The 42,549-nt window shown below is 70.8% G+C and carries 41 protein-coding genes; 22 read left to right on the top strand and 19 right to left on the bottom strand.

Annotated features, from left to right (window positions below):
- From VK923_20530 to VK923_20520, 3 genes are all read left to right on the top strand, one after another.
- Positions 1–956 (top strand): penicillin acylase family protein (locus VK923_20530; GenBank protein HSJ47065.1); only part of this gene is annotated, 956 nt, incomplete at its 5' end.
- 119 nt (positions 957–1,075) lie between these two features.
- Entirely contained in the window at positions 1,076–3,211 is a 2,136-nt protein-coding gene (locus VK923_20525; protein ID HSJ47064.1) for a serine/threonine-protein kinase, read from the top strand.
- 27 nt (positions 3,212–3,238) lie between these two features.
- Entirely contained in the window at positions 3,239–3,865 is a 627-nt protein-coding gene (locus VK923_20520; protein HSJ47063.1) for a hypothetical protein, read from the top strand.
- A 602-nt stretch (positions 3,866–4,467) separates the two neighbouring features.
- Here VK923_20520 and VK923_20515 read toward each other — a convergent pair.
- Together VK923_20515 and VK923_20510 are read right to left on the bottom strand one after the other, a co-directional pair.
- Positions 4,468–5,088, bottom strand: a complete 621-nt coding sequence (locus tag VK923_20515; GenBank protein ID HSJ47062.1) for a neutral zinc metallopeptidase — start codon at positions 5,086–5,088, stop codon at positions 4,468–4,470.
- 440 nt (positions 5,089–5,528) lie between these two features.
- On the bottom strand, positions 5,529–6,035 hold the full coding sequence (locus tag VK923_20510; GenBank protein HSJ47061.1) for a hypothetical protein: 507 nt from the start codon (positions 6,033–6,035) through the stop codon (positions 5,529–5,531).
- Here VK923_20510 and VK923_20505 point away from each other — a divergent pair.
- From VK923_20505 to VK923_20455, 11 genes are all read left to right on the top strand, one after another.
- Positions 6,034–6,588, top strand: coding sequence for a hypothetical protein (locus tag VK923_20505; protein ID HSJ47060.1), 555 nt, complete (start codon positions 6,034–6,036; stop codon positions 6,586–6,588). The genes VK923_20510 and VK923_20505 overlap by 2 nt on opposite strands.
- A gap of 17 nt (positions 6,589–6,605) precedes the next feature.
- Positions 6,606–7,553 (top strand): asparaginase, encoded by a 948-nt coding sequence (locus VK923_20500; GenBank protein HSJ47059.1) that lies wholly within the window; start codon positions 6,606–6,608, stop codon positions 7,551–7,553.
- Between the two features lie 150 nt (positions 7,554–7,703).
- Positions 7,704–8,120, top strand: coding sequence for a helix-turn-helix transcriptional regulator (locus VK923_20495; GenBank protein ID HSJ47058.1), 417 nt, complete (start codon positions 7,704–7,706; stop codon positions 8,118–8,120).
- Positions 8,117–8,680, top strand: a complete 564-nt coding sequence (locus tag VK923_20490; protein HSJ47057.1) for a Rho termination factor N-terminal domain-containing protein — start codon at positions 8,117–8,119, stop codon at positions 8,678–8,680. Before VK923_20495 ends, VK923_20490 begins: the two co-directional genes overlap by 4 nt.
- A 182-nt stretch (positions 8,681–8,862) precedes the next feature.
- Positions 8,863–10,182, top strand: coding sequence for a glycosyltransferase (locus VK923_20485; GenBank protein ID HSJ47056.1), 1,320 nt, complete (start codon positions 8,863–8,865; stop codon positions 10,180–10,182).
- Positions 10,172–10,642, top strand: coding sequence for a YbjN domain-containing protein (locus VK923_20480; GenBank protein ID HSJ47055.1), 471 nt, complete (start codon positions 10,172–10,174; stop codon positions 10,640–10,642). The genes VK923_20485 and VK923_20480 overlap by 11 nt, the downstream gene beginning before the upstream one ends.
- Before the next feature lie 41 nt (positions 10,643–10,683).
- Entirely contained in the window at positions 10,684–11,364 is a 681-nt protein-coding gene (locus tag VK923_20475; GenBank protein ID HSJ47054.1) for a VOC family protein, read from the top strand.
- 150 nt (positions 11,365–11,514) lie between these two features.
- Positions 11,515–12,075, top strand: coding sequence for an isochorismatase family cysteine hydrolase (locus VK923_20470; GenBank protein HSJ47053.1), 561 nt, complete (start codon positions 11,515–11,517; stop codon positions 12,073–12,075).
- On the top strand, positions 12,072–12,992 hold the full coding sequence (locus VK923_20465) for a proline dehydrogenase family protein (GenBank protein HSJ47052.1): 921 nt from the start codon (positions 12,072–12,074) through the stop codon (positions 12,990–12,992). The genes VK923_20470 and VK923_20465 overlap by 4 nt, the downstream gene beginning before the upstream one ends.
- 103 nt (positions 12,993–13,095) lie before the next feature.
- Complete coding sequence (proC, locus tag VK923_20460) at positions 13,096–13,920, top strand: pyrroline-5-carboxylate reductase (protein HSJ47051.1); 825 nt, start codon at positions 13,096–13,098, stop codon at positions 13,918–13,920.
- A 110-nt stretch (positions 13,921–14,030) separates the two neighbouring features.
- On the top strand, positions 14,031–14,354 hold the full coding sequence (locus VK923_20455; protein ID HSJ47050.1) for a hypothetical protein: 324 nt from the start codon (positions 14,031–14,033) through the stop codon (positions 14,352–14,354).
- 15 nt (positions 14,355–14,369) lie between these two features.
- Here the strand turns inward: VK923_20455 and VK923_20450 are convergent, their stop codons facing one another.
- From VK923_20450 to VK923_20435, 4 genes are all read right to left on the bottom strand, one after another.
- Positions 14,370–15,470: an alcohol dehydrogenase catalytic domain-containing protein gene (locus VK923_20450; protein ID HSJ47049.1), complete on the bottom strand. Its 1,101-nt coding sequence runs from the start codon at positions 15,468–15,470 to the stop codon at positions 14,370–14,372.
- Entirely contained in the window at positions 15,467–16,645 is a 1,179-nt protein-coding gene (locus tag VK923_20445) for a mandelate racemase/muconate lactonizing enzyme family protein (GenBank protein HSJ47048.1), read from the bottom strand. Before VK923_20445 ends, VK923_20450 begins: the two co-directional genes overlap by 4 nt.
- 17 nt (positions 16,646–16,662) lie before the next feature.
- Positions 16,663–18,159, bottom strand: a complete 1,497-nt coding sequence (locus VK923_20440) for an aldehyde dehydrogenase (protein HSJ47047.1) — start codon at positions 18,157–18,159, stop codon at positions 16,663–16,665.
- 152 nt (positions 18,160–18,311) lie between these two features.
- On the bottom strand, positions 18,312–19,841 hold the full coding sequence (locus tag VK923_20435) for a glycosyltransferase family 39 protein (GenBank protein HSJ47046.1): 1,530 nt from the start codon (positions 19,839–19,841) through the stop codon (positions 18,312–18,314).
- A gap of 235 nt (positions 19,842–20,076) precedes the next feature.
- Here VK923_20435 and VK923_20430 point away from each other — a divergent pair, with 235 nt between their 5' ends.
- On the top strand, positions 20,077–21,534 hold the full coding sequence (locus VK923_20430) for a phospholipid carrier-dependent glycosyltransferase (GenBank protein ID HSJ47045.1): 1,458 nt from the start codon (positions 20,077–20,079) through the stop codon (positions 21,532–21,534).
- Positions 21,535–21,629: 95 nt separating this feature from the next.
- Here the strand turns inward: VK923_20430 and VK923_20425 are convergent, their stop codons facing one another.
- The 4 genes from VK923_20425 to VK923_20410 are packed head-to-tail and all read right to left on the bottom strand — an operon-like array spanning position 21,630 to position 25,478.
- Complete coding sequence (locus VK923_20425) at positions 21,630–22,658, bottom strand: glycine betaine ABC transporter substrate-binding protein (protein HSJ47044.1); 1,029 nt, start codon at positions 22,656–22,658, stop codon at positions 21,630–21,632.
- A gap of 55 nt (positions 22,659–22,713) precedes the next feature.
- Entirely contained in the window at positions 22,714–23,562 is an 849-nt protein-coding gene (locus tag VK923_20420; GenBank protein HSJ47043.1) for an ABC transporter permease, read from the bottom strand.
- Positions 23,563–23,596: 34 nt separating this feature from the next.
- Positions 23,597–24,772 carry a betaine/proline/choline family ABC transporter ATP-binding protein gene (locus tag VK923_20415; protein ID HSJ47042.1) on the bottom strand — a complete coding sequence of 392 codons (1,176 nt, stop codon included), beginning with the start codon at positions 24,770–24,772 and terminating at the stop codon, positions 23,597–23,599.
- A gap of 52 nt (positions 24,773–24,824) precedes the next feature.
- Positions 24,825–25,478, bottom strand: a complete 654-nt coding sequence (locus tag VK923_20410) for an ABC transporter permease (protein HSJ47041.1) — start codon at positions 25,476–25,478, stop codon at positions 24,825–24,827.
- 309 nt (positions 25,479–25,787) lie between these two features.
- On the opposite strand from VK923_20410, the gene VK923_20405 reads away from it, so the two are divergent.
- The 5 genes from VK923_20405 to VK923_20385 all read left to right on the top strand — a co-directional run bounded on the left by VK923_20405 (position 25,788) and on the right by VK923_20385 (position 31,260).
- On the top strand, positions 25,788–27,179 hold the full coding sequence (locus VK923_20405; protein ID HSJ47040.1) for an efflux RND transporter periplasmic adaptor subunit: 1,392 nt from the start codon (positions 25,788–25,790) through the stop codon (positions 27,177–27,179).
- Positions 27,172–27,894, top strand: coding sequence for an ABC transporter ATP-binding protein (locus VK923_20400; GenBank protein HSJ47039.1), 723 nt, complete (start codon positions 27,172–27,174; stop codon positions 27,892–27,894). The genes VK923_20405 and VK923_20400 overlap by 8 nt, the downstream gene beginning before the upstream one ends.
- Positions 27,891–29,075 carry an ABC transporter permease gene (locus tag VK923_20395; GenBank protein HSJ47038.1) on the top strand — a complete coding sequence of 395 codons (1,185 nt, stop codon included), beginning with the start codon at positions 27,891–27,893 and terminating at the stop codon, positions 29,073–29,075. Before VK923_20400 ends, VK923_20395 begins: the two co-directional genes overlap by 4 nt.
- 104 nt (positions 29,076–29,179) lie before the next feature.
- Positions 29,180–30,340, top strand: coding sequence for an acetoin utilization protein AcuC (locus VK923_20390; protein HSJ47037.1), 1,161 nt, complete (start codon positions 29,180–29,182; stop codon positions 30,338–30,340).
- A 140-nt stretch (positions 30,341–30,480) separates the two neighbouring features.
- Entirely contained in the window at positions 30,481–31,260 is a 780-nt protein-coding gene (locus tag VK923_20385) for a phosphatase (protein ID HSJ47036.1), read from the top strand.
- A 45-nt stretch (positions 31,261–31,305) separates the two neighbouring features.
- Here the strand turns inward: VK923_20385 and VK923_20380 are convergent, their stop codons facing one another.
- The 4 genes from VK923_20380 to VK923_20365 all read right to left on the bottom strand — a co-directional run bounded on the left by VK923_20380 (position 31,306) and on the right by VK923_20365 (position 34,212).
- Positions 31,306–31,998 (bottom strand): anti-sigma factor, encoded by a 693-nt coding sequence (locus tag VK923_20380; protein ID HSJ47035.1) that lies wholly within the window; start codon positions 31,996–31,998, stop codon positions 31,306–31,308.
- A gap of 58 nt (positions 31,999–32,056) precedes the next feature.
- Entirely contained in the window at positions 32,057–32,650 is a 594-nt protein-coding gene (locus tag VK923_20375; protein HSJ47034.1) for a sigma-70 family RNA polymerase sigma factor, read from the bottom strand.
- A 13-nt stretch (positions 32,651–32,663) separates the two neighbouring features.
- Positions 32,664–33,368, bottom strand: coding sequence for a sortase (locus tag VK923_20370; GenBank protein ID HSJ47033.1), 705 nt, complete (start codon positions 33,366–33,368; stop codon positions 32,664–32,666).
- A gap of 133 nt (positions 33,369–33,501) precedes the next feature.
- Positions 33,502–34,212: a DUF4397 domain-containing protein gene (locus VK923_20365; protein ID HSJ47032.1), complete on the bottom strand. Its 711-nt coding sequence runs from the start codon at positions 34,210–34,212 to the stop codon at positions 33,502–33,504.
- Positions 34,213–36,021: 1,809 nt separating this feature from the next.
- Here VK923_20365 and VK923_20360 point away from each other — a divergent pair.
- Positions 36,022–37,056: an NAD-dependent epimerase/dehydratase family protein gene (locus tag VK923_20360; protein HSJ47031.1), complete on the top strand. Its 1,035-nt coding sequence runs from the start codon at positions 36,022–36,024 to the stop codon at positions 37,054–37,056.
- A 79-nt stretch (positions 37,057–37,135) separates the two neighbouring features.
- Positions 37,136–38,158 (top strand): lysophospholipid acyltransferase family protein, encoded by a 1,023-nt coding sequence (locus tag VK923_20355; protein ID HSJ47030.1) that lies wholly within the window; start codon positions 37,136–37,138, stop codon positions 38,156–38,158.
- A 42-nt stretch (positions 38,159–38,200) separates the two neighbouring features.
- On the opposite strand, the gene VK923_20350 is transcribed toward VK923_20355, so the two are convergent.
- From VK923_20350 to VK923_20330, 5 genes are all read right to left on the bottom strand, one after another.
- Positions 38,201–39,097 carry a cytochrome c oxidase assembly protein gene (locus VK923_20350; protein HSJ47029.1) on the bottom strand — a complete coding sequence of 299 codons (897 nt, stop codon included), beginning with the start codon at positions 39,095–39,097 and terminating at the stop codon, positions 38,201–38,203.
- A complete protein-coding gene (locus VK923_20345) occupies positions 39,094–39,480 on the bottom strand; it encodes a hypothetical protein (GenBank protein HSJ47028.1) in 387 nt (128 codons plus the stop codon). Before VK923_20345 ends, VK923_20350 begins: the two co-directional genes overlap by 4 nt.
- Positions 39,480–40,091 carry a cytochrome c oxidase subunit 3 gene (locus VK923_20340; GenBank protein ID HSJ47027.1) on the bottom strand — a complete coding sequence of 204 codons (612 nt, stop codon included), beginning with the start codon at positions 40,089–40,091 and terminating at the stop codon, positions 39,480–39,482. The genes VK923_20345 and VK923_20340 overlap by 1 nt, the downstream gene beginning before the upstream one ends.
- An 84-nt stretch (positions 40,092–40,175) precedes the next feature.
- A complete protein-coding gene (locus VK923_20335) occupies positions 40,176–42,107 on the bottom strand; it encodes a cbb3-type cytochrome c oxidase subunit I (GenBank protein ID HSJ47026.1) in 1,932 nt (643 codons plus the stop codon).
- A gap of 2 nt (positions 42,108–42,109) precedes the next feature.
- The coding region (locus VK923_20330) for a c-type cytochrome (protein ID HSJ47025.1) at positions 42,110–42,549 on the bottom strand (440 nt) is incomplete at its 5' end.

Raw genomic sequence — 42,549 nt, 5'->3', positions numbered from 1 at the left:
TGCTCGACCCCGAGGACGGCTTCATCGTCACCGCCAACCAGGCCGTCGTCGGTGAGGGCTATCCCTACTACCTCGGTGACTCCTGGGCCTACGGCTACCGCAGCCAACGGATCGTCGACCTGCTCGAGAAGCGCGGCACGCTGCACCCCGACGACATGGCGGCCATCCAGCTCGACACGCGCAACGGGTTCGCCCCGGTGCTGGTCCCCTACCTGCTCGACGTCACGCCGGGGCTGGGCTACTACGCCGAGGGGCAGGCCCTGCTGGAGGGCTGGGACTTCACCCAGCCGGCGGACTCGGCCGCGGCGGCGTACTTCAACGTGGTGTGGAAGAACCTGCTGGAGCTGACCTTCGCCGACGAGCTGCCCGCCTCGGTGCAGCCGGACGGCGACGCGCGCTGGTTCGAGGTGGTCGCGGGGCTGCTGGAGGAGCCGAACAACCTCTGGTGGGACGACGTGGACACCGAGGGCATCCGCGAGGGCCGTGACGACATCCTCGTCCAGGCGATGCAGCAGGCGCGTGACGAGCTCACCCGGCGGCAGTCGCGCCGCGTCGACGGCTGGGCCTGGGGCCACCTGCACACCCTCGACCTGGAGAACCAGACCGTCGGACAGTCCGACATCGGGCTGGTCGGCCGGCTGCTCAACCGCGGGCCGTGGGAGCTCGGTGGCGGCTCGTCGATCGTCAACGCCACCGGCTGGGACGCCGCCGTGGGCTACGAGGTCGACTGGGTGCCGTCGATGCGGATGGTCGTCGACCTGTCCGATCTCGACGCGTCGCGCTGGGTCGATCTGACGGGCGTGTCGGGGCACGCCTTCTCGGACCATTACACCGACCAGGTCGACCGGTGGGCCACCGGGGGGTCGATCCCGATGCGTTGGAGCTCGCCGGCGGTCACGGCTGCGACGACCGATCTCCTGCGCCTCGTCCCGGCGACGCGCAACCTCAGAGACTGACCGATGCATACGGGTGTCCGGGGTCGCGGTCCCGGCGGGCGATCCGCCGTCGGGTCACATGTATCGTATGGGACCATGCGCCAGCGGACCATGCCTACGCGCGCGGACGTGATGGACACGTGAGCCCGGCAGCGGGCCGTGCGTTCGGACCCTACCGGCTGCTCCGATCGATCGCGACGGACGCGATCAGCACGACGTACTTCGCGACGACCGACGACTCCGGTTCCCCGTCCCGGGCTGGAACGGCCCAGTTCGCCGTGCGCATCGCCGCCCGCTTCGACGACGGCAGCGCGCACGCCGCTGAGCTGGTCCAGCAGTTCCTGGCCGCCGCCCAGAAGGCAGGGGCGGTCGACCACCCGTCGATCGTCCGTCCCCGTGACCTCGGGGTGATCGACGGTCACCCGTACGTCGCCACGCCGTTCATCCGCGCGGTTCCGCTCGGCGACATGGTGGCTCACGGTGGCTCGATCAACGAGTCCGCTGCGCTGGCGATCTTCGCGCAACTGGCAGGTGGGCTCGACGCGGCGCACCGCGCCGACGTCGTGCACGGCGCGCTGAGTCCGCGGACGATCTGGATCGGTCCAAGCAGCGGGAAGGGCCTGGCGTACGTCGGGTACCTGGTGGGCTTCGGGTCGTCGCTGCTCCTGAGGGAGCGACTGGCCCACGAGGCGCGCGGCGGGCCGATCGACGACCTGCTCTACGTCGCACCGGAGCAGCTGCGCGGTGAGCCGATCACGCCCGCCAGTGACCAGTACGCCCTGGCCTGCGCGCTGTACCACACGCTCGTCGGCGCGCCGCCGTTCGAACGCGACAGCCGCTCCAAGCTCTACGGCGCCCATCTCATGGCGACGCCGCCGCCACTCGGCGACATCGATCCGTCCGCTGCCGCAAGCACGTCTGCCGCGCTGCAGCGCGCCATGAGCAAGCAGCCCGCGGAGCGCTTCGCCACGTGCGGGATCCTCATCAACGCGGCGTTGCCGGCCCGCGACGCTGGCGCTGGTGCCGCCGTCCCGGTCGCTGCCGGCCCCGAGGGTGTGGACGAGGACCCCGACGCCCGGGGGAGGGGCACGCCATGGCCGCTGGTGCTCGCAGGCCTCGGCATGGTGGTCGTCGGGTTGGTGCTGTGGCTGCTGCTCAACGAGGGGGACGCATCGTCCGCGACGGAGGACGCGCCCGGCGAAGCCGCCGCGGTCGCGGCGGTGACCGAGGCGGCGGCCGAGGCGACGCCGACCACTGCGACCTCCGCGACGCCTGTGGACCCGTCGCGGTGGTCGACGGAGGTCTCCGACGCCGCCGTCGTGGAGCTTCAGGCGATGGGCGGCATGGTCCTGGCGATCGACGACGACGGCCTGGTCACGAACCTGCGCCCCGCGGCCGGGCAGGTGCGGTGGCGGGCCGAGACGGGAGGCACGCAGGGGGTCGCCGCCGGTGACGGCTTGGTCGCTCATGGCGGTGACCAGCTGACCGTCCTTGACAGGCGTACCGGCGAGGTCCGGTGGAGGAGCCAGCAGGCGCCGACCAGGTCGCTGCACGTCGCCGACGGCGCGGTCGTCGGCGCGGCCGGGACGGCCACGGACTCGCAGGTGCTGGCGGTCGGGGTAGGTGACGGTGCCGAGCGGTGGCACGTGCACAGCCGGTCGGAGCTCGTCGATGCGCGGCTGACGGTGGAGGTCGGCAGCGATCTGACCTATGCCCTCCAGGGCGGTCGGCTGGCCGCCATGGACCCCGCGACATCGGCGGAGACGGCGGTCGGCCCCCGGCAGATCAGCGGTCCGATGTGGGAGGTCGACGTGGCCGACACGTGGCCGGCACTCGCAGCCACGCGCGACGGCGTCGCGCTGGTCACCCGCGACGGCGAGGTCTGCCAGCACGGAGCCACGGACGGGGTGGTGGACTGGTGCGCACCGGTGCCCGGCGCCAGCAGCCAGCGCCCCCGCCTGTTCGCCACGTCCAACGGCGTGGTCGCGGCGACGTCGCGTGCGGTGATCGCCGTCGACCACGAGGTGGGCGCGCCGTCGTGGAGCGTGTCGCCCGGGAGCCCCGAGAACGTCGTGGCAGTCAGCCGTGCCGCCGTCGTCGTCGCCGATGCCGACGGCGGGATCGTGGGACTCGACCCGGTGGAGGGCACCGAGCTGTTCTCCGTGGCGGACCTCGGGGAGGTGACGGCGCTGGCGGCGCACGGACGCTGGCTGGTCGTGGGTACCGCCGACGGCCGCGTGCGTCGCATCGACATCGACGCCGTGGTCGGTGGCTGACGGCACGACCGGCACGCAGGTGGGCCCATGCAGTCACCGACCGGGCGGTCCGAGGGGCCGATCCCACCGCCGCCTCCATCGCTGCGCCAGCGCGCCGGCGCCCGGATCCGTCGCCTCGACAGTGCCGGACACCGGCCCACGCTGCTGGTCGCCGGTGTGGTGTTCGGAGCCCTGGTGACGTGGCTGCTGGTCACCGTCATCGGCCTGTGGCTCCAACCCCGGTTCACGCTCCTCGAGCTCGGCGCGCAGCGTCTGGCCCCGGACGTCGACGCCGCCCAGCCGCCGGTCGAGCAGGTCGAGCACTACGGCGCCTTCGACCGGCGCTACGCGGTACGGTTCCCGACACCGGACGCCGGCCTGCCGGCGGTCGTCGCCCACGCCCGCCGGCTGCGCTGGGACGTGAGTGCGTCGGGGTTGGACCGCGCGGTGCTCAACCGCGAGGGCATCACCGCGACCCTCTCGGTGGATGGACCGGAGACGCGCGTCCAGACGCGTGTCGCGGCCTGGGTGCGCACCCGTCAGCGGCAGTCGCAGGTCGTCGCCCTGTTGCTCGGAGCGGTACTCGGTGGCTGGTCCGTGTGGACGCAGGTGCGGCGCCGGCCGCGTCCCGTCCGCTCCGTGGATGAGGGCCTTGCACAGAATCGTCAGAGTTGATGATGTCGGATCCGGCGCATGTCGACATTCTGTCGAGTGAGCCGTACGCATGGCGGGAGGTGCACACGGCTCCGGGCCAGGTTGCGTCTCCCCCCTCCGCAGCCTGGCCCCGGATTTCTCTTTGTGACGTTCGTTGCCCTATGATTGGCACGCAGTCGCAAGCGCGTTGCATCGCCGGGTCCCGAACGCCGCCTCGGTGGGCGCAATCTGTCGGACACGGCCGATGGCGGACGGTCGTACAGGTCGAGGGCGAGTCGTGTTCCCCCCACACGACTCGCCCTCGAACATGTCGCCGACGCGTGTGTTCGCATGTTCGGCAATCAGATGCACGCTCTGCGACGTCAATGTGACGCACGAGGAATCACTATTTGTGGGTATGCGTCACGTGGGATGTACACAGAGGCTGTGCGGTGACTCGGATCGGCACATGATCCGACATCGTCGAGGCGGGAGCACCATGTCAAGCATCACCAGCATGTTCCATAGCCAGTGGTGGCGACGCGTCGGCCTGCTCGGCTTCACGCTCGGGTTCGTCGGGGCACTGATCCCCCGGATCCTCGGCTGACCACCGAGCGCGCCGTGGGGGCACACCATCCCGCGCATCAGACGTCGGAGGAGAACGTGTCGCACTGGTCGGGTGACCCCGACTCGAAGCCGCGGCGCAGCCAGCTGACTCGTTGCTCCGACGAGCCGTGGGTCCAGGTCTCCGGGGAGATCCGTCCGGTCGTCTGCTCCTGGATCCGATCGTCGCCGATCGCGGCCGCGGCGCGCAGCCCTTCCTCGATGTCGCCCTCGTCCATGAGCTGGCGCTCGTAGACAGAATGCGCCCAGACACCGGCGAAGCAGTCGGCCTGCAGCTCCTGCCGGATGGACACCTCGTTGCGCAGGCCGGGGTCGCGTTGCGTCAGCTGCTGGACCTCGCGGTCGATGCCGAGCAGGTGCTGGACGTGGTGGCCGACCTCGTGCGCAAGCACGTAGGCCTGCGCGAAGTCACCCGACGCGCCGAACCGGCGTGACAGCTCGTCGTAGAAGCTGAGGTCGATGTACACACGCTCATCGGCCGGGCAGTAGAACGGCCCGGTCTCGGCCGACCCGATCCCGCAGCCGGTGCGTGTGCTGCCGCGGACACGACCGGCCCCGGCCGCTGCTCGGTCTCCGCCAACGTGCGTGCAGGTCCCACCGGGTCGTAGCGCCGTCCCGCGGCGTCGAACTCGTCCTGCCACAGCTCCTCGATGTCACGGGTGACCTGGGCGACGAACCGACCGCCCTCGTCAGCCGGCGGCGCGTTGGGCACCGACGCCTGGCCTTCGGGGGCCGCCTGGACCACGCCGGGGAACTGGTCGAGCGGCACGTTGACGCCGACACCGCCGTCGCCGAACCCGCTGTTGACGAAGAAGAACGCGATCGCGACGACGATCAGCACCGGCAGGCTCACCTTGCCGCCGATCGGGATCCCGAACATGCCGGTGCCCGAGCGTCCGACCCGGCCGGATCCGCGCCGATCGTCGATCCGGCCCTGCCGACCCATGCGACGCCACTTCACGCGCGCTCCATCTGCCTGCTCGGACCCACGTCCGGACCGCCTTCGAGGGTCCGGGCTGGGCAATCCTTGTCCGCTGGACGCCGGGCGAAACGCGCGACGATGACGTCCGCCAGCCCCGGTTCAGGCCGTCTGGAACCCGGCCACGCCGTCGGCGGGCCGGGGTCGCAGGTGCCGACGTGCCGCCTCCTGCTCGCACACGACCAGCCAGCGCAGCGCCACGTCGCGCGTGAAGGTTGCAGCCGTGCGATGGCGGGCGCCGTCGACGTGGACCACGATGCGGACGCGGGCGCCGACAGGCTCGGCGACCACAGCCTCCAGCGCCGCCCACGAGACCTGCGCGATGTCGAAGCCGGAGCGCACGGCGACCCCCAGCGCCGACACGGCGACCCCGCTGTGTGCGCGGTTCCACAGCGTCGTCGCGGTCACCAGGCCCGCGCCGAGGACGCCCGCGACCAGCGGCACCGCGAGCAGCGGGGGCGGCAGCGTGGCGGCCGCGGCCAGGACGATCAGCAGCACCGACAGCACGGTCGAACAGAAGGCCATGCGCAGCTGGGCGCCGCGGCGGTCGGTTGCCAACCACGTCCAACCGTCGTCTTCGGCCGTGATCCGGCTGGGGCGGAGATCCATGCGGGTGCTCAAGGTGGCGGCTGGGCTGGACGACTGTGGGCAGGGTATGCGTGTCCTTCCCCTCCTGCTCGCGGTCACGGCTGCGGTCGGCATGCTCCTCCCGCCCGACGCCGTGTCGATGCTCGATCCCCGGATCGAGAAGTCGCGCGCCGAGCGCCGCCGCGCCCGCCACGCCGCGGCGGCGGCCACCGCGGCATGGCCCACGCGGCGGCCTCTTACGAGGAGGCGCCTCGCCGAGCGGCGTGTCGGTCCACGTCACCCGGTTGGTCACGGGACGCGACCCGTTACACTGCGCCAGATGAACAGCGAGCACCGACTGACACGTACGACCGCGTCCGACCACCCCGATGACCCTGCGACGGCGCGGCTGCCGGACCTCGACGACGAGGCCCTGCTCGTGCACGTCGACCGGCTCCGCCGACGCGAGCGCATGCTGTCCGCCCGGCGCACGATGCTCCCGGGGCACCTCGACCGGCTTCAGGCCGCGCTGGCCGGCCGCAACCGCGACGGCCGCGCCGCGATCAACGAGGCGTTCACACTGGACAGCAGCTGACCCCAGGCGCACCGCTGGTGCAGGTCGTTCGGGACGGCGCGATCGACGCACTGCACGCGGGGCATGTCGCCGTCGTCGACCCCATGGGTCGGGTGCTGGCGGCTCATGGAGACCCGTCGGTGGCGTGCTACCCGCGGTCGGCGCTCAAGCCGTTCCAGGCCGCCGCAACGCTCGCGTCGTGTGGCACCGTGCGGCCGCCATCTGACGAGATCGCGATCATGACCGCCTCCCACGTCGGCGCTCGCGTCCACCAGGCCGCGGTGACCCGCGTCCTCGACAGGGCCGGTCTGACCCCCGGCGCGCTGCGGTGCCCCGCCGCGCTGCCAACGGATCCGGCGATGCTGCGTCAGCACCCACCGCCGACCCGCCTGGCCCACGACTGCTCGGGCAAGCACGCCGGCTTCCTGCTCGCGCAGGTCGCGAGCGGTGGTGACCCCACGCGCTACCTGGCACAGGACGCAGCGGTCCAGATGGCGGTCCGTGCCTGGCTGCGCGACGTCTGCGGCGCCGAGCCCGCCGGGCCGGGTGTCGACGGCTGCGGCGCACCGGCGTGGCGGCTGCCGCTGTCCGCGGTCGCGCGCGGCTACGCGGAGCTCGCGGCGGCGGAGGACGCTGTCCTTGCGGTCGTGGCCGAGGCGATGCGCACACATCCGGACCTGGTCGGTGGCGACGGCGTCGTCGACACGGTGCTCATGCACGCCGAGCGCCGCCTGGTCGCCAAGCGCGGCGCCGAGGGGGTCCTGGGCATCGCGGTGCGTGGCGACACGGGGCCGCTGGGTGTCGCGATCAAGGTCAGTGACGGCGCCGCCCGGGCGGTCGGTCCGGTCGCCGTCGCCGTGGTCGAGCGCCTCGGCCTGCGCGGGGCCGCGCGGCTGCGGCGGCCACCGGTGCTCGGCGGCGAAGCCGAGCACGGTGGCGTCGAGGTGACGACCGGGCTGACCGCCACGTTGGCGACGCTCGGCTGAGGCGACGGGACGGACTCCTGCGCTAGCTACAGGTTGCAGGAGTGCTAGCAATAGTTACACTTGGGTCCGTGGTCCACCCGGGCCACGGACCCGCCGCTCACACCGAGCGCACCGCGGCATGTCCGCCATCGACCGCACGGAACCCCACCGATGCCCAACGATCGCACGGCCCACGACGTCACCGAGACCGCCGCTGCACGTGTGCGCGACGTCGGTGCCTTCATCCGCGAGCAGCGCGTGTCGGCGCAGCTGTCGTTGCGAGCGCTGGCGTCACGCGCAGGCATCTCCAACCCGTACCTGTCGCAGATCGAGCGCGGCCTGCGCCGGCCGTCCGCGGACATCCTCCAGCGCGTGGCCGACGCGCTGCGCATCAGCGCCGAGTCGCTGTACGTGCAGGCCGGCATGCTCGAGGAACGTCGTGGGAGCCTCGACGAGCACATCCGCACCGCGGCCGAGCTGACGGAGACGCAGAAGCGCTCACTGCTCGAGATCTACTACGCGTTCGTGTCGGGCGGGCGGCGCACACAGGACCCAACTGACGAACAGAGCACCAAGGAGAAGCCATGACCACGTCCACACCCGAGCGCCTGACCCGCGCCGTCGTCGACAACGCCCGCACAGCCGGGCGGGCCGGTGTCTCGCTGCTGCGAGACGGCGGCTACGCGACCATCGGCGCGACCGACGCCGCGATGTCATACGTCCGCAGCGTCGGCACCCGTGCCAACGAGGCCCGTGACGCCCTCCGGTCGATGAAGCTGCCGAAGCCGACCGACGTGACCGAGACCCTGCGCGGGCTCGGCGCCGAGGTCGAGGAGCAGTTCGAGTCGCTCGCCGGCCGGGGGCGTGAGGTCGTCGACTCGCTGCAGGGCAGCCGAGCCACACGGACCGCGGCTGACCGCACACGCGTAGCCCGCTCCCAGATGAAGGCCGCCGCCACCAGCGCGCAGCGGGCGGGCGAGGCCACGGCCGACGCGGTCGACGGCGCCGCGGACCGCATCGCCAGGGGTGACGTCGACTACGCAGACATGACCGTCGAGGAGTTGCGCGGCATCGCACGTGCCCGCGACATCGAGGGCCGTTCCGACATGAACAAGGCCCAGCTCGTCGAGGCGCTGCGCAACGCCTGACGTCCGGAGCGCCGCGGGGGGCCCCTCCGCGTGACGCGTCGGTGCGTTTCCCCCACGACGCCCCCGGGCAACGATGCCGGGGGCGTCGTGCTGCGTGCCGCCCGGCTCCGGTCCGACGGCCCCGTGGCTACCATCGTGAGGCCCGACGTGGGGTGGGGCGTCGCCGTGACCAGGAGGCTGACATGCAGGGCAGAGCCGTCGGCGGGGTCGACCTCGTCGACACCCGTCCGTCCGACCGCGCGGGGCCGACACCCCGCTCCGTCGCACTCCTCAGCGTCCACACGTCACCCCTCGCCCAACCCGGGACGGGCGACGGCGGTGGCATGAACGTCTTCGTCGCCGCCCTCGCCAGTCGCCTGCGCACACACGACATCCGGGTCCACGTCTTCACCCGCGCCTCAGGAGCGGATCTGCCTCCGACCGTCGTGCTCGACGACGGCGTGCGGGTGCATCACGTCGAAGCAGGCCCGCCGACACTGCGCAAGGACGATCTCGCGTCACATCTCTGCGCCTTCTACCTCGCGGTCGCGGCGCACCCGGCGATCGGGGACGTCGACCTGCTGGACGGCCACTACTGGATGAGCGGCTGGGTGGGGCGCAAGCTCGCGCAGCGTCGCTCCGTCCCGCTCGTCCAGCGGTTCCACACCCTCGCACACGCCAAGGACGCGGGACGTTCCGCCGACGAGCCGCCCGAGCCGATGCTGCGGTTCGCCGCCGAGCGCCGGGTGGTCAGGGCCGCCGATGCGGTGCTGGCGGCCACCTCACACGAGGCGGCGATCCTCGGGCGTGCCTACCGGGCACAGGCCACTCGGGTGCACATCGTTCCGCCGGGCGTGAACACCATGACCTTCACCCCGGACGGTGACCGCCAGGCCGTCCGGCAGGAGCTGGGTGGCGGCCGCCTGCTGCTGTTCGTCGGCCGTCTCCAGCCGCTCAAGGGTCCCGACACGGCGGTGCGGGCACTCGCGGCGCTCGACCGCCACCTGCCCGATGACGGCATCCCGACCCGCCTGCTGATCGTCGGCGGGGCCAGCGGCAACGGCCACGGCACGGTCGACCCGCCGGCGCTGCGCCGGCTCGCGGCGGAGCTCGGTGTCGCCGACCGGGTCGCCGTGCTCGCACCGCGGCCGCACCGCGAGCTGGCGCACCTGTACAGAGCCGCGGACGTCGTGCTGATGCCCAGCCGGTCCGAGAGCTTCGGTCTCGTGGCGCTGGAGGCGCAGGCGTGCGGCACGCCGGTCGTCGGCACCGACGTCGGAGGGCTCCCCGCGATCCTCGGGGCCGGCGGCGGCACCGTCGTCGAGACGCACGATCCCGAGGCGTACGCGCGCGCGGCGGTGCCCTATCTGCTCGACGCCGGTCTCCGTGACCGTGCGTCGCAGGCGGCCGTCCGCAGCGCACGGCGCTACAGCTGGCGCCGGACGACCGCGCAGACCCTCGACGTGTACCGGTCCGTGCTGTCCGAGTGCGTGACACCGGTCCGCGGACGCCGTGGCGCCTGACGCCGCGGCCAGCGCACGCGCCGTCGTCGAGCGGTGGGTCGCGGCCCACGATGGCCCGGCGGAGGCCGATGACGGTCGCTGGACGGTCATGCTGGCCGGCGACCACAAGCGCACCGTCGGCGTCACAATGTCGATCGGTGACCACACGCTGACCACGCAGTCGTTCTTCATGCGTGCGCCCGACGAGGACCGCGAGCAGGTCTACGACCTGCTCCTGCGCCGCCACCTGCGCAGCTACACGCTGCGCTTCGCGTTGCATCCCGACGGAGACCTGCTGCTCGTCGGCGTGCTGCCACTGGCCGCGGTGACCGACGACGAGCTGGACCGCATGCTCGGCCAGCTGCTCGTCGTCGCCGACGAGACGTTCGACGAGGCGCTGCGCCTCGGCTTCGCGACGTACATCACTCGGGAGCAGGCCTGGCGCGTGCAGAGGGGTCTGCCCCGCAACCCCATCACCTGACCGGCTGATGGCGGCGCGCCTCGTGGCATGGTGGATGGGTGATGAGTGATCCAACGCGCACTGATGAGGCCGCCATCCAGGCGAAGGAACGTAGGCGGCGGGAGGACCTGCTCGCGGGCCTGCGTCTCGAGGCACGCCTGCGGGAGGCCAACCCGCCGACGCCCGTGCAGGCAGAGGAGGAGCGACGGCGCAGATACGACCGGATCGCCGGGCTGGTACGCCAGGCAGAGGACGGCGTGCCGGACACCAGCTACATCGACGACGCGACGATGGAGGTGCTGCGCACCGAGCTGGCACGGCTCGAACGGCGCGGACCCCACGCGGCATCGCCACTCGCCGCGGGCGCGATCAGACCGTTGATCACACCGGCGCGCACGAACACGATCCTGTACTGCCGGCGCTGGCGGGAGACCATCGCGTTCTACCGCGATGAGCTCGGCCTGGCCGTCCTCGCCGACCACGGCTGGTTCGTCGAGCTGGCCGTGACCAGCGGCACGTCGCTGAGCGTCGCCGACGCGACGCGGACGACCATCGACGGCGTCGACGGCCAGGGGATCACGCTGAGCTGGCAGGTCACCGACCTCGGCACGACGCGGAACCGCCTCCTGCAGAGCGGCCTGGCGGCATCCGAGGTGCGCAGCGTGGGTGATGCGGTGGCCTGCTATCTGACCGATCCCGAGGGCCACCGCATCGAGATCTGGTCGGATGGCAGCGAACCGTGACGCGGGTGCGCGTCGGCATGGGTGTGGTCCGGCGGCGGCACAACCCTCGGCCATTGTCGCCGCGCCGACGGCGTGGTCGGTGCGTGCGCGTGAATCTCGTCCGTTCGGGCAAGCCTAGCGGCACGCAGCCCTGCTCGGAAGGATCGGATCATGGCACGCGCGCTCATCGTCGTGGACACGCAGAACGGGTTCCTGCGCGAGGGCAACCTCGCCAGCGAGGACTGCCTGGCGGCGCTGCCGGCGATCCAGGCCGAGGTCGACCGCGCGCTGGCGGCGGGGGAGCGGATCTTCTTCACGGCCGACACCCACGAGCCCGACGACCTGGAGTTCGAGATCTTCCCGACGCACTGCGTGCGCGGCACACACGAGGCCGAGCTGGTCGACGAGCTCACGGGCTACCTCGAGCGGGACGACTGCCACCGGATCGCCAAGCGTCGCTACTCGGCGCTGTTCGAGACCGAGCTCGAAGGCCTGTTGCACCGCTTCGACATCGACGACGTCCGCATCTGCGGCGTGTGCACAGACATTTGCGTGCAGCACACAGCCGCGGACCTGCGCAACCGCGACATCGCCGTGACGGTGGTCGCCGCCGCGACTGCGACCTTCGACGGGCCGGGTCACGACGTTGACGAGGTGCAGCGGTTCTCGCTGGCCCACATGGAGAACATCCTGGGCGCGACCATCGAACGTGAACCGGCCGAGACGTCGTGAGCGTGCTGCGCAGGGCGCTGCTCGCGGCCAGCGAGAGCGAGGCGCTGGAGCACCAGGTCACGACGCGGGCGCTGAGCCGGCGCATCGCGCTGCGCTTCATCGCCGGTGAGACCCTCGACGACGGCATCGGTGCCGTGCGGGAGGTGGCTGAGCGGGGCTGCAAGGCGACACTGGACTTCCTCGGGGAGGCCGTGACGGGGGCCGACGACGCAGGCCGGGCCCAGGCCGCCATCCTCACGGCGTGCCGGCGCATCGCTGACGAGTCGCTGCCATCGGGGATCTCGGTCAAGCCGACGCAGATGGGCCTGGGCTTCGACGCGCATCTCGCGTTCGAGCTGATCGGTGGGATCGCTGCCGATGCGAAACAGTTCGACGGCCACGTGAACATCGACATGGAGGGCTCGGACACGACCGAGGCGACGGTCACGTTGTGCGAGCGCCTGCGGGAGGCCGGGCACGACAACGTGGGGTGTGCGCTGCAGTCGTACCTGCACCGGACCCAGGCCGACGTCGAGCGGCTGACGGCGACCGGGGCCAGTCTGCGGCTGATCAAAGGCGCGTACGACGAACCGCCGGAGGTCGCCTACCAGGACCCCGCGCAGGTCGACGCCAGCTTCGAGCGCAGCATGGAGTGGCTGCTGGCCAACGGCACCTGCCCCCGGATCGCCACGCATGACGACGCGCTGATCGAGAGGACGAAGCGCACGGCGATCCGCCTGGGCCGCTCGCCCGACGACTTCGAGTTCCAGATGCTGTACGGCGTCAGGACGCCGCTGCAGAGGCAGCTGGTGGCCACGGGCTGGCGGATGCGGGTGTACATCCCCTTCGGCGCCCGGTGGTTCCCCTACTTCATGCGGCGGATCGCCGAGCGGCCCGCGAACCTGGCCTTCTTCCTGCGCGCCGTCGCCGGCTCGTAGCGCCACCTGCGTGGTCAGCTAGGCTCGGCGCCCATGACCTCGAGTAGCGAAGCGGTAGGTCGCATGACGAGACCTCGAGTAGCGAAGCGGTAGGTCGCGCGACATGAGTGACACCGACCAACAGGCACGGCGGCTGGCGATCCTCGGCACCGGCCGGATGGGTGAGGCACTGCTGTCCGGGCTGCTGCGCTCGGGTGCGTGGCGCGCCGACCAGATCGTGTGCACGACCAGGTCAGAGCGCCGTGCCCAGCAGGTGGCCGAGCGCCATGACGTGACCGTCCACACCAACTCGGCCGACGCTGCCGCGGGCGCGGACGTCGTGCTCATCGCCGTCAAGCCCCAGAGCATGGCGGAGCTGCTCGCCGAGATCGCCGCGAAGCTGCACCGCGGGCAGACGCTGATCTCGGTCGCTGCCGGCGTGTCGACCGCGACCATCGAGGCGGCGCTGCTCGAGGACCTGCCCGTCGTGCGGGTGATGTCCAACGTGCCGGTGCAGGTCGACGAGGCGATGAGTGTCCTGGCCGCCGGAGCGCACGCCGGACCAGCCGACGTCGAGGTGGCGCGGACCATCCTCGGACACGTCGGCAAGGTCATCGAGCTGGCCGAGGAGCAGCTCGACGCGGTGACCGGCCTGTCCGGCTCGGGTCCCGCGTACGTGTTCCTGCTGGCCGAGACCATGATCGACGCGGCCATCCTGCTCGGTCTGCCGCGTGACGTCGCGACCGAGCTGATCGCCCAGACCATGGTGGGCAGTGCCCACATGCTGCGTGACTCGGGTCGTCATCCGGTGGAGCTGCGCGAGTCGGTCACCTCGCCGGGCGGCACGACGATCGCCGCAATCCGCGTCCTCGAACAGGAACGGGTTCGTGCCGCGTTCATCAACGCCATCGAGGCTGCGACGCTGCGTTCGCGCGAGCTGGGCAGCTGAGGACGCGCTGTCGGCGATCCACGGCCGTCGGACACCCGACTCCGCGCGGTCCGAAGCTGGGCACGTGGGAAAGGGTGGGCGATGCCGGGGTCTGCCGATAGCATTGCCGTATGAACGCCGTAGATCCCTCAGCTGCGATGACCGCTCCCGGTCCCGGTGCGCGTGCCAAGCTGCTCGATGAGTTCGAGGGCGGTTGGCGCGACGGCGCACCCGTGTTCGCGTGCTGCAGGCGGAGCGTCGCGACCGCCGTCGAGCACATCGACGTCTACGACCTGGTGACCAGCGGGCCCGCCGAGCGGGTGTACATGCTGCGGGCGCCGGTCGAGGCGTGGGTTCCGGGTCACCTCGACAGCCACCGCTGTTGCGCCAACCACCTGGCGGACCTGGCGTTCGACGCCCCCGACCTGATCGCGGAGCCGGCCCACACCGGCTGAGCCTCAGACCGTGCGTCACGTCAGTGTGACGACCAGCCGGGCGGTGACCGTGCCACTGCGCACGCGTTCGACGGCTGTGGGCAGATCGTCGAGCGAGGTCTCCTCGATGAGGCCCGCCAGCGAGATGGCGCCGTTCAGCGCCGCGCGTGCGAGCTCCGGAAGGTCGCGCGCCGGCTCCACGCCACCGAGGTAGGTGCCGACGAGTCGCTTCTCGGAGATCAGCGGGTACGCGTCGAGCGTGATGGTCGATGTCACGGGCAGCAGACCGACGACGGTGGTCTGCCCGCCCGCCGCGGTGGCACGCCACGCCGCCTCGACGGTGGCCGGCCGTCCGAGGACCTCGAAGCAGTGGTCGACGCCGTGCGGCGCGATCTGCCGGATGAGCGCGTCGGCAGGTGCGTCGTCGACCGGCAACGTGTGGGTCGCACCCAGCGCCGCGGCGGTCCGGAGTGCGTCAGGGTTGCGGTCGACGGCGAGCACCGGTGCTGCGCCCGCCAGCGCGGCGGCCTGCACCACGTTGAGGCCGACGCCTCCGCACCCGATGACCGCCACGGAGTGCCCGGCGCGCACCCGCGCCGCCGAGCGGACGGCGCCGAACCCGGTCGCGACCGCGCACCCCAGCAGCGCCGCCTGCGACGACGGCAGCTCTGCCGTGATCGGGACCACACCGGTCCGGGGGACCACCGCGTGCTCGGCCCACGACGAGACACCCGTGAAGTGGTGCAGCGGCGCGCCGTCGAGCGACAGGGCCGTCGTGACGCCGTCCACGGTGCCGGTGGCCGCCAGTTCAGCCGCCCACGTGCACGCGCGGCGCCGGCCCGCCTCACATGGCGCGCAGCGGCCACACCAGGGCAGGATCGTGAGGACGACGTGGTCGCCGACCGCGAGGTCGTCGACCCCGGGGCCCAGTTCGGCGACGCGCCCCGCAGCCTCGTGGCCGGGCACGATCGGCATCGGCTTGGGCAGCGTGCCGTCGATGACGTGCACGTCGCTGGCGCACACGCCCGTCGCGGTGATGCGCACCAGCACCTCGCCAGGTCCCGGTGCGCGAAGGTCGACGTCGCGGACCTCGACCGGCCCGCCCACCGACGTGCACACGGCCGCGCGCACCCTCATGACGTGTGTCCATCGCCCTCGCTGCGTGCACCACGTGACGTGTGCTCGACGCCGCGGGCGGTCACCGCGATCCTGGTGACGCGGGTGCGTGAGACCGCGCCGTCGTCGAGCGCGACGCCGAGCCCGGGGGTGTCAGGTGCGACCAGCACGCCGTCGTCGACCTCGATCGGCGCCGCGAGCATGAAGTCACGCCGGGCTGTCGTCCACCCGGCGGGATCGTAGGGGAACTCCAGGTACGGGCCGCCGCCGACCCCGGCGCAGACGTGCAGGTTCGCCAGCAACCCGATCCCGTCGGTCCAGGTGTGGGGCGTGTACCAGCGACCCCGGTGCAGCGCCACGTCGGCGATCGTCCGCCCCCGCCACATGCCCGACAGCGCGACATCTGGCTGGTGGACGTCGTAGCGGTCCGCCAGCACGTCGGCCAGCGCCTGGTCGAACGTGCGTGTCAGCTCGCCGCCGGCGATGCGGACCCGGGCGGTGGCGCGCAGTGCTGCGAGCCCCGTGTGGTCGGCCGCCGGCAGCGGCTCCTCCATCCAGGTGACGTCGAGCTCGGCGAACGCGTCGGCGAAGCGTCGGGCGATCGCGAGATCGATCGCGGGCGTCGTGTCACCGGCCATGCGCCATGCCTGGTTGAGGTCGACCATCAGGGCCATCGCCGGTCCCACTGCGGTGCGGACGGCCTGCACGGCGGGGATGGCCACGTGCGGGCGGTGGGCGTCGACCCGCACCTTGCAGGCCCGGAACCCGCGGTCGCGCAGGTCACGTGCCGCCGCAGCAAGGTCGTCGGCGTCACGCCGGGCACCCAGCGACGCGTAGGCGTCGACGCGGTCGCCGACGCCACCGAACAACCGCCAGACGGGCTGCCGGTGGACCACGCCGATCAGGTCCCACAGGGCGAGCTCGATCGGCCACGGCCGGCCGGCGTGGAGGTCGATCGTCTCGAGGCGGCGCACCTGCTGCTCGATGCGCAGGGGGTCGGTGCCGATCAGCAGTTCGAGGTACGGCTCGACACCGTGCAACGCGTCTCCACCGCCGACGCCGACGTGGCCGTCATCGGTCTCGATGTGCACGACCGTCGCCGGCAGCCGCCCGCGTGGCATCGGATCCCAGCTCGCTGCGAACGGCGGATCCAGCGGCAGCTCCAGCCGGTCGACGACGATGCGCGCGATCTTCACCGGTGGTCGGTCCCGCCTCAGTCAAGCGCGATCCAGGTCGTCTTGAGCTGGGTGAGGTGGTCGAACGCGTGGAGCGACCGGTCCCGGCCGCCGAAGCCCGAGGCCTTGTATCCACCAAACGGCGTCGCGAGGTCGCTGATGTCGAAGGTGTTGACCCACACCGTCCCGGCACGAAGCTCGCGTGCCACCCGGTGCGCTCGCGACAGGTCGCTCGTCCAGACTGCGGCTGCGAGGCCGTAGTCGGTGTCGTTGCCCAGCGCGATGCCCCGGTCCGGCGCGCCGTCGAACCGGTGGACGGTCAGCACCGGCCCGAAGATCTCGTCACGGGCGATGCGCATGGCGTTGTCGACCCCGCTGAAGACCGTCGGCTCGACGTAGAAACCACCGTCGACGGGTTCCGCCGTGCCGCCGCCAAGTCGGACCTGCGCCTCCTCGCGGCCGAGGTCCAGGTAGCGGGTGACGCGCCGGTGCTGCTCGCTGCTGACGATCGCACCCATCCTGGTCTCGGGGTCCAGGGGATCGCCCGGCTGGAGCCCGGCGGCCGTCTCCGCGATGCCCTCCAACAGCTGGTCCTCGACAGCGGCCTCGACCACCAGGCGTGAGCCGGCGTGGCAGGTCTGCCCGGCGTTGTAGAAGATGCCCCAGGCGATCGCCTGCGCGGCGGCGTCCACGTCCGGGCAGTCCGCGAACACCACCTGCGGGCTCTTGCCACCGAGCTCGAGCGACACCTCCTTGAGGTTCGACTCGGCGGCGTACCGAAGGAAGCGTCGTCCCACCTCCGTTGAGCCGGTGAAGGCGACCGCGTCGACGCCAGGGTGACGCCCGAGCGGCTCGCCGGCCGAGGGGCCGTCGCCCGGGACGACGTTGAGCACGCCGTCGGGCAGCCCGGCCTCAGCGGCCAGGCGGCCCAGCAGCAGCGCGGACAGCGGTGACTGCTCGGCCGGTTTGAGCACCACCGTGTTGCCGGCCGCCAGCGCGGGTCCGATCTTCCACGCCGCCAGGATCAACGGGTAGTTCCACGGGACCACCGCACCGACCACGCCGACCGGCTCACGGCGGATCAGCGCCAGGGCGTCGGGGCCGGTGGGCGCGACCTCGTCGTAGATCTTGTCGACCGCCTCGGCGTACCAGCGGATGGTGTTGGCGCAGCCGGGCACGTCGACGCGCCGGGCGTCGGTGATCGGCTTGCCGACGTCGAGCGATTCCAACAGCGCCAGCTCATCGCGGTGCGCCTCGATCGCGTCGGCGAACGCCAGCAGCGCACGTCGGCGCGAGCGCGGCGACCGGTTGCGCCACCGCCCGTCGTCGAACGCACGCCGAGCGGCCGCCACGGCCGCGTCGACGTCAGTCGCGTCGCAGTTCGGCACCGCCGCAAGTGCGCTCCCGTCACGGGGGCTGGTGTCGGCGAACGTCGCGGTGCTGCGCGGCTCCCGATGGTCGCCGTCGATGAACGGCCGGACCTCGACGCCGAGGGTGTGCGCACGGTCGCGCCAGTCCGTGGCGGTGAGGGTCATCGTCTGTCTTCTCCCGATCTGCTGCTGGTGTGGACGGTCGCCCGGCGGCGGCGCTCATCATCGGCCGACCGGGCGCGTGCGTGACGAGCCCCGGCGATGGTGCCGTCGGACCGTCGGGCCGTCAACAGGCGGCTGTGCCGCAGACGCCGGGCTCAGGGCCTGTCCAGCGCCTGGTGTCGCTCGAGTCTCGCGGTGACGTCCTCGACGGAGCCCATGTCGAGCACGGTGACCATGTCCGAGGTGTCGACAGCACCGACGGCCACCTGCTCGAGCAGTGCCCGGACCGGGGGGTCGGGGTTCGCCACGTTCGGCCAGTTGCGGAGCAGCACGAACACCGGCTCGTCCGGCGCGACGCCCGCACGCGGCAGGGTGCGGGCCAGGGCGCCTCGTGATCTGGGGATACCGAACGAGGCGCAGCCGGTGTACCACTCCGCGGTCGGGTTGTTGTCCAGCACGACGCACGGACGCGCCGTGACCTCCGCGATGTCCCGGTAGGCGGCGCGGGCCGGCCCGAACGTGCGCAGCATCTCGTTCGCGCGGTCCACCGCCGTGTCGGCGGCCACACCCACACCGGCGACGGCGACCGCCGCGGCCAGCCCGGCGACCGCGCCCGGTGGGAGCCGCTCGGCGAGCTGGGTCAGCCCCACCGCGGCGAGGATCGCGAGGAACGGCAGGCATGGCGTGAGGTAGCGCACGTGATACTCGGCGATGCCGAACAGCATGAGGAGCAGGACGCTCAGCGCAATGAGCCCGGACGCGATGACCGGGCCACGCAGGGTAGGACGCCGGAGCGCCGCGGCCGCCGCCACGCCACCGCCGACGATGACCAGCGTTGCGAAGACCGGCCCGACGAGCGCCACCAGCGCACCGAGGAAGTCCGCTGCGCTCGCCAGGGCCGGAATGGCCTTCTCGTCCTGGCGTGCCGCGAAGATGAACACCGGTGGGCGGGTCGAACCACTCACCGGCGGGACGAACCACACGACACCCGCCGCGGCGGCCGTCAGCGCCAGCACGGTGAGGCTGCGCAGCTTCGACGACGCCGCGGTCCGCCACCGCAGCAGGAGGGCGGCAAGAACGGCGGGGACGAGCAGCAGCGGAGCGCCGTAGCGCACGAGGGTCGCGGCGCCGGCCAGTGGCGCCGCGAGCAGCGCCCACCACGAGAGGCGAGCACCCCGCGCGGCGCACAGCACCACCGCCATCGCCGACAGGGTCAGCACCGCGCCCGGGATGTCGGGCATGACCTGCCAGGAGCTGTCGTGCCATCCAGGTGCCATCGCCAGCAACCAGGCGGCCACCGCCGCGACAGACGGGCCGAGCAGGAGCCGCGCGATCAGCCACGTGAGTCCGACGCCGACGACCGCGTAGGTCAGGCACGCGGCCCGCAGCGCCACAGCGTCGCCGTTGAGCAGCACGTCCGCGCCGCCGGGCAGCATCCCGACCGGCGACAGCAGCACGGGCAGGCCCGGCGCCCGCACCTCGATCCAGTACTGCCCGCGGACGCCCGCTCCGACCAGGTCGCGGACCCGCAGGCTGTAGACGGCCTCGTCCCACAACAACGGTGCGTCCCTGCCAATGGCGACGACACCGATGACGGCGACGACCACCATCGCCGCGCCGACAGCGAGTACCTCCCAGCGGGCGACCGGACGCCATGCTGTCGTGGTGCTCCCTCGGTGGTTCACCCTCGTCTGCAGGGTCGTTGTCACTCGATCCTCCCGACCCCGTCACACCCACGTCACGCAGCGCTCGGAGCCTAGCAATGATGACGACCGCCGTCCGGCAGGGGCGCTCGCCCGCGCCGACGACTCGGGCGCCGGGGGGAGGTGCTACGTTGTCGGCCCGAGCCCGGCTGGCACCCGACCATCCGCAGCCAGGCACGTGCATCGGCGGATGACCGCGCCGCGGGGGATCTCCAGCATGGCGACCCGACTCAACCTTGGATACAGCGACGCTCACGCCCGCGCGGCGCTGCGCCCGGAGCCGGACCACCCAAGGCCACTCGTCCCACACTGGCTGTTCGCCGCGCTGTTCGTGGCGGGCGTGGTGCTGCGGGTCGTCACCGTCAGCGCCTACCAACCGGCCTTCTTCCTCAACGACTCCCTGTACTACCTCGCCAACACCGCCGAGCTGTCCTCCGCAGGCTACTGGCCGGTCGGCTACTCGGTCGTGCTGCGCGGGATCCTCGCCGTCGGAGACCTGGCGACGGTCGTGTGGGTGCAGCATGCCGTCGGTCTGCTCATCGCCGCGGGCATCTACGTGCTGCTTCTGCGCGCCGGCGCCCGTCCGTGGATCGCCGCGGTCGCCGCCGCGCCCCTGCTGCTCGACGGCTATCAGCTGGTCATCCAGCATTACGTGCTCGGCGAGACCTGGTTCGAGCTGCTGACCTTCGTCGCGTTCGCCTTCCTGACCGACCGGGTTGGCCGGCTCGGCACAGCGCGGACACGGCTCGTCACGGCCGGCCTCGCGGGGCTCGCGCTGGGGCTTGCGGTGTCGATCCGGCTGGTCGGCGTCCTGCTGATCGTTCCGTTGATCGGCTACCTGCTGATCGAGCACCGGCTGCTGCGCCAGCGGGCGGCCGCGGCGGTCCTGTGCGTAGCGATGGTTGCCCTGCCGGTTCTGGCCATGCTGCTGGCGTTCCGTGCCGAGACCGGCGAGCTCGGCCTGACCTCGATCGGGGGACGGATGCTGTACGCGCGGATCGCGCCGTGGGTCGACTGCTCCCGTGTGGACCCGCCCGCCTCACAGCGCTCGCTGTGCCCGGCGGAGCCGCTCGGCAGCCGCATGAAGATCGAGGCGTACATGTGGGACCGCTCGACGCCTGCCTGGATCTTCGATCCCGCCGACGCCCCGCCGGGGGCGACAACCGACGACGTGCTCCGTGACTTCGCGAAGCGCGCCATCCTCGCGCAACCCGGTGACTTCGTCCGCGCCGTCGCCTCCGACATGGTCAAGGCGTTCGCGCCCACCAGACGCCAGTACGAAGGCGACGTCCGCGTCGCCAGATGGCGGTTCCAGCTCGAGTATCCACGGTCGTTCCGCGACAGCACCTTCGATGCGACGTTCGACGGTGCCCCACCGGTGCTGCGCCTGGATCCGGGCCAGGCCCGGCTGTTGCGCGGCTACCAGCTCAGCATCGGCTCCACATCCGGCATGCTGCTGGCGATTGCGCTGGTGCTGGGTGCGGTCGGGGCCGCCTTCCGGACCCCGTTGCGCTGGGTTGCGCTGCCGTGGGTCGCGGGTGCGCTGATCGTGATGCTCGCACCCTCGGTCTACCAGTTCTCGTGGCGGTACATGCTGCCGGGCCTGGTGCTCGCACCGGTTGCGGGCGCGTACGGCGCCACGGCCCTATGGCCGCGCGCGCCGCACGGCGGCTGACCGCCGCCGGGCCGGGGTGGGCCGAGAACCTGCCGGGAGACGACGAACGACCCCGCCACGTGGCGGGGTCGTCGTGGTCGGGTGACGCAGCCCGGTCAGCCGCTCTCGCAGCCGCCCAACAGGTCGTTGTCGTTCAGGAAGGACTCGGCGACCGCCTGCGGACGCTCACCGTCGGATGACACGCGCTTGTTCAGCTCGGTCATCTCCTCCTGGGTCAACGCCTCGGCGATCGGGTCGAAGCAGGCCTCCAGGGCCTCGCCGTACTGCTCGTAGATGTCGCGGGTGAAGACCGGCGACGCGTTGTACAGCGGGAAGAAGGCCTCGTCGTCCTCCAGCACGGTCAGGTCGAGGGCGTTGATGCGGCCGTCGGTGGTGAAGATCTCACCGAAGTTGCAGGGGTCGCCCTTGTCGATGGCAGAGTAGATGACGCCGGTGTCCAGACCGGTGACGCCATCCCCGGGGAACTCGTAGCCGTAGGTCTCCTCCATGCCGGGCAGTCCGTCCTCGCGGGACTCGAACTCGGTCTCGACGCACACCGACGCCTTCTCGGGCTCGTTCTCGATCAGCGGACCCAGGTCACTGAGGGTCTCAGGGTTGCCGAGGTCCTCCGCGGCCTCACTGCGGAACGCCAGGCCGTAGGTGTTGTTGAACGGCGCGGGCGCCAGCCAGACCAGGTCGTTCTCCTCGAGGTCCCGGTCGCGCACCGCCGTGTACTGCTCCTCGCGATCGGGGATCGGGTCGGTCTCGCCAAGGTGGTTGATCCAGCCGGTCCCGGTGTACTCCCAGTAGTGCTGGATCTGGCCGCTCAGCAGGGCCTGCCGGTTCGCGTCGGTGCCACCCAGGTTGATCTGGTCGTCGACGCTTGCGCCGGCCGCCTCGAGGGCGGTGACGGAGATGTAGCCGAGGACCTGCTGCTCGTCGAAGTCCTTCGAGCCGACGGTGATCTGCGCGCCGTCGAGTGCCTCCGTGCCGGCCGTCAGCTCACCGCCCTCGCTGCCACCCTCCGACGATCCACCGCCGCCCTCGTCCCCGCCGCTTTCGAGCTGGTCACCCCCACCGCAGGCTGCGGCGAACAGGGCCAGCGCTGCGAACAGGGCCAGCAGAGTGGTCTTCGAGCCTCGCACGTGGATTCCTTTCAGGTTCGAGGGACCACGTCCGGCACCGCGCGGTGCCGGACGCTCACAGACCCTTCGGCGTCAGCCACTCCTCGATCAGACCACCGATGTAGTCGACCAGCAGCGCCAGCACCGCGGCCAGCACCGCACCGGTCACCAGGATCGGCGTCCGCTTCAGGTTGAAGCCTGTGAAGATGATGAAGCCCAGTCCGCCGCCGCCGAACAGGAACGCCAGGGTCGCGGTGCCGACGTTCAGGATCAGCGCGGTCCGCACACCCGCGAGCATCACGGGGATGGCGAGCGGCAGCTCGATCAGTCGCAGGACCTGGTGTTGCGACATCCCCATGCCGCTGCCGGCCTCCAGCACGTCGCGGTCGACGCCGTCGAGGCCGACCATGGTGTTGCGCAGGATCGGCAGGAACGAAACCGCCACGAGCGCGAACGTCACCGGGATCACGCCGGTGCTCGGCAGGGCGGGGACTGCGCTGAACGCGACGAAGACGATCGCCAGCAGCCCCAGTGACGGGATCGCCTGGCCGGCGTTGCCGAGCCCAATGATGGCCGGTGCCAGCCGCCGGGTGCGGGGCCGCGTCGCGATGATGCCCAGTGGCACAGCGAGCGAGACCACGATGATCGTCGACAGGACCGTCAGCCAGATGTGGCGCCGCGTCTGCGACAGGACGTTGTCCAGCGTGATGTTGCGGGCTTCGATCGAGTCGAACGCCTGACCGTTGAGGTACAGCAGCAGGAGGACCAGTATGACGATGACGAGCGTTGGGACGCCGCCGTAGTGCAGCACCTTCTGCCGGGGCGTCATCGCATGCGGATCGACGCGGACCTCCGTGCGCGCGGACCGCGTGTCCTGCTCCGACTGCTGGACGATCGCGTCGTCGGTCCGGGGAGGAGCACTCATGACGTGTGCCTACCGCTGTCGCTGCTCGAGGCGCTCATGCGATCGCCTCCTCCGGTGGGTACTTCGCCGCCCGGTAGTACTCATCGGTCCTGTCACGCATGCCCTGGATGGCCTGCATGATCGTGTCGATGTCGACCAGGCCCTGGTACTGTCCGCGGCCGTCCACGACGACCGCGCAGCCGGCGTTGCTGACGATCATCTCGTTGAGTGCGTCGGCGAGGGTCGCCTGCGGCTCGACCTGCGCCTCATGGGGCAGGCCGCTGTTGCGTAGGTCGCCCCCACGACGGAAGTCGGTCGCCCGCAACCAGCGTTCCGGCCGGCCGCTGTCGTCGAGCACCAGCAGTGCCGTCCACTCCGAGTCGTGCAGCCGGTTGTACAGGGCGTCCCGTGACTCGCTGAAGGTCCCGGTGGGCACGTCGCTGTGGAAGTCGACGTTACGGACCCGCGACAGGTTCAGCCGCTTGAGCGAGGCGCCTGATCCGATGAAGTCCTCGACGAACTCGTCGGCGGGGGCGGTGAGGATCGTCTCGGGCGTGTCGAACTGGGCGATGACCGACTGCTGGCGCAGGATCGCGATGCGGTCGCCCATCTTGATGGCCTCGTCGATGTCGTGGGTGACGAAGACGATGGTCTTCTTGATCTCCTCCTGCAGACGAAGGAACTCGTTCTGCAACCGCTCACGCGTGATCGGGTCGATGGCCCCGAATGGCTCGTCCATGAGCATGATGTCGGGGTCGGCGCTCATCGCGCGAGCCACGCCGACGCGTTGGCGCTGCCCGCCCGACAGCTCCTTGGGGTAGCGGTTCTTGAAGCTCTCGGGCTCGAGGCCCACGGTGTCGAGCAGCTCGTCCACGCGGGCGTCGATCTTCTTGCTGTCCCAGCCCAACAGCTTCGGGACCGTCCCGATGTTCTCCTTGATCGTACGGTGCGGGAACAGGCCGATCTGCTGGATCACATAGCCGATCCGGCGCCGCAGGTCATCGGGGTCGACACGCATGACGTTCTCGCCAGACAGGTAGATCTCGCCCGACGACGGTTCGATCAGTCGGTTGATCATCTTCATCGTCGTGGTCTTGCCGCAACCCGACGGACCGACGAACACCACGATCTCGCCCTCCGGGATGTCCATGCTGACCGACCTGACGGCCGGTTCGGACATCCCCGGGTAGACCTTGCTCAGCTCCTTGAGCTGGATCTTGTACTCAGACACGTCGCCTCGCTCCGTTGTCGATGGCCTGGAGAGCCGCTGCAGAAGGCCCAGGTCACTGGAGGCCCTTCGATGTCGTCAGTCGGCCGATGACCAGAAAGAGGCCATCGAGGAGCAGTGCGATGACAAGGATCGCCAACGTCCCGCCGAGGAGCGCCTCGAACGCCCCGACGCTGCCCAGGCGGCGGATGCCGCTGTAGATCTCGTCGCCCAGCCCGCTGCCGCCGATCAGCACGGCGACGGCGGCGATGCCGACCGTCAGCTGGCTGGCGACCCGGATGCCGGTGAGGATCACCGGCCAGGCGACGGGCAGCTCCATCTGGAGCAGGCGCTGGGTGTTGCTCATCCCCATGCCGCGTCCCGACTCGACCACCGCCGGATCGACCGATACAAGGCCCGCCAGCGTGTTGCGCGCGATCGGCAGCAGCGCATAGCACGTCAGCGCGATGATCGGCGCCGTGTCGCCGATGCCCACGAGCGGGAGGAGCAGAGCGAAGAACGCCAGCGACGGAATCGTGAGCAGCAGTGACAGCGTGTTCATGATCGGGTGGCGCAACAGACTCGAGCGGTGCGCGACGATCCCCAGGCTCACACCGATGATGGTTGCGAGGATGACAGAGATGCCGACCAGCTTGATGTGCTCGATCCCCTGTTCGGTCAGTGCCTCGACGGTTCCGGGCGCCGTCAGGTACTCGATGAAGCTCCTCATCGGTCTCCTCGTCTCGCGCGTCGCGGAGGGTCAGTCGACCCCGGGGCAGAGCTTTGCCGCGGCCCCTTGTTGCGGGTGACGCAACAAATGGCGGACGGCGGGCCACACTACTGCGACGGTAGCAGATGTCCGCACGACGATGGAAGTGCCAGTTCTGCGGATCGCGCCTGGGCACCGCAAACGTTCGCGTCCGGCAGGCCCGGCGCGGTGGCGCCGGGTCGTGCGGTCGTCCGTGGAACAGGCGCCGCGAAGACGCGCCCCGACCTACAGTGGCGAGCCGGCCTGTGTCGTCGAAAGGACCGTTGCGAGGTGCGCTGCGGAGGGTCGTCACGGAGCCTGCGCGCGCTGTGTGCCGCCACGCTCGCGACCGTGCTGGTGGCCGGCTGCTCCGGCGACGACACGCCACTCGTGGAGGTCGTGCAGGTGACCGACGGTGAGGTGACCCAGACCATCTCGGCCCCGGCGGTCGTCGAGGCCGCCAACCGCCAGCCGGTCACCGCGACCGCGCCCGGCGTCGTCGCCGACATCCGCCGGCGCGACGGTCGGCGCGTCGAGGCGGGCGATCTCGTCGTGCGGCTGGTCAATGACGAGGTCGAACTCGCGCTGGAACAGGCGCAGGCGGCCGAGTCGGCCGTCAACGCGTCCCGCATCGGCGTGCAGGTCGATCCGCCGGGCGACACGGCGGTCGCGGCCGCACGGCAGTCGGTCGTCGGGCTCGACGCCGATGTGCGTCCGGACCTGCGCGCGGCGCGGAGGAAGGCGAACGCGATCGCTGACGAGCAGCAGCGGCGCGCTGCACGGCAGACGGTTGACCTGCTCGAGGCCGCGTACCACGACGTGCGCGACGCGCTGCTCGCCGCAGGCCGCGCTGCCGCCGCCCAGCAGAATGCCGTGGCCGCCTCGTTCAGCAGCGTGCTCGACCAGGCGCTCGCCCAGGCGACCGCCGGCCAGGCGGCGTCCGCGGCGAACGCCGCGGAGGCCGCCGCGGCACAGGCCGAGGCCCTCGATCTGCTGGCGCCCATCGATGGCGTCGTGCAGCTCGGCCGGGCCGCCACGGGCGCCACCGCGACGCTGCCCGGCGGCCTCGCCGACGTCGGTGCGGCCGACGCGCTGGCCGGCGGCCTGGGCACCGCGACCGCCGAGCAGGGCGGGGAGCTGCAGATCGGCAGCCAGATCACCCCCGGCCAGACGGTGTTCACGGTGTTCGACGTGTCCGAGCTGTACGTCCGCGCCGACGTCGACGAGATCGATGCGCCGCAGCTGGCCGTCGGGCAGACCGCCGAGGTGCTGCTCGATGCCTTTCCCGACAGCACCTTCACCGGCGAGGTGACGTCGGTCGCGCTCGAGGCGCAGACAGGCGCGACTGGAGGTGTGTCGTACCCGGTGCGCGTGCAGCTGCTCGACCTGCCGAGCCGGCGACGCCGCCGGCCGCGGCTGGGCATGACCGCCAGCGCGGAGATCGTCACCGATACGGTCACGTCCGCGCAGGCGGTGCCTGCCCGTGCCATCGTGCGCCGTGAGGGCGGCCAGGCGGTGTTCGTCGTCCGCGACGGTCGGGCCGTGCTGATCCGCGTCGAGGTCGACGCGCTGGGCGAGCAGCGGGCGGCCGTGGACGCTCCCGACCTGCGGAGCGACGACCAGGTGATCGTCTCGGGCTACGAGGACCTCAGTGACGGTGACGCCGTCCGCACCGATGGCTGACACCACCGCCGTGGCCCCGGTCATCGCGGTCGACGACGTCACGCGCTCGTACCAGCTGGGGAGCACGCAGGAGGGCGTCCGGGCGTTGCGAGGCGTGTCGTTCACGGTCGCGCGGGGGGAGTTCGTCGCGATCGTCGGTCCCAGCGGCTCGGGCAAGTCGACGTTGCTCAACCTGCTCGGTGCCCTCGACCGCCCGACGACCGGCGCCGTGCGCGTGGACGGTCGGGACGTCGCGACCATGTCCGACACCCAGCTGGCTCGGCTGCGCAACGCCGAGATCGGTTTCGTGTTCCAGCAGTTCCATCTGCTGGCCCGGACCTCTGCGCTCGACAACGTCGCGCTGCCACTGGTCTACGCGGGCGTCGGGCGGGCCGCGCGGGCGGCCCGTGCCCGCGAGGCGCTGGAGGCGGTCGGCCTCGGTCACCGCCTCGACCATCATCCGTCAGAGCTGTCTGGCGGCGAGCAGCAACGGGTCGCCATCGCGCGTGCGCTGGTCACCGATCCGCGCATCCTGCTTGCCGACGAGCCCACCGGCAACCTCGACACGGCGACCGGGGACGGTGTCATGGACCTGCTCGAGCAGCTGAACGCCGACCGCGGGACCGCGCTGATCGTCATCACACATGACCCGGAGATCGCGGCCCGCGCGCCACGCCAGATCCGGCTGCGGGACGGGATGATCGTCGACGGCAGCAGCGACGGGGTGCCGAGATGAGCTTCACGGAGTCGATCAGGATCGCGCTGACCGCCATCCGGGCGAACCGGCTGCGGTCGGGGTTGACCGTGCTCGGCGTTGTGATCGGTGTGCTGTCGGTGGTCCTGCTCGTGGCGGTCGGCTCGGGCGCCCGGTCCGTGGTCACGGCCGGTGTGGAGGACCTCGGCTCGAACCTGCTGCTCATCGCGCCTGGCAGCTTCGAGTTCGGCCAGGCGCCGACGCGCAGCCAGTTCACGCTCGACGACATCGACTCGTTGTCGCGCGAGCTGCGCGGCCGGGCCCGCGTGACCGGCAGCATCGCCAGCGGTGAGCGCGTGCGCAGCGACACCGGCGCCGCCTTCACGAGCGTGATCGGCGTGACGGCCGACTTCGACGACGTGGTCAACCGCCCGATCGCGCGCGGCGAGTTCCTCAACGAGTCGGACCTGGCGACGGCGCGTCGTGTCGCCGTGCTCGGTGCCAGCGCCGCCGACGGACTGTTCGGCGGCATCGACCCGATCGCGCGCCAGATCACCGTCGGCGGCCTGCGGTTCCGCGTGATCGGCACGGTCGAGCCACTCGGAACGGCGCTCGGCGTCGATCGCGACAGCCAGGTCTACGTGCCGTTGACCGCGGCGCAGCGTCTGTTCGGGATCCGCACCATCGACACCTTGTTCGTGCGGACCGACGACCGTGGAGACCTCGACGACGTGTCAGCGGTCATCGAGCAGGTGCTCGGCGAGCGCTTCGAGACCGACGAGTTCAGCATCGTGTCGCAGGACGAGATCCTGGGCGTCGCCGGACGGATCCTCGACACGTTGACGCTCGTCCTGGCCGCCATCGCCGGCATCAGCCTCCTCGTCGGCGGCATCGGCGTCAGCAACATCATGCTGGTCTCGGTCAGTGAGCGGACACGTGAGATCGGCCTGCGTAAGGCGCTCGGGGCACGCACCCGGGAGATCACCCGGCAGTTCCTGGTCGAGGCGATTGTGCTGTGCGGCATCGGTGGGGTGCTCGGCGCTCTCGGCGGGATCGGGCTGTCGTACGCGGCCGAGCGGTTCACGCCGGTGCCCGCCGAGGTCACCTGGTGGAGCGTGACGCTGGCGTTCGGCGTCAGCGTGGCCGTCGGCGTGATCTTCGGCGTGTTCCCCGCCCGCCGGGCCGGCCGCATGGACCCGGTGGCCGCGCTGCGCCGCGAGTGACGGCGTGTCGGCGTGGCAGCGGGTGGCGGTGTGTCGGGGTCGGCTGCCACAGCCGAGGGTTGACGGGGTTGCGACACTGGGGGCTCGGACCGCGAGGAGGGTCGATGACGACCGCGCTGATCTGGGGCGACGACGACCTGAGGTACGACTTCGGCCCGGACCACCCGCTCAAGCCGATCCGGGTCGTGCTGACGGTCGGGCTGATCCGCGCATGCGGCCTGGTCGACGTCGACGGGGTCGACGTCCTCCCGCGGGCGCCGTTCACCACCGACGACGTGCTGCGCATGCACACGGCGCCGTACGTCGAGGCCGTGATGGCGGCATCGCTCGACCCCCACGGAGGAGCGGGCTTCGAGTTCGGCCTCGGCTGGGGTGACAACCCGACGTTCACCGGCATGCACGAGGCGTCACTCGAGGTCTGCGGCGCGTCGGTGGCTGCGGCGTCGGCGGTGTGGAGCGGGGACGTGTCGCACGCGTTCAACCCCTCCGGTGGCCTGCACCACGCGATGCCGGGCCGCGCGTCGGGCTTCTGCATCTACGACGACCCGGTCGCGGCCATCAACTGGCTGCTCGACAACGGCGCTCGCCGGATCGCCTACGTCGACGTGGACACCCACCACGGTGACGGCGTGCAGACCTTCTACTACGACGACCCCAGGGTGCTGACGATCAGCCTGCACGAGTCCGGCCGCTACCTGTTCCCGGGAACCGGGTTCACCGACGAGATCGGCGAGGGCGACGCACGGGGCACGTCGCTCAACGTGCCGCTCGAGCCCGGCACCAACGGGGAGGTGTGGCTGTCGGCGTTCGACGCCGTCGTCCCGCCGGCGATGGACGCGTTCGACCCGGACGTGCTGGTCACCCAGCTCGGGTGCGACACCCACGCCACGGACCCCCTGGCCCACCTCGGCCTCATCACCGACGACTACATGGACATCGCAACGCGCCTGCACAGCCTGGCCCACCGGCTCGCGGACGGCCGGTGGGTCGCGGTCGGCGGCGGCGGCTACCAGCTCGCGACCGTCGTGCCGCGGGCGTGGACGATCTACTTCGCGGAGCTGACCGGAGGAGAGCTGCCGTACGAGGTGCCGTGGAGCTGGCTGCACGAGGCCGAGAACGCGACCGGCGTCCGGCCGCCGGAGACCTTCCATGACCGGCCAGTGCACATGCGGGCAGAGCGGGTCGACTCGGTGCGCATCGCAGCGAAGCAGGCGGTCGAGCAGCTCAAACGCAACGCCTTCGACCTCCTCGGCCGCCACACCTGACGGCCTGCGCGTGCTGTCGCTCGGCACCAGGGCGACAGCAGCGGGCGTGCTCGCACGGCAGTCTGGCAGCGCGGACCCCGCAGCGGCCGCGGCCGGGGGGGCGCGTCGACCTGACGACACGACAAGGTGTGATGGACCGCATGACGACCGAGCTCGCGACCGGCTTGGCCACCCACCTGGTGCGCACCCGCCTGGCAGGTTCGGTGGGGACCAGCCCCCGCAGCACCGTCAACAACTGCTACAGGATGATCCGCGGTCACGACGACTACACATTCGGGTTGGACGACTGGCGCGACATCACCGTCGCCGACGCGGTCGCCGCGGTGCGGGAGGTCTGCGGCGGCGATCCGCTGGGCGCTGAGGATCCCGACGGCGACGGCTGGATCGACCCCGACGCCGCCCTGGCCGGAATCGCGCAGCACCGCCGGCGTCTGCGGGACGCGGCGGCGTCGGGGGGCGTGCGGGTGCTGTTCGCCACAGGGCATCCCACGGGCCTGCTGGGCCACTACCAGGCGCTGGCGCGCAGCCTGCAGGAGTCGGGCAGCCTCCTGTTGGCACCGCTCGACGACGAGTGGCTCGACTGGGACCGCAGTGGGCGTCGGCTGGGCATCCGCTACATCGAAGGCGTCGCGTGCGTCCACGACGGCGGGTCCCTGCGTCACAGCCACCGTCCGGTGTTCATGGAGGCGATGCTGAGCAGCCTCGACGTCGGCCTGGTCGACCTGGTCGTCGGTGATCACGGCATGGCCGGCGCCGCCATCGCCGCTGGGCTGCCGACCCTGTCGATCGCCGACGTCAACGACCCGGCACTGCCGCTCGCGCAGGTCCGTGGGCGCACCGACGCGGTCCTGCCGATCGACGACAACCTGGCCCCGTCAGTCTTTGTGCCCGTCACTGCGGCGATGCTGGACTGGCGGTAGACCGAGGCCGCCACTCGCACCTGCTCCGCCGCGCGTGCGTGATCGTCAGGTCGTGGGCTGGAGGGGTCCGCGCAGCACGCTGTCGGTCGAGTGGGTCGGATCGCCGTCCGACGGCTCCCGCGAGATGTCGACGACCGAGTACTGATCGGTGTCGACCGCGGCCGGGATCTCGTGGCGTCCCGTTCCGGTCACCGGTCCCAGCGAGACCAGGCCCGACCCGTCGGGCGTCAGCAGCCACAGCTCGTAGTAGCCGTCGATGTCGGGGAGCACGGGCGTGTCGACGGCCAGCTCCCGCTGCTCGCCGTCCGCGGTCAGCACGGCGGTCGCCGCCTGAACGTCTGCGAGTGGCTCCAGCGTCGCCTCGGCCACGACCGCGCCGTCGTCGCCGGGGAACGACAGGAGGACCGCTGCGGCCAGCACGACCACACCGATGAGCGCCGCGGCCGCCGCCCATGGCTGCTGCCAGGCCGGTCGCGGCGGCTCGACCTGGTCGACCGGCTCGACCGGCAGGTCGCCGGCCTCCGTCAGCTCGTGGACGACGCGGTCCCAGATCGCCTCCGGGGGGGCGGGCGGTGTCTCGTCGGGCCTGGCCTGCCGCGCGCGGGACGACACATCGCGCAGCACGGCGAGCTCGCGGGCGCACCGTGCGCAGTCGTCCAGGTGCGCGCGCTCCTCGACGTCTCCCGCGTCGGGATCCATCGCCATGGCGGCGAGCTCGTCGGGGTGGAGATGGTTCATCCTCAGGTGTTCGGACCGGCGGTCGCTGTGGACGCATTGAAGTCTTGGTGCGCGCGCATCAGGTGGCCTCCACCGTTGGAGCGTCGAGGAAGCGACGCAACCGTTGCAGCCCGCGCCGGGCGTGGCTCTTGACCGTGCCCAGCGGCACGCCCAGCTTGTCGGCGATCTGCTGGTGCGTCAGGTCATCGTAGAAAGCGAGCTCGAGCACCTGCTGCTGCTCAGGCCGCAACCAGCTGAGCGCCTCGGCGACCAGCAGGCGGTCTGCGGTCCTGCCGGCTTCGTCGACCACCCGGCTGCGGTCCTCGAGCATGACCCGCCGCTCCCGCTCGAGCAGGCGCAGCCGGTCGATCGCCTTGTGCCTGGCGATGCCGAGCAGCCACGACAGCAGGCTCGCCCGTTCCGGGTCGTATCGGTGACGCTGGCACCAGGCCGTGACGAAGACCTGCTGCACCACGTCCTCCGCGTTCTCGTTCGACGGCAGCAGTCGCCTGCCGTACGCGAGCACGGCGCCGCCGCAGAGGTCGAACGCGGCACGCAGGACCGCGGGGTCGTCGCTGCCGAAGCGCGACTCGACATCGGCCTCCAGCGGTGTCCGCGAGCGCAGCAGGCCGGACTCGTCGATCGAGGCCAGCCGGCGTACCCGTTCCCCCATGTCGCCGCCGACCTCAGCCGGTCGGCGTGGCGAGGACCACGAGGTTGTCGAGGTAGTGGCGGCTCGACGGATCGAAGGTACCGCCGCACGTGATCAATGCCAGCCTGGCCCTGCCGTCCCGGCGGAAGATGTCGCCGGTCGGCAGGTCCACCTTCGGGATCTGGCGGATCTCGTCGACCACGAAGGTGCGTGTGGTGCCGTCGCTCATGCCGACACCGACGGTATCGCCGGCCTCGACTGCGTCCAAGTCGTAGAACACGCCCCGTCCCTGGGTGCGGCTGTCGATGTGCGCGGTGAGCACGGCGGAGCCAGTCTCATCGCCGGGAGCTGGACCGTACTCGTACCAGCCGATCCGTGAGACGTCGACGGGGATCTCCATCGACCCGTCGGACTCGACGCCGACGGCGTCGACGGGGGCGTCGTCGATGCCGATCGCGTCGATGTCGAGGCTGGTCGGGGTGACCTGGTCGGTCACCACGTCCTCCAGACGGGCCGAGCGCGTGGTGATCTTCGGTGCGGCCTTCCGGCTGGGCTCCGCCGTAGGTGCCGGCTCCGTGCGCTCCGGCCGCGGGCTGGGCACCGCCGGGCTGGCGACCGGCGACGGCGTCGGAGCAACCTCCGCGGCGTCCGACGGCGGACCACCGCGCGCCCCGAGCAACGTGACGACAGCAGCGATCACCGCAGCGAGGATCGCCGCGGTGATCGCTCCTGCGAGCATGCGTTGGCTCAGTGCACCACCTCAGGTCGCGACGACGACCGTAGCCGCCGCGAGCGAGCGGAGTTGGGACCGGCCGTGACGCGCCCCTCCAACGCGTCCACGGCCCGATCCTGTGCGTGCGCGACCGCGACCCCTAGCGGCGGGAGAGCGCGGTGCGGTGGACACCCAGCCCGGCCCAGACCACGACGATCGCGGCGAGCCCGGCCAGCCACGGCAGCTGCGCGGCGCGCTGCTCCTCGGCCGCCTTCAGGCCGCCGGTGCCCGACTCGACACCGGACGGGGCTTCGTGCAGGCCGCTGATCGTCTGGATCAGCAGGTCGAGTGTGTCGTCCTCGGCGCTGCCGATGGCGTAGATGATGGTGTTGACGCCCTCGCCCAGGTCGACCTCGGCCGGTCCGATGACCGGGTCGGTCTCGCCGGCCAGCGTGACCGCGGCCTCGATCGTCCCGGCCGGCAGGTCGGCGACGCCCTCCTGGCCGTTCTCGACGCCGGTGAAGACGGCATCACCGTTGGCGAGGATGTCGACCGCCGGGGCCGCAGCCGTGTGGCGCACGGTGACGCGCGCCTCGCCGGCGTCGATCGTCGACGTGTCGTTGGTGAACACGCCCAGCGTTGGAGTGCCCTCGGCGTCGAGGTGAGCGACCAGCGAGACGTTGGCGCCGGCCTCCAGGTCGGGCGAGCCCGAGATCACAGGATCCTCGGTCTCGGGGTCCGCCCCCGCCGCAAAGATCTCGACGTCGTAGCTGCCCGCGGGCAGCTCGAGCGGGTCTGTCACGGTGCCGGACTCGAAGCCTTCGAGCGTCGGTTCACCATTGACCCAGACGTCGACCGTGACTCCCGGCACACCGAACACGCACTCCCCCCAGTGGTAACCTGGTGGGCAGAATCTTGCCCATCGGAAAGACGTCATGGAAAACAGCGGCAACAATCTACGATTTGGCATCTACACACGGCTCTCAGACAAGCGCGAACCGGATCAAACGTCTACGGATAGGCAAGCCAAGGCATGCCAGGACGGGTAGACAGTAAAGACAACTGGACTACTGTCGATACCTACACGGATGAGAATAGGTCCGGTTGGAAACGCGGGGTAAAGCGTCCACAGTTTGAAAGACTGCTACGGGACCTATCGTCGGGAATGATCAATGGGGTTATTGCATGGAAGCTGGACAGGCTGGGCCGTAACAGGACGGACCATGCCAGGCTAACCGATATACTGGAAACAACCGACAGTCAGCTAGTATTGGTTGCGGAGCCGATTGATATTACTACATCATGGGTGCCATTGTAAAGGAAGGAGTATGTACTAGCCACTGGTCAGCGCGCGGGATCGTCACCGCAAAGAGGGCAACTGCGGTGCTATCCTGTGGGCATGAGTGATGTAGCGGCTCCTCCGCAGCCCCGACGCGCACGGGCCGGAATAGGCGTTACGGCAACGTCGGCCGATCCATGCTCGATCTGCGGACAGCCAGCCGTCGCGCTGGACATGGAGGAGTACGGCTGGGCCGGGCGCTACCGCTGGCGTGCCTACTGCCCGGTGCATGAGCCTGAGGGCCTAGAGGGTGGACGGTGCGATGCCTGCGGGCGGTATGTGTTCGGAGGTCGCGCCCGACGCGGACACCTTGTGTGGAAGGCCCAGCGCAAGGCGCGCAACGCCGAGCTTTGGGTGGGCTCGTTGAACCTTGCGCATCTCCGTGGAGACCTTGAGCGCTCGCCGCTGTTCGCTGACTGGCCCGCATGGTGGGAACGACCGCCGTAGAACGGTGACGACCGTGTCGTTAAGGAGGAGATGGCCGACGCGCAGGCCCAGCACGCGGACCTGCTCGCGGAGGTTGAGCGTGTCCGACGCGGAAAGACTGGTGACCGCCCACGGTTGTGCTCCTCGCGGTGCCGCGATGCGTACCGAAAGGGGCGGCGATACGTCGAGCGCACCTGTTCGCAGTGCGGCGAGCCCATCCCTGGCACCGCGAGACGCGACGCGCGCTACTGCTCGACCCGTTGCCGGGTGGCTGCGCACCGCAGCCAGGTAACGGCTCCTCCGCAGTGCATCGGTCGCAGGCGCAGGAACAGCCGTTACAGTAGGAAAGCGCCCGAAAGAAAGAACTTGCATAAGAAAGCGACCTTGTGAACGGGCGGGATGGCTCACAAGGCCGTTTCTGTTAGCGGTAAAGCCTACTCGTAATGCTTAGGGTTGAGCGCCTGCGTCCGATTGCCCTACCGCGCGTGTCGTTGTGCCCTACGGAGGGTGATGGAGTGGACCGCTGGGGCGACTACTTGGCTGGCACACCGTGGATGACGGTGACGGTGCCCGAATCGGACTGGGCGGAGGCCGCGGGGGCAAGGATCAGCAGTAGGGCCACCGTGAGCAGTGCGGTCAACCGAATGCGCATCGAAGAGCTCCTCTCCTCAGAGAACGTCATGGAACGCGGTGCTGCCCATGTCTTCGTCGCTCGGGCACCCGCTGGATGCGACATTCAAGCACACGTCACGGAACGCGTCCGACACGAGGGGACGGCGACTCGTCCGGATGGGACCGCCGGTGTGAGGTGGCCGGTGCAGGGTGGTGGCATGGTTGGGTCCAGGCGTGGCGGGCACGCTGGCCGTACGGCGGCGTGTCTGGTGGTCATCGCCACTGCGCCGGCTGGGAGGTGCGGTGTCTGACGGCTGGCGGGTCCTGATCACCGGCATCGCCGGGGGCCTGGCCGCCGCGCTCGCCCGGCGGCTCTCAGCCCACGACGGGGTGGATCTCGTCGTCGGGGTCGACACCCGCCTGCCGGCCCACGATCTGCACACGACCCGGATCGTCCGTGCGGAGCCGTCGTCGCCGGTCGTCGCCAGGCTGCTCGAGCGGGAGCGCATCGACACGCTGGTGCACCTCGACATCAGCGCGACGCCGGGCGGCTCTGGCCGCGACCGCAAGGAGCACAACGTCATCGGCACGATGCAGCTGCTGGCCGCCGCACAACGAGCGTCGCGGCTGCGGACCTTCATCTGCAAGTCGACGACCGCGGTCTACGGCAGTGACGCGGCGAACCGGTCGATGTTCTCCGAGGACGCCACGACCCACGCGGACTCCGGTTACGCCAGGGACGTCATCGAGGTCGAGGGCTACGCGCGGGCGTTCGCCCGGCGCCGCGACGACGTCGTGCTCACGGTGCTGCGCTTCGCCAACATGCTGGGCGCTGGCATCGACACGCTGTTCAGCCGCTACCTGGCGATGCCGGTCATCCCGACGGTGCTCGGGTACGACCCGCGGCTGCAGCTGTGCCACACGGACGACGCGATCGAGGTGCTGTACCAGGCGTGCCTGGACACGCGGCCCGGCATCTTCAACGTCGCGGGACCCGGCGTGCTGTACCTGTCGCAGGCGGCGCGCATCGCCGGCCGGCCCACCATGCCCGTCCCGCTCCCGCTGGTCGAGCCTGTGGCGCGGGTGGTTCGCCGCACCCGCCTGCTCGACGTGCCGACCGACCAGCTGCGTTACCTGTCGTACGGGCGTGTCGCCGACATCACCCGTCTGCGGGAGCGCTTCGGCTACGAGCCCGCCCACGGCGCCCGTGCGACGCTCGAGTCGTTCCTGGACGAGCAGGGCATCGCGCCCCTCGTCGACCGCGAGCGCCTACGATCGTGGGAGCGTCGGACGGTCGGCATGGTGCGACGGATGACGTCCGATGGGGGCACCCCATGAGTGCGATGGACGACCGCCGACCGGGGCACGTCCTGAGTGGCTCGTGCAGCGGTGGGCACACATGCGGTGGGCACCCGTCATGAGCAGGCGCGATCCTGACCTCGCGAAGGTGATCGCCATCGACCGCTCCGTCGGCCAGCGCTGCGCGGAACCCCTGCCAACCGGTGGACGGTGCCGCAACTGGGCGGGTCCGTCGGGCCGCTGCCGGATCCACGACCCAGACCCTGCACCGCCGCCGCCGCACACCGCCGCGGCGGGCGACGACGACCTGGCGCGGTTCGTGGCGGGTGTCCTGTGCTTCCTGCGACGGCGCATCACCGGTGACTACGACATCGACGTGTTCGGGTTCGACCAGCAGCTCACGGAGCAGGTCATCCTGCCGCTCGCGCGGCCGCTGTACCGCTCGTACTTCCGGGTGCGCACGGCCGGGCTCGAGCACGTCCCCGACGTGGGCGGGGCGCTTCTCGTCGCCAACCACGCCGGAGCCCTGCCGTTCGACGCGATCATGACCAAGGTCGCGCTGCTCGACGAGCATCCCGCGCACCGCAACCTGCGCGAGCTGGCCGCCGACCTCGCGCTGCGCCTACCGGTGATCGGCGAGCTGGCGCGCAAGACCGGCAACACCCTCGCGCATGACGACGACGCCGTTCGCCTGCTGACCGGCGGCGAGCTCGTGGGCGTGTGGCCCGAGGGCTACAAGGGGATCGGCAAGCCGTTCCGCGACCGCTACAAGCTGGCCCGGTTCGGTCGTGGTGGGTACGTGCGGGTCGCGCTGCGCGCTGGGGTCCCGATCATCCCCGTCGCGATCATCGGGTCGGAGGAGACATACCCGATCGTCGGCAACCTCCGATGGCTCGCCCGGCTGCTCAACCTGCCGTACTTCCCGATCACGATGCAGTTCCCCCTGCTCGGCCCGCTGGGCCTGCTGCCGCTGCCGTCGCGGTGGCTGATCGAGTTCGGCACGCCGATCACGGTGACGGACTACCCGCCGGACGCCGCCGACGATCCGATGCTTGTGCTCGAGCTGTCCGACCGCGTCCGGGACACCGTCCAGCACATGCTGTACCGCAACCTGATGGGTCGGCGTTCGGTCTTCTTCTGATGTGAAACACCTAAGTCAGCATGAAACGGCCGCTCCATCTGACTAGGTGTGTCCGCCGGCCGGACGCCGGGCCCGGGCCGCAGCCGTGGCGCCGCGCTCGGCCCGACGTGCGGTCTCCTCGTCGAGGCGTAGCCAGCGCATCACCACGATCGCGCCGGACGTGACGTAGATGGTCCCGCCGAGGACCCACATGACCGCGCCGGCGGCCTGCTGGTCGGCGAGACGTGTCAGTCCCCACGCGGTCGTGCCGTGGTGTGCGTACCAGGGCGTCGGCGCGAACACGAGCAGTGCCGACAGGAGACCGCTGGCGATCATCGAGACGAACAGCAGCAGCACGCCGATGCCCGGATTGGTGCGCCGTGGGCGGACGACCGGCGCCCAGAAGGCGAGCGCTGACAACAGCATCGTCACGTGCTCGAGGGCGTGGACGCCGTCGTCGGCGATCGCGACGTCGTAGAGCACCGGGACGTGCCAGGCCGTGAACACCGCGGTGAACGCGGCCAGGCCGGCCGCAGGTAGCGCCGGGTGCGACAGCATCCGTCGCAGCCGTCCCTGCCAACGTCCGACGCGGCGGCGCAGCGGCGTCGGCAGTCCCCAGGCCATGACGTGCAGCGGTGATCCGAGCACGAACAGCGGTGCGGCGACCAGGGTGAGGAGCACGTGCTGGGTCATGTGGACGCTGAACAGAGCCTCGCCCGCGGGGTCCACGGGCGACACGAGCGCGACGGCGATCGCGGCGATCGCCAGGGCGAACGCGATGGCCTGCACCCTCGCCACACCACCGCCGGTGCCGGCCGAGCCCCAGAGCGCACGCACACCGGCCGCGTACGACCAGCAGGACACGGCGATCGCGGTGAGCACGACCGGATCCAGTGTCCACGTCACCCACAGGTCGTGGGGTCCGGTCAGCTCGCCACCGTGGGCCAGGATGACCGTCACGACAGCTGCACCGAGCTGCACACGTCGAGGAACAGGACCGGCGAGGTCTCGAGGAGGATGCCCGCGATCGCGAGGGCGTTGAACATCAGGCCGAGCAGCGCGAACCAGCGTGCGCCGCCCTCGTCGGGCCCACCCGCGAACCGGTGGTAGTGCCACGCGGCCAGCAACGAGAGCACCGCCACCGCCGTGGCGAGCAGCGTCGCCAGCCACAGCGGCCAGGTCGCGTCGATGAGGCACGAGTACTCGACGAGCGAGGCGTTGACGATGAGGCGCAACAGCCACGCTGCCGCGCCGCCGAAGACGGCGAACGTCAGCTCCAGGTAGTTGATGCTCGCGGGCGCAGCGGGACCGCGTCGGCGCAGGACGTCGCGCAGTGCACTCATCACTTCGCCAGCAGGTGGGGGACGAAGTACAGGGTCGGGAACACGAACACCCAGACGACATCGACGAAGTGCCAGTACATGCCGGTCACCTTCAGGCCCTCGTGGCTGTCAGCCCTGTAACGGCCGCGCCGCAGCGCCACGTATGCGAACGCGAGCATCAGCAGGCCGATCAGCACGTGGGCGCCGTGGAAGTTGACGATCACGTAGAACAGCGACCCGTACACGTTGGTCGCCCACGTGAACTCCTCAGGCAGCCGCAGCATCTCCTCGACGTGGCCGGCCAGGAACACCGCACCCAGCAGGAACGTCATGACCAGCGACACGCTCGTCATGCCGGCCCTGCCGCGGCGGATCGCACGGTCGGCGATGCTCATCGTCACGCTGCTCGCGAACAGCAGCCCCGTGCGCACCGAGACGACGAGCAGCTCCGGCGGCGCGATGCCACCCAGCGGCCACTCCGACGCCCGGCTGAACAGGTAGTAGTAGACGAAGATGAGCATCGCGAACAGCGTGCCCTCGGTCAGGATCGTCATGACCATGCCCCACCACGCGAGGCTGCGCCCCTGCGCGCTCGGGACGTCGAGCCGCCCCGCGACCGCGTCGACGCTCATGACGTGTGCCTACCGCTGTCGCTGCTTGAGGCACTCATGATGTGTGCCTACCGCTGTCGCTGCTTGAGGCACGTGTGGCGGACATCAGTGCTCATCCCCTCTGATGTGACCCGCGTGCCATCCGACCAGCGACACGATCACGGCAACGACGCCGATCCCGAGCGTGATCGCGTTGTGGATCAGGAAGCCGAAGAACACCACGAAGGTGCTCACCGCGGTCCACAGCGGCCAGTAGGAGGGGCCCGGCATCCCGAGCACGCCGCCGTAGCGGGCGTCGAGCCCGACGGTCTCGAGCGTCTCGTGGTGCTCCTCCTCGGGGGCCAGCACGATCCCGCCCGGCCGCGGCTCGATGCCGACGGATTCGGCGATCGCTCCGCCGTCGGCGCTCCACAGCGGGTACCTGTCACGCACGACCGGGATCTGCGCGAAGTTGTACGGCGCCACCGGTGACGTGGTCGCCCACTCGAGGGTCCCGGCGCCCCACGGGTTTGGTCCGGCGGCCACATGGCGGTGCCGCGACCAGAAGAAGTTGACGATCGAGATCAGCACGCCGAGCGCGAACAGATAGGCGCCGACGGTCGAGACGAGGTTCGCCGTGGTCCAGCCCAGGCCGTCGGGGTAGGTGTAGACGCGCCGTGGCATGCCGGCCAGGCCCAGCCAGTGCTGGGGGAAGAACAACAGGTGCAGGCCGACGACGGTCACCCAGAAGCTGTGCTTGCCGAGGCGCTCGTCGAGCATCCAGCCGGTCACCTTCGGCAGCCAGTAGTAGAAGGCGGCGAACATCGGCAGCACGTTGCCCGCAACCAGCACGTAATGCAGGTGGGCGACCACGAAGTAGGTGTCGTGCGCCTGCCAGTCGAACGGCATGATCGCGACCATCACGCCGCTGACGCCGCCGATGACGAAGCTGATCAGCGCACCGACCGCCCACAGCATCGAAGCGGTCCATTCGATGGTTCGTGCCGTCCAGAGCGTCGCGGTGAAGACGAAGAACGCCACCGCGGTCGGGAACGACACGCCCAGCGACGCCACGGAGAAGAAGCTCGCGGTCACGTCCGGAAGTCCGGTGGCGAACATGTGGTGGACCCACACGCCGAAGCTGATGAACCCCGTCGCGACGGTCGCCGCGACCGCCCACGTGTAGCCGGCGATCGGCCGGCGCGTGAACGTCGGGATGATCATGTACAGCCAGCCGATCGGCGGCAGGAAGACGACGTAGACGATCGGGTGGCCCCAGAACCAGAACAGGTGCTGCCACAGCAGTGGATCGCCGCCGAGCGCCGCGTCGAAGAAGTGGGTCTCCACGATGCGGTCGAAGGCCATCAGCAGCGGCGCCAGCGTGATCGCCGGGAACGACAGCAGGATCATGAACGACGTGGTCAACGTCGACCACACGACCAGGGGCAGCCGGCTCATCGTCATCCCGGGCGCGCGCATCTTGAAGACGGTGACGATGAAGTTGATGGCGCCGACCGTGCTCGAGATGCCGACGAACACGACACCGAGCGCCCAGAAGTCCATCGCCGGGCCTTCGGAGTAGTCGGTCGTCAACGGCACGTACGCGAACCAGCCGCCGTCGGGAATCGCTCCGACGAAGAAGCTGGCGTACAGGAAGATGCCGGCGAGCAGGAACACCCAGTAGCTCAGCGCGTTCATCCGCGGGTACGCCATGTCGCGCGCCCCGATGGCCAGCGGGATGATGTAGTTGCCCCAGGCGGCGATGATCGTGCCCAGGAACAGGAAGAACATCGTCGTGCCGTGCATGGTGAGCATGCGGTTGTAGACCTCTGGCGAGACGACGTTGGCCTCGGGGCCCACCAGCTGCGTCCGCATGATCAAGGCTTCGATGCCGCCGATCAGGAAGAACACGAACGAGGTCACGAGGTAGCGGTGGCCGACGCGCTTGTGGTCGACGGTCGAGAAGAACCCTGGCGTCCCGTCGGGATCCGACCACGTCGCGTGCAGGCGCCGCTTGACCTGTTCCGCGGAGTCGGTTGCCGGATCCAGGATCGACATGCTTACTCCAGGCTCTCCAGGTAGTCGAGCAGGGCGGGCAGGTCCTCGGCGTCGATCTCGACCGGCGGCATGGTGCTGCCCGGCTTGATGGACTGGGGGTTGACGACCCAGCCGCCGAGGTGCCCGCGGTCGTTGGGCGCCGCGCCGGAACCCAGCCAGCGGCGCGCGGCGAAGTGGGTGAGCGGCGGACCGATCTGCCCGTCCGCCGGGGTGCCGCGGATTGCGTGGCAGGCCGCGCAGCTCGAGGACATGAACGTGTCGTAGCCACGCTGCTGGGCCTCGGTTCGTGGCTCCGCTGCGGGCTCGAGCATGTCGCGGAGCCATTGCCGATACTCGGCCGGCGACACCGCGATAACCTCGAACCGCATGTTGGCGTGCTGGACGCCGCAGAACTCGGCGCACTCGCCCAGATACCGCCCTGGCTCGGTGGCATGCAGGGTCA

It is taken from the genome of Euzebyales bacterium, assembly GCA_035461305.1.
Classification (GTDB): domain Bacteria; phylum Actinomycetota; class Nitriliruptoria; order Euzebyales; family JAHELV01; genus JAHELV01.
Note: the sequence above shows the minus strand (reverse complement) of the source record. Positions and strands in the feature narration are given on the sequence as shown.

What these genes read in the sequence shown, in the direction of transcription:
- VK923_20505 (HSJ47060.1), top strand. Translation starts at nt 6,034, where the DNA reads ATGCGGGTGCTCAAGGTGGCGGCTGGGCTGGACGACTGTGGGCAGGGT.
- VK923_20335 (HSJ47026.1), bottom strand. Translation starts at nt 42,107, where the DNA reads ATGTCGATCCTGGATCCGGCAACCGACTCCGCGGAACAGGTCAAGCGG.
- VK923_20520 (HSJ47063.1), top strand. Translation starts at nt 3,239, where the DNA reads ATGCAGTCACCGACCGGGCGGTCCGAGGGGCCGATCCCACCGCCGCCT.
- VK923_20510 (HSJ47061.1), bottom strand. Translation starts at nt 6,035, where the DNA reads ATGGATCTCCGCCCCAGCCGGATCACGGCCGAAGACGACGGTTGGACG.
- VK923_20340 (HSJ47027.1), bottom strand. Translation starts at nt 40,091, where the DNA reads ATGAGCGTCGACGCGGTCGCGGGGCGGCTCGACGTCCCGAGCGCGCAG.
- VK923_20475 (HSJ47054.1), top strand. Translation starts at nt 10,684, where the DNA reads ATGAGTGATCCAACGCGCACTGATGAGGCCGCCATCCAGGCGAAGGAA.
- VK923_20490 (HSJ47057.1), top strand. Translation starts at nt 8,117, where the DNA reads ATGACCACGTCCACACCCGAGCGCCTGACCCGCGCCGTCGTCGACAAC.
- VK923_20385 (HSJ47036.1), top strand. Translation starts at nt 30,481, where the DNA reads ATGACGACCGAGCTCGCGACCGGCTTGGCCACCCACCTGGTGCGCACC.
- VK923_20380 (HSJ47035.1), bottom strand. Translation starts at nt 31,998, where the DNA reads ATGAACCATCTCCACCCCGACGAGCTCGCCGCCATGGCGATGGATCCC.
- VK923_20400 (HSJ47039.1), top strand. Translation starts at nt 27,172, where the DNA reads ATGGCTGACACCACCGCCGTGGCCCCGGTCATCGCGGTCGACGACGTC.
- VK923_20375 (HSJ47034.1), bottom strand. Translation starts at nt 32,650, where the DNA reads ATGGGGGAACGGGTACGCCGGCTGGCCTCGATCGACGAGTCCGGCCTG.
- VK923_20345 (HSJ47028.1), bottom strand. Translation starts at nt 39,480, where the DNA reads ATGAGTGCACTGCGCGACGTCCTGCGCCGACGCGGTCCCGCTGCGCCC.
- VK923_20370 (HSJ47033.1), bottom strand. Translation starts at nt 33,368, where the DNA reads ATGCTCGCAGGAGCGATCACCGCGGCGATCCTCGCTGCGGTGATCGCT.
- VK923_20420 (HSJ47043.1), bottom strand. Translation starts at nt 23,562, where the DNA reads ATGAGTGCTCCTCCCCGGACCGACGACGCGATCGTCCAGCAGTCGGAG.
- VK923_20485 (HSJ47056.1), top strand. Translation starts at nt 8,863, where the DNA reads ATGCAGGGCAGAGCCGTCGGCGGGGTCGACCTCGTCGACACCCGTCCG.
- VK923_20450 (HSJ47049.1), bottom strand. Translation starts at nt 15,470, where the DNA reads ATGAGGGTGCGCGCGGCCGTGTGCACGTCGGTGGGCGGGCCGGTCGAG.
- VK923_20355 (HSJ47030.1), top strand. Translation starts at nt 37,136, where the DNA reads ATGAGCAGGCGCGATCCTGACCTCGCGAAGGTGATCGCCATCGACCGC.
- proC (HSJ47051.1), top strand. Translation starts at nt 13,096, where the DNA reads ATGAGTGACACCGACCAACAGGCACGGCGGCTGGCGATCCTCGGCACC.
- VK923_20455 (HSJ47050.1), top strand. Translation starts at nt 14,031, where the DNA reads ATGAACGCCGTAGATCCCTCAGCTGCGATGACCGCTCCCGGTCCCGGT.
- VK923_20495 (HSJ47058.1), top strand. Translation starts at nt 7,704, where the DNA reads ATGCCCAACGATCGCACGGCCCACGACGTCACCGAGACCGCCGCTGCA.
- VK923_20440 (HSJ47047.1), bottom strand. Translation starts at nt 18,159, where the DNA reads ATGACCCTCACCGCCACGGACTGGCGCGACCGTGCGCACACCCTCGGC.
- VK923_20470 (HSJ47053.1), top strand. Translation starts at nt 11,515, where the DNA reads ATGGCACGCGCGCTCATCGTCGTGGACACGCAGAACGGGTTCCTGCGC.
- VK923_20390 (HSJ47037.1), top strand. Translation starts at nt 29,180, where the DNA reads ATGACGACCGCGCTGATCTGGGGCGACGACGACCTGAGGTACGACTTC.
- VK923_20395 (HSJ47038.1), top strand. Translation starts at nt 27,891, where the DNA reads ATGAGCTTCACGGAGTCGATCAGGATCGCGCTGACCGCCATCCGGGCG.
- VK923_20410 (HSJ47041.1), bottom strand. Translation starts at nt 25,478, where the DNA reads ATGAGGAGCTTCATCGAGTACCTGACGGCGCCCGGAACCGTCGAGGCA.
- VK923_20430 (HSJ47045.1), top strand. Translation starts at nt 20,077, where the DNA reads ATGGCGACCCGACTCAACCTTGGATACAGCGACGCTCACGCCCGCGCG.